This window comes from Ligilactobacillus saerimneri DSM 16049 (assembly GCF_000423265.1).
GTDB classification, from domain to species: Bacteria; Bacillota; Bacilli; order Lactobacillales; family Lactobacillaceae; genus Ligilactobacillus; species Ligilactobacillus saerimneri.
This window is the reverse complement of the sequence record NZ_AUHQ01000021.1, coordinates 1-41,476: the sequence shown is the minus strand read 5'-3', so window position 1 is coordinate 41,476 and position 41,476 is coordinate 1. Positions and strand designations below refer to the sequence as shown.

Below are 41,476 nucleotides of genomic sequence, written 5' to 3'. Positions count from 1 at the left end.
GCCGTTAATGAGCATTTACGACCACGATAACTAAGTTTAGTTTCGTGGTCGGCTTGCGCACTAGTCGCATGGTATTCACCCTTTAACCGGTGAATTTCATTAAAGATAGTAGTCTTACTAAAGCCCAGGTAATCAGCGATATATCGAAGAGATCGCTTTTCATGACGAAGCGTTTCGATGACAATGCGGTCTGAAAATGATAAGATAGTGGTGCCCATAAAGGTCCTTCTTTCTAATGGAATGTTGTAACGACACCATTAAAGACCTTTATGGGTTTTTCTGTCCACTAAAATGTTCAACTTAAATTTTACAATCTGCCAAAGATAAAAAGGCTTGATATTAGGGATTAAACACTGCCAATTTTTGATTGATGTTTGACGGACAAAAACGCACTGGATAAGGGATTATAGTAAATGATAAAAAAATTGATTTAATTTTGCCCTTTTATTTTAAGAGAATAAAGTATATGATAGTAAAGGATTATCCATAAGGAACATACGTTCTAAATGGGGAAGTTGAATATTTTTAAAGCAGGAGGCAATATATTATGGCAGCATTAACCGATGAAACATCTACACAAAGCATTATTTACCAAGTGATGCGTGAGCGACAAGTCAGTTACGAGGAAGCCATTAAGTTGCTCCTGCATTTTGTTGATCAGCAAGCAAGTAAGTAATGCTTGCGTTGGGAATATAATTTTGGTAATTTGAATTTAAACAAACTAAGAAGGAATCGTCCATTGTTAAACTAATTCTGTTTTCATTCGACTGTAAGATATTGCAATGTTTGGACACATTAGCAGATCTTTGTCGTGAACAGAATTAGTGGACGGTTCCTACTGGCGAATTGAGAATAGCGGTAGTAGGTCCTGACACGTGCACACGGTGAGGATCTTTTTTGTGTCCTAAAAAGGAGGATACAATGACCAATATTAAACTAAAAAACATGACCTTTGCATATCCGGGACAGGATAATTTGTTTTCTGATGTAACAATGACGCTGGACGCTTCGTGGCATCTCGGCTTGTTAGGACGCAACGGTCGGGGGAAGACAACATTTTTGCAGATTATTCAAGGACACCTACCAGTGCAAGGGCAAGTACAAACAGACCTACTATTAGAGTATTTCCCATATACCATTGCTGATCCAGAGCAATTGACTCTATACGCATTACAAGCTGTGACAGATTTTGAAGAGTGGCAGTTGCGACGAGAATTAAATTTGATGGATTGTAACCCTGAAATTATTTGGCAACCGTTTGCTACTCTAAGTGGTGGAGAACAAACAAAAGTTTTGTTAGCAGCGTGCTTTTGCCACACTGAACGTTTCATCTTATTGGATGAACCAACGAATCACCTGGATATGGCAACACGGCATCAAATAGCGGCATATTTGCGACGAAAAAAGCAGGGGTACATCATTACTAGCCATGACCGGGCATTTCTGGATGAAGTGGTTAATCATGTATTGGTAATTGAAGCCCAAAATATTACCCTAATGCAGGGTAACTATTCAACCTATCGGCAACAAAAAGATCGGCGTGATCAATTCAATCAAGAAAAAAATGACCGGATTAAACAAAATATTCAACGGTTACGTGAAACTGCCCGCCAAAAGGGACAGTGGGCCTCTCAAGCAGAAGGAAAGAAAAAGAAGCAAGCGTATGATGGGCGCGGAGACTTAGATAAGGGGTTCTTAGGAGCTAAAGCAGCCCGAATTATGAAACGGGCCACAACCATGCAACGGCGGATTACAAACGAAATTGAAGCCCAATCGGGTCTGCTAGCCAATATTGAGACAGTGGTACCGCTAACGCTCAATTATCAAGAACCACGGGCCGAACAAGTTTTACAGGCGCGAGATTTAACGGTGATGACGGCAGAAAATAATGCCTTGTTTAAGCCGGTAACGTTTACGTTAAACCGGGAGCACCAACTAGCTCTCGTTGGTGCGAACGGTAGTGGTAAGACCCGGTTGGTGCACCAAATAGTTACAGCCTTAGCTGCTGGGCGCCCCACTGCCAATCTTCAATTTGTTAGTCAGCTACGATATAGTTATTTTCAACAACTGACGCGGCTTCCGGACCAAGACTTGACAACATTTGCAGCTGCTCAGGGAGTAGCCCGGGACACTTTTTTTAATCTCTTACGCAAATTAGGTTTCAGTCGGGAGGCACTTACACAAAAACTTCAAACATTAAGCGCTGGCCAGCAAAGAAAAGTAGCTTTGGCGCTTAGCCTAGCTCAGCCAGCCAATATTTACTTTTGGGATGAGCCTTTTAACTACTTAGACACCTATAATCAAGATCAATTAGTAGATTTGATTAAAACAGTGCGGCCGACAATGTTGTTGGTGGAGCACGATCAGCGTTTATTAGAGCAACTACAAGTCCCAACGATTGAAATTGAAAAAGAATAAGCAAATGAATAGGGGCTGGAAAAAGTTTTTTCCAGCCCCTGTTTTATACGCTGATGTTACAAAATAATTGGAAGACTATATTTCTAATGCAGACCACGGGAGTTTTTTTCGGTAGGCCTGCTGTTTTTGTTTACGGTCAAAATAACCAGCACAGATGGCCCGCTCCTCGGTAGTTTGGGGAACAACCGCCGGTAGCGTAGCTGCTTGATCTAAGAGCACAAAAGTCAAAAAAGCTGTTCCACCCAAAAAATGCTCGTGGGTATCTAGCCGTTCGCCAGTTAGTTTAGCGAAGACCTCAAGTGACCGCGTTCCAACCCCACTTACATAAGTGGTAATAGTTAGCATGTCATTAAGTGTAAAGGGGTGGATAAAATCATAATGATCAACAGCGGCAGTAACCATTTGCGAGGGTGCGATACGACTGGCAGATAGCGAAGCAACACCATCTAAGATACTTAATAAATGACCGCCATAGACTGTATTGTGTTCATTGAGATCACTGGCTAAGAGCCGGTAACTAGATGTGATTCGGGTGTCATGACAAGTAAAAGACTGAGACATAATTTTCCTCCGTAACTGCTTAGTACCAACTAGTGATTTGGTGGAGCCAATTGGCATACGCTGGCCAGAGATGGAGAAGCAGAATATTAATAATGATTAGAGTTATTCCGATTGCGAGAACCACTGGCATTCGACGCATGATAATAATCATCCTTATCCATAATATAGTGATTACTATTGTAACATAAGGGGAAATTTGCAGAATGAGAATAATTTTGTTAACCTATTATGTATAATAAAAAATATTTTTAATCATAAGTAAAAAAGAATGGTAAGAACAAAAGGAGGTATATTACAAGCGGAGTAATACAGGAAAACTTTCTTGTTCCGCTGTTTTTATGGAAAATTCATTAATTAGTTACAAAAAAGCACCTATTTCAACAACACATATTCGGCTATATATTGCCATGATTTTGGGACAGATCACCTGTGGCTACGGGTTGGGGATTACGGGAACGGCACTGGGGCAACTTCCAACCGATATTCATATCAATGGATTATGGCAAGGATTGCTGGGAGCTGGGAGTTTGTTTGGCCTGGCGGGCAGTGCACTTATGGGGCGTTTAGCTGATGAAGTAGGGCGGCGCAAGATGCTGATGCTTAATATGTATTTGCTAGCATTATTTTCTTTGGCCCAAGTGCTGACGACTAATCTAGTGGTCTTGTTAGGCTTACGGGTCTTAATTGGGTTGATGATTGCGATTGATTACACTGTCGGAAATGCTCTCTTAGTTGAATGGTTGCCGGCCAACAAAGGGGGAAAATTTCAGAGTAAACTGATTATTTATTGGACAGTAGGATTTATTTTAGCTTATTGTGCGGGGATAATAATCCATACTACCAGTTCGCACAATTGGCAATTTATCCTAGCATCAGCAGCCTTTTGGGGCTTAGTAACAGCTATTTATCGCACGGCTTACCCTTTACCGGCATCACCAGCATGGCTGGCTAACCAAGGGCAAACCAAAGTAGCGCGTAAGGTGGTTCAAAAACACCTGGGTAAGCGGTGGGGGTTACCGCTTCAGATGCGGCAGAAGCAACCGCAAAATCAAGTTACTTGGCGGTTGCTATTTAGTCCACGCTATCGGCGCCAGACGGTTGTTGGGGGATTGTTTTATGCCTCGCAGGCGTTTGCCTTTTTTGGAATTAGTATCTTTTTACCATTGTTATTAATGAATTTACATTTAAACGAAAGTAATATTTCAGGACTTATTTACAATGGTTGCTTGCTAATAGGGGTCCTAGTGGGAGGTTATGTTTTCCGCGTAGTAAGGCGGCGTAGCTTTTTGATAGGGACATTCTTATTGGCAGCAGTTGCCTTATTGGCGATGGTACTATTACGCCGGGGCCAGCCGACCGTACAGATCATTCTTTTTGGACTGTTTGCAGTCATCTTATCAGCAGGCTTAGTCCTTGACTACCCCTATCCGACAGAGTTATTTGACGATCAGGTTCGGGCTTCAGGCGTTGGCTTATGTATCACCATTAGTCGGTTCGGAGCAGCAAGTGGAACCTTCTTGTTGCCGGTGATTACGGCTGGTTGGGGTGTTTATTGGGCTATGCTTGTGTGTGTTGGCGCTCTAGTCTTTGGTGGACTTGTCTGCTGGGGCTGGGCACCTGAAACCTCACCACGGTTCAAATAGACCAGATAGCATAGCTAAGCGGAGAGGCTGGGAGAAAATACTGTTTTCTCCCAGCCTCTCGGTCTTTATTTTCCCCTTACTTTTTGGGTGCTGTTAACATACTTATAGATGAACGAAATAAGGGTCGTACTCCCAAAATGCAACGACAGAAGTGACAGATATGCCGGTAAGCTAGTGGAAGGACGACCCTATCTTTTATTATAGGCAGATACTTCCCTTCCTGCAAGCGCTACCATAACAGTGCATTTTAGGTCCTTAAAAGGCGGGCAAAAACCTATGATATTGGGCTTGATGTAGGGGGAAATTTGGTAAAAGAACAATAATGGTTTATAATATTACAGAATGGTGTAAAAAACATCGATCGTGAGCATTGAAGAGCGCCATTAAGATAAAGAATGCAGAACCTTGACAAGGGGGGAATTCTGATGAAAAAAATCTTAGTTGTTGATGATGAAAAACCCATCTCTGATATTGTTAAGTTCAACCTAACTAAAGAAGGGTATGAAGTTCACACCGCCTTTGATGGTGAAGAAGCGTTAGCGAAGGTCGAAGAAGTCGATCCTGATTTGATCTTGCTAGATTTGATGTTGCCAAAAGTAGATGGATTAGAAGTCGCACGACAAGTTCGCAAAACGCATGATATGCCAATTATCATGGTTACCGCTAAAGATTCTGAAATTGATAAGGTTTTGGGATTGGAGCTTGGGGCAGATGACTATGTGACAAAACCATTTTCGAATCGAGAATTGGTGGCTCGGGTCAAAGCTAACTTGCGGCGGCAGTCAACGGTTGAAGCGAAGCAAAAAGAGGAAGAGGAGTCGGACACAGACATTACTGTGGGTGAGTTGACGATTCATCCTGATGCTTATATGGTTTCCAAGTATGGAGAAAAAATTGAGTTGACCCACCGTGAATTTGAATTATTGCATTATTTGGCCAAACACTTAGGTCAAGTGATGACACGGGAACACTTGTTACAAACTGTTTGGGGGTATGATTACTTTGGCGATGTTCGGACAGTTGACGTAACAGTGCGGCGCTTACGGGAAAAGATCGAAGACAATCCTAGTCGGCCTACGTGGCTAGTTACCCGTCGTGGGGTCGGGTACTATCTGCGGAACCCAGAAGTAGAATAAGCACATTTGAATAAGGAATAGGGGAGGAAGAGGAGCCTTCATTATGAACAAGAAACTTGGCTTCTTCCAATCTATCCGCTTTAAAATAGCCCTGGTATTTGCATTGTTACTACTCATAACACTTCAAATCGTCGGGGCTTATTTTGTACAACAATTAAAAAATGACAATCTCCGCTCCTTTAAGCAGCAAGTAGAATTGTCAACTTATGTTGAAAATTCATTAGTGGACAGTTTGGAAAATAATAATACGCAGACTGCAAATCGTAAGATTAAGGGCATCTTGGAAGATATCAATAATTCCAATGTCTCTGAGATCCAAGTGGTGGATGCTAAGGCCACGATCCGAGGAGATAGTGCCGTTAATAGTAACATGGTTGGACAAAAGACAACTGACGAAGATGTAATTAATACTATTTATAATGGACGTGCAACTGCTAAAACCACTTATAACAAGAACAGTGATAAACGTTATTACATTACAGTTACACCTTTATTTAGCTCTAAGGGCAATACCAACACTGTTGTCGGTGCGGTCTATTTGCGGGCTAACCTAAATAGTGTCTATGATTCGATCAACAGTGTTACAGTTATCTTTGCAACCGCGGCGATCATTGCAACGGGAATTGGACTTTTGTTAGCAATTTTAGTTTCGGCTGCAATTACAACTCCGATCGACGAAATGAAGCGCCAAACGACGCGCATTGCCCGCGGCGATTATTCTGGCTCAGTTCACGTCTATGGTAATGATGAGTTGGGACAATTGGCGATGGCAGTTAACAACTTATCAGACCGGGTGGAAGAAGCCCAAGAATCAACCGAGTCTGAACGACGGCGGCTGTATTCTGTTTTAACTCATATGTCAGATGGGGTGATTGCGACTGACCGTCGGGGAAATGTTATCACTTTGAACGAAATGGCAGCACGCTTGATGGCAGTTAATGCAGACGAGATGATGGGAAAGTCAATCTTGGATGTACTAGACATTCGCGATCAGTACACTTTACGGGACCTGTTGGCGATTGAAGATGAGATTCAGCTCGTCACTTCTGATAAGGAAGGTAACCGACAAGTGCTCAATGCTTATTTTTCATTGATTCAACGGGAATCAGGTTTTATTTCCGGCTTAGTTTGTGTGTTACACGATGTGACTGAACAAGAAAAGATCGAAAGTGAGCGGCGGCAGTTCGTGTCCAATGTTTCCCATGAATTACGAACACCATTGACCAGTATGAAGAGTTACTTGGAAGCCCTCAATGATGGAGCGTGGCAGGATCCCGAGATTGCACCGCAGTTTCTCCAAGTGACCCAAGAAGAAGCTGACCGCATGATTCGGCTAATTAACGACCTGCTTAACTTGTCACGGATGGACTCGGGGACAGCCAAGCTTGATCTAGAAACAGTTAACCTTAACGAACTGTTTGCGTACATCCTCAACCGCTTTGATATGATGATCGAAAAGGATAACAATGATACGCGGCAGACGAAGACCAAAAATTACACGATTAAGCGTGAGTTTACTAAGCGCACCGTGTGGGTCGAAATTGATACTGATCGTTTCATCCAAGTAATCGATAATATTATGAATAATGCCATTAAGTATTCACCTGATGGTGGGGTGATTACTTGTCGCATCCAGGAAACTGGGACGAACGTGATCTTGAGCATTACGGATCAAGGCTTGGGGATCCCGCAAAAGGATATTGATCATATCTTTGATCGTTTCTTCAGGGTGGATAAGGCACGGTCCCGTGCTCAAGGTGGAACTGGTTTGGGATTGGCTATTTCTAAAGAAGTTATTGAAATGTTACACGGGAAGATTTGGGTTGAATCTAAGCTCGGTAAGGGTTCGACCTTCTATATTTCCTTGCCATACATTGATTATGATGAGGGGGATCTATGGGATGAAGATTAGAGATTACATACTACATGTTTCACTGTCCTTACTGGTCGTGATCAGTGTGGTTTTGACCTATATGATTTGGATCAACCCGGCCCTCAACCAACGTGACCAGACAACAACAACGCATGAAAGAACCGATGTTGCCGGGACTATCGGGACTAGTATAAGCGATATTTATGCGCCCAATAGTTTGGTGTATAGCAACAACGAAGGGCAACTATACCAGTTGACCAGTGCTAATATTGATCTTTTAGGTAAGGTGACCACACAGTTGCAACAATGGTCCCCGCGGCGTTTGAAAAAAGAAACGACAAGTGAAACAGCTTATAGGCAAAAGCTACACACAAAAAATGCGTTAATTTTGAACTATGCTGCGCGGATCAATGTTCCTTTATTCGAAAAGACCCTCAAAAAACCGATTAGAGCAGGGGCTAAGAACCAGCGCTTTCGGCGAGTAGTCGTTGAACTCAACCAAGCTGAGCATGTGTATCTTTTAGATGATCAAACCCATACAGTGTACCGACTCAACCTGGCTAAATATAAGGTGGCGAACTTTCGTGCATTGCTCAAAGATAAGCAGGTTGAGCGGAACTTAGCAGAATGGACTGAGGTTCACCATAATTATTCGCTGACCTATCCTAAGCCAGTTGAAGTAGCTAATTATAGTTACCTTGTTGGGACAGAAAATTCCGGGATTTTTGTTACGCGCCTTCTGGGAAGCAGTAGCAGTAACAAAATTAATACCAAAGAAGAAAAAGAGCAAACGGTATATTATGATGGGGACAATCAACGAATGGTAGTTGATGCCCGCCATCAAACAGTGGCATACACTAATTATGGGACTACGACAAGTACGACGGGACGCAAACAACCAACCATGAGTTTCGTTAAGACTATGACCAATAATTTGACGCGGTTAAACGCCTTGAGAATGGTGCTTAATGATGTACGGTATGATGAGTATGATACGCGGACCCATACGGCTATTTATCGAACCTATATCAACAGCTTACCGCTGATCTCAGAAGAACTGTATGGTGCATATAAGATGCAGCAGTTGGATAATAACGGAATTAATTTAACCTTCTCACTATATACTTTCCAAGCGCCCCTACCAGCCCAACCCAAAACAACGACTTTGATCTCGACGCGGCAGTTAATGCAAAAATTAGCAACCAATGGGTATACAGAAAATAATATCAGTGCTATTCGCTTGGGTTATACTTGGGCCCAAAATGATGGCTCCAAGATGGTAATCGATATGCAGCCAACCTACTTTATTAAATACGAAGGGAATTGGCTTGACTGCCAGTTGATCACCAACATCAAGCAGGATAATGAGTAAGGGGGAATAAGAGTGAACTTTAGAAAGATACAGTGGATTTTTGTGATAGCTTTTATTTTCCTGGACCTTTTCTTATTAACGACTTACCTGCGACAAAGTGACGCCATTACCCTGATGACAGATAAGAGTGATGCCAATACCACCACGGCGATATTACGCAATATTAAAAGCGACCGGATCCAGTATGGGCATGTGTCAGACGAGCATAGTAAGGGCTACTATGTATCTGCACCAGTTGATAATAGCTTGCGGCATGAAACAGATAAGTTGCATAATCAGACGACAAGTTTTGAGGATAATATTCTCCAGGCAACGTTCACAACCCCAATTAAGGTGGGGCAAACACAGCAAGCCGCTCGCAAAAAATTAGCTAGTCTATTGGCTGATAGCAGTATGATTCTGCATGGTGATAAATACGCATACAATGCCCACTTATCCTCCAAGGATGTGATGGTGTATACGCAGAAATTCTATGATCGTCCAGTCCTGTTCAAGGGTGGCCAGATCCGCTTCAACATTCATGATGGCTATGTGGATTCGTACAGCCAAGGATATATTGCTAAATATAATACTTTGCGAGAAGAACAGGTGACTTTAAGCCAAGAGCGGGCGTTAATCTGGTTATACCAGTATAAAAAGATCACGAGTGATTCCACTGTCCTTTGGAGCCAGTTGGGCTATTCGCGCTTATTGAAGGCCAATGGTAACCGGATTTATATCCCAACCTGGACTTTTGCAGTTAAGAATAACGTTTCTGGGGTTGTCCAGTATCGGCGGGTTAATGCCTTTACTGGTGCGATCTTCAATGGTGACGACAACAATATTACAGTTGATGACACCGAAAACTAACAGTGGTAGCTACCATATGACTAAATAAGACTGGCAGGAGCTTTGCTTTCTTACCAGTCTTTCTTTTTGCCGTAGATTATGGGGAGGTAAAGTTACTGTTTGCCCCGATAATATGAACTTGCTATGATAGAACTTAGTAGAATTAAAGAGGAGACTTGGGAATGGCAGAAGAAAAAAGACAATCTGCAGCTGACGCCATGAAGATCAGCATTTTAGCCAGTGGGAGTACAGGTAATGTGACTTATATTGAAACGCCCCAGCACAAGGTATTAGTTGATGCCGGACTTTCAGGAATTCGAATTGAACGACTGATGAATTCGATTGGGCGGACACTCAAAGATGTAGATAGCATCTTTGTTAGTCATGAACATAGTGACCACTGTAAGGGGGTAGGCGTACTTGCGCGTCGGTACGGAATGGACGTGTATGCTAATGCCAAAACATGGGCAGCAATGGCACATAAGGTAGGTGAGATTCCGGTTGCACAAAAACATATCTTTGCAACGGATGAAACCTTATCTCTCGGAGATCTCGATGTAGAGAGTTTTGGTGTCTCGCACGATGCTGCTGATCCCCAATTTTATGCTTTACATCACAACGATCGTTCACTCGTAGTTTTGACAGATACAGGCTATGTTTCTGACTATGTTGCAGGAACAATTCAAAATGCAGATGCATACTTAGTAGAATGCAACCATGATCCAGAGATGTTACGGATGGGACCTTACCCATGGTCATTGAAACAGCGAATTATTGGTGATACGGGACACTTATCTAACGCAGAAGGGGCCGATGCATTAATGCAGGTGCTGGGGGATCGTACCAAGCGGATATATCTTGGCCACCGGAGCCAGCACAACAACTTACGGGAACTGGCACACGGGACAGTTCACGATCTATTGTTAGCACACGATTATGCAGTTGATCATGATTTTCAGCTGTATGATACTGAACCAGATAAGGCGACAGAATTGACAATTTTGTGAAAAATGACCTTTTTGTGAATAAAAGTTAAGATAAATTTTAAGAGTTGCAGTAAAAGTAGCAGCTGACGGCGATTTTGCTTAAAATAAAAGTTAATAAAGCGGAAACGAAAGGACTGAGATGGATGGACGAACAACCAACACCAAATAAAACAAATGGTCCAGTACCAAACGATGAACAAACCACGAAGGTCAAAAAGAATGGTTTGACTAAGGTAGCTGTAGTGGGACTAGTTGCTGGTTTACTAGGTGGGGGTGTAGCTGTGGGTGGTTACACACTTTACCAAAATCATGCCGACAGTGTTGTTACAACTGATAATTCAAAAGGAACTACCAAAACAAGCAATGTCAAGGTCAACGTTAGCAGTGCTACAACCAAAGCCTTTAACAACGTAAAGGATGCGGTTGTTTCCGTAGAGGCCTACTCCTCATCTGATTCTGACTCAGGCTTGTCAGAGATTTTAGGAGGAAATTCCGGGCGCAAGAGTAGCACTACTTCAGAAAGTGAAGGGTCTGGGGTTATTTATAAGAAGAGTGGGAATACCGCCTTCATCGTGACTAACAATCACGTGATCTCAGGTGCTAATAAGATCGAAATTATTTTGAATAGCGGGAAAAAAGCTAGTGCTACCCTAGTCGGCCATGATGCGATCACTGACTTGGCGGTGCTTAAAATCAACGCTAAAGATGTAACTAAAGTTGCTTCGTTTGGAAATTCAGATGATATTAGTGTTGGGGAAACGGCACTGGCTATTGGGTCACCGATGGGGTCCGACTATGCGACCTCTTTAACCCAGGGGGTTATTTCGGCTAAAAAACGGACACTGGATGTAACCAATAGTTCAGGTGTTTCCACGGGACAGGCAACAGTTATTCAAACAGATGCTGCGATCAATCCGGGGAATTCAGGTGGTCCGTTGGTTAACTTAGCCGGCCAGGTAATCGGGATCAACTCAATGAAGCTTTCTAATACTGGGTCTTCATCGTCATCTGAATCAGGGACAACCATCGAAGGGATGGGATTTGCCATTCCAAGTAATGAAGTAGTCAACGTGATTAATGAACTGGTTAAGAACGGGAAGATCAAACGTCCAGCACTCGGAATTACTTTGGTTGACTTGAGTTATGTTTCCTCATCTGACCAAAGCAAGATCTTGAAGTTACCAAGCAGTGTGACTCAAGGGATTGTTGTGATGAAGATTGGTGATAAGTCACCACTACAAGGTTCAGGAATTTCTAAATACGATACGATCGTATCATTGGATGGTAAGAAGATTACTAGTGTAGCTAGTCTGCGTCAAGAATTGTACAAGCATGCAGTCGGTAGCTCGGTAGAAATCGGTTATTACCATGATGGTAGTCTCAAGAAGACAACGGTAAAACTGACATTAGAAGCGACAGATGCCAACACATCGACAGCCTCAAATAGTGGGGAATAATTAATAATTAACTACTTTTGTGGAAAAGTTAACCTTTCACTTGCGTATTACGTGAGTGAGAGGTTTTTTTGTGGATAAATTTGGGAAAAAGTCAGAGCCGTTTGTTGAAAAAGGGAAAAGTTGTTAAAATAAAGCTATTAAAGACCTATTTTAGTTATCCACAGAAATTGTGCACAACGGTGGATAAGTTGTGAAATTGTAAAAGTAATTAGGCTAAAAATGCTGATAAATAGCGGTTTTTTCCTGATTACAAGAAAGGGTATTAGCGGTGGAAAACTGGGTAAAACCAGTTGAGATCGTTAAAATATATCTTGGGGCGAAAAAATGTTCGCTACAAGATATTGATTATTAAATGTGGATATGTGGATAACTTTGGGGATAACTTGTGTAAAGGTGGAAAGTTATGAACATAAAAATTGTTTGTGTGGGGAAGTTAAAAGAAAAATACTTCAAATTAGGAATTGCTGAATACCAGAAACGTTTGCAACGTTATTGCAAATTTCAGATTGTGGAAGTCCCTGACGAAAAGGCACCGGAGAGTCTTAGTCCGGCACAGATGACGGCAGTCAAAGAGATTGAAGGCGAACGGATTCTTCAAAAAATCAAAGATAAAGAGTATGTGTTCGCATTAGCAATTGAAGGTCAGGAGCGCACATCCGAAAAATTTGCCCAAGAGATTCAGCAGTTAATGACTTATGGCAAGAGTGACATTACTTTTGTGATTGGGGGGTCATTAGGATTGAGCCCAGCAGTATTACGGCGGGCAGATACGCAAATATCATTTGGACGTTTTACCCTTCCGCATCAGTTAATGCGGTTAGTTTTAACAGAACAGATCTACCGGGCGTGGACAATCATCAAGGGATTGCCCTACCATAAATAAGTCCAATAAAAATAAGGCGAGGAAGAATCGTAAATCATTCTTTCTCGCCTTATTTTTACTGGGAAACGAAAACTAACTCTGACTATTTTTAAAATGGCGGAGCGGAACCATAATGAAAGTCAACCACCAGATGATGATTACTTTGAACACTAGAGCAATATAGCGTAGTAAGCTGGCAAAGGAAAAGTCACGTTCCTCTAAGGGGATGGTAGGATTTTCTTGCATTGTACGGAGAGTAAAAAGTTTGACCGGTTGCCGGCGTCCGTTAATAATGCGCACAACATAATTCAGGTCAGGATTATATCCTAAAAAGACGTCAAAAAAAGTATACCGCCAAGGATTGAGGGGGTACCATAGGACGTTGATCACGACAATCACCAGGCCGATGGTTGCTAGAGCTAGATTAAAGTAGATCGTAGTCGGTTTCATATCTACTGGTGGTTGGCCAGCATGCCAAACAAAGAACCGGTTGATAATAGTAGGCAGAGTTTTGGCAAAAAACTGCCAGCCAGTCACACCCAACAGTAAAGATTCGACTTGAAAAACAATATCTTGCCATGAAAGCATCCCAAAGTCGCGTCCTAATCGGGTACGGTGGTGATGGGGGTCGTACACTTCCTGAGATTCCACGGATGGGTCATCGTGGTAACGAAAATAATTACGAATGCGACCTAATAGAGCCACCACGATTGCTAAGACGGAAAAAGCAGGGATACTGGGAAGAAGCATCACTACTAATAATGAGCAGATGATAACTGCTAGTGCTTTATGGCGGGGTTGAACATTAGAACGGGCATCAAGTTGCTTTAAAGTAAAGGTTGTCAAAAGTCCCCCAACTAAACACCCACTTAGGAAGAGACTTAGTTGATGAAGATCAAAATTCAGTTCCATTGCCTTAAAGACAGGAGCCGAAGTGGGATGGAGATGAACTTCACGATTTTTATCCCAAACAAACCATAGGCGGGTCACTAATAAAACTAGGTAGAGGGGAATGTTTTCCCACCTGCATAGTTGCTTGAGAACCCAGCGCATATTATGAACTGGTTCGAGCTGAACAGCATTGCGTGCGTAAGTCATAGGATGGTGCCACCTTCTTTCGCAAAACTTTGAATTAACTGTACCATTTGGTAAATAGACAAGTTAAAAAATTTACTAACCTTAAAGAAAAGTCTAATGATTTGACAGGTGGTAGGGGACATGGCATAATATGCTTACGTCAAAGATTACAATTGTAAACGAAGTGAGGGATGTGGAATGATGGAACAAATCATTACGCTTATTGGAGCAATACTTTTAATAGCAGGAATTATTTGGTGGTTCTTTGGTAAACATGAATCTGAGAAGACGCAGGCTACTGTTCAAGCTGATCATCAGCAAGCAACAGTCGTTGTTAAGGGGGGCTACTCCCCGGCAACGGTGGTTCTGAAGAAGGGCATTCCAGCAACAATCAATTTTGCAATGGAAGATGGAACGGCATGCTTGTCACGGGTTGTTTTTAGTCAATTGGGAGTGGATAAAGATTTGCGGGAACAAAAGATCACCCCTATTCAAATTCCAACAGACCAGGCAGGAGAATACGATTTTGCTTGTGGAATGGATATGTTTCACGGCAAGGTAGTTGTTAAATAAACACTACCAGTGCTAACCGTGCTTAATAATTAAAACTGGGTGGTGAGCTAATATTGAAACAACTATCAAGTACTATGCGATTTGGAATTGCTGTGGTGTTTACTTTACCTTTGGCCGGCGAAATGCTGTTGATGCCATGGCATATCATGTTACCAGGAAGTAGATTAATAGCTTTGGTGACAACGACTGTTGTGATGTTAGTAGCAGCTTGGCCTTACTGGGAGAGTGCTTGGGCAGCATTTAAACAGCATAATGCTAATATGAATACACTAGTTGCTTTAGGAACTGGAATCGCTTATTTTTACAGTGTATTTGCATTTTTTGTGGGATTACCTGTTTACTTTGAAAGTGCCGCTTTTATTGCAGTGTTTGTCTTACTAGGTGACATGATGGAAGAGAAGATGCATCAGCGTGCATCAGCTTCCCTCCAAAAGTTACTGTCCCTTCAGGTCAAGGATGCTGTGGTTTTACGTGATGACAAGGAGGTTTTACTCCCATTAGACCAGGTGAAAACGGGCGACCTCGTCCAGGTAAAACCAGGGGCGAAGATTCCCACTGATGGGGTGATCACTGCTGGGACAACAACGGTTAATGAAGCAATGGTCACTGGTGAAAGCATGCCAATTACCAAGCAGGTCGGCGACTCAGTGATCGGAACTACGATCAACGGCAACGGGAGTATTACTGTTCGGGTAACTAAAACAGGAGACGAAACAGTGTTAGCACAGATCGTAGCGATGGTTAAAAAAGCTCAGACAAGTCATGCCCCGATTCAAAAATTAACTGATAAAATTGCTAGTATTTTTGTGCCAGCAGTGCTGATTGCGGCTATTATTGTTTTTGTTATATGGGATGTCGTTTTAGGTGTAACGGCAATTCAAGCCTTACTTTACGCAATTGCGGTAATAGTGATTGCTTGTCCCTGTGCTTTAGGATTGGCAACCCCAACAGCTTTGATGGTTGGGACCAACCGGGCAGCTAAATTAGGGGTGCTTTTGAAAAATGGTGAAGTCTTACAAAAAATGACGACTGTTACAACGGTAGTTTTTGATAAGACGGGAACAATTACAACCGGGCAACCAGTTGTAACTGATATTATCGGTGACGATCCCCAGCAGGTCCTTCAAGTAGCCGCTAGTTTGGAAAAAGATTCAGAGCACCCGTTGGCAAGTGCGATCCTGGAGCGGGCACAAGCAGACCATGTAACAGTACAGGCGGTGACAGACTTTATGGCGCATAGTGGTCAAGGGGTTATGGCCCGACTGAATGGAAAGCCTGCTCTGATCGGAAATGTCAAGTTAACTAAAAATCTGACCATGAAACCTTTGTTCCAAGATCAACTGCGAAAATTACAAGCGCAAGCTAAAACAGTAGTGATTGTTGGTTATGCTGGTCAGGTAATCGGTTTGATTGCAATCCAAGATACGCCGCAACCACAGGCTCAAGCTGCGATTGCTGCTTTGAAAAAGCAAGGAATGAAAACAGTTATGCTGACGGGAGATAGTTACCGAGTAGCACAGGCAATTGCACAGCAGGTAGGCATTGATGAAGTTTTAGCTGAAGTATCACCCAATGAAAAAGCTAACCAAATAGCCGCTTTGCGCCACCAGGGAGTAGTAGCTTTCGTTGGTGATGGGATCAATGACGCGCCAGCGTTAACGATGGCAGATGTGGGCATTGCTATGGGGTCAGGGACTGATATTGCCATTGAATCCGGAGATGTTGTGTTAGTGCACAATGATCTATACGGTGTGGTCAAAGCCTTAGCCATTAGTCGCAAGACGTTTAGTCGGATTAAGCTCAACCTGTTTTGGGCATTAATTTACAATCTGATTGGGATCCCGATTGCTGCGGGTTTGTTTGCCCGTTGGGGTATGACCCTTAGTCCGGAATTGGCGGGGTTAGCAATGGCATTTAGCTCTGTGTCCGTTGTAACTTCGTCACTCCTTTTGAATAAAACTAAAATTAAATTAACAGAGTAAAAAATTAACCACTAGTGTAGCGGTATAAAATACGGCAACTAGTGGTTATTTTCATTGGCGAGGAAAACTAACTGCTGGGGAGTTGAGCGCTCAGGGTCATAGTGGTAGTTGATGTTGAATCGTTTAACGCCCGCTAAATCATTAATATTATGGGCTGCCAAATAGGCCACCATATTGCCCCGGGCCTGTTTAGCTCGGGTTGCTTTTTGCTTAACCTTACCATTGTGAAGTTCACCAAAGATACAGGTGACAAACTGTTGGGTGGGAGTAAGATAAGGAATAATAGCTTGGGCGTATTCTTTGGAAGCCAGGTTGAGAACGAGATTGTCCTCGGCAAATAAAGTCTGGGCTAACCGATCACCCCAGTAATGATAGAGGTTAGATGTTCCCGCTACCTGGGCTGGCTCATTCATTCCTAAACGGTAGGGAACGATTCCGTCCCCGGGACGAAGAATACCGTAAAAACCAGAGAGAATCCGGAGATGACGGTGGACGTATTCCCATTCGGCATCTGAAAAAACATCCGCCCCCATGGCTTGATATTGGAGTCCAACAAAGGCTAACAAGGCAGGAGTGAGATTGTGGTGAAGATCAACCTGGTGAATCCGGTGGTAGTTAGCCATCACTAGACGTTCACTACATTGCCAAAGTTCATGAAGCTCGGCTGGGGAACGCGCTTTGAGGTAGTCAAGGATGACTGCTGCTTGGTCAATGAACTGGGGTAAGGTGCGGTAAGGTAATGAATCAGTATCAACACGCATCTTCCGTGCGGGTGAAATAATAATTTGCATAACGGTCGCCTCCTGATAACTATTGTAGCCTAGGAGGGTTAATTTGGGGTAAGATAAGTTGTGAAGTTAAGCAAAGGGGTTTTATGATCATGAATAAAGACCGTCAAGATTTTTATCTGCAGAAGATGACTCCGAGTGGATATCAAAAAATTACCGCAGAAATAGCTCAGCTAGATGCTGATCGACCGGCTAAGATCAAGGCATTGCAAAAAGCACGCGCATTAGGGGACCTCTCAGAAAATGCGGATTATTCGGCCGCTAAGCGTGATCTGCGCCACTTGGAAAGTCGGTTACGGTTTTTACATAAGCAACTGCGGTATGCCGACGTAATCACACCGCAAGATAATGGAAAGGTTGAATTGGGAACCTATGTCACTTTGCGCTTTGATGACGGGGCAGAAGAAACCTTTCGAATCGTAGGTAAGCAAGAAGTTGATGTTGATGCCCAACTGATATCATTTGCTTCGCCCCTTGGTGCGGCCTTAATGGAAAAAAGGTAGGAACGACGGTAACGGTTGAAGCCCCAGCAACGACCTACCAGGTAACAATTATAAAAATTACAGTTTAGTTATTACTAAAAAATGGAGAATGTATCGTTTCTTGATGGGCAGTAGACAGACTATTGCTTTCAAGAAACAGGTCATTCTCCATTTTTTATTATGAGATGATGTCATGGATATGCGCAGAGAAAAAAGCTGGTTCAGGAGCAGTTAAAGTTAATTTCTCTCCGGAAAAAGGCAGGCTTAACCGTAACCATTTCCCATGCAGGAACATGGGGCCTGTGGCAGGCAGAGGGTTGTACAGGGGATCGTTAACAATGGGGTGACCACTGTGTGCTAAATGAACCCGGATTTGGTGGGTCCGTCCGGTTGCCAAAGTTAATTTGACAAGAGAAGTAGTAGCAGTCGTCCCCAATACTTGGTAATTGGTCTGGGCATGTTGCGCCTTGGGACCAGCAGCTGCGCGCTTGCGTCGGTCATCCGGGTCTCGGCCGATCGACCAAGTCCATTTTCCGGTAGCGGGTGTGATCTGCCCTGTCGCCAGGGCCAAATACTCGCGGTGAATCGCCCCCATGCTGATCAGGCGGTCAAGAATCGGAACGACAATTGGATTTTTGGCTACAATTAAGGCCCCGCTAGTTTGTTGGTCTAATCGGTGCACAATATATGGGGCTAGACCTTGTGGCTGGAGATATGTAGCAACGTCATTAAGGACCGTTCCCATTTCGCCAGAATAATTAGGGTGTGACTTTTTCCCTGCTGGTTTATTGATGACTAGCAAGTCACGATTTTCGTAAAGAACATCGATATGAGCTTGCGGACTGGGACGATAACTGGATACAGCTGTACGAAATTCGGCCCCAGTGAAGGTTAATGTGACTTGGTCATGTGGCGATACCAAGTCGTTCATATTACGGTAGTGCCCGTTAATAATGACATTCTTATTAATTCTTAAAAAATGTGTGAATCGTCGGGGAAGTAACCATTGTTTTTCCAATAAAGTGCGTACAGAGCAAGGGGTCTGAGTTGGGGCGAGTGTTTCTGTGATCTGCCATTCTTTATTCAAAAGACATCAATCCTTTGGTTGTTATGAGGTGGTCGATGGGGATATCAAAAGCTTCAACTGTCCATTCTGGAGAGGCAAAGAGCATTGCGTCAGGAACCAATGCACAAGTTGTTCCCGAATAATCGCTCAGATAGCGGTCATAGTAGCCACCACCAAAACCCAGACGCCAACCGTGGTCTTGAGAAAAAGCGATCCCCGGAACAATGATTAGGTCGATGTTAGCCTTGTCTACTACTGCTGCTGGGTCAAAAGCTGGTTCGGGAATTCCAAATTCGCTGATAATGCGGTGTTCGGGACCAGGATCAGGTAAGAAAACCATTTGTCGTTGGGGCATGGTCCTAGGGATAACAACTGTTTTACCACTTGTGCGTGCTAAATTAATCAATCGTTCCGTGGGGACTTCACCAAAACCACTAACAGTAGTAGCAATGGTTTGGGCCTGTGCCCAAAACGGACTGGTTATCAGTTGTGTAATTAACGGGGCGGCCGCCTGGTCAATTTCTTCCTGGTGGGTATGGAGGCGCTGAATTTGGGCCTGGCGCCAGGTTTTTTTATTTATCATGTGGTCACATCCTTGTTAAATTCCACTTAACAGGATAGCATATTTTAGCTGGTGTTCAAAAAATGTCCGGGGAGGTTTATAATGTAGATAAAACAAACGTTCGGTTAGAGGGAGATACAATGCATCAAGAATCATTATTTGCTGCCAATAATCGCCAAGAACCATTGGCTAGTCGGGTTCGACCCCGGACCCTAGCTGAAGTGATTGGACAGAGACACCTACTTGGCCCTGGGCGCATTTTGCGTGAACTTATCACCCATGACCAAGTATCCTCGTTGATCCTGTGGGGACCACCAGGGGTGGGGAAGACAACTCTTGCACGCATTATTGCAGCCCAAACTAAAGCAGAGTTTATCAGTTTTAGTGCAGTTGATAGTAGTATCAAAACGATTCGGGAAGTAATGAAAAGAGCCGAAGCCAATAGTGATTATGGTCAACAAACCATTGTATTTATTGATGAAATTCATCGTTTCAATAAGGCACAACAGGATGCTTTTCTCCCTTATGTCGAACGGGGAAGTATCACACTGATTGCTGCCACAACAGAGAATCCGTCATTTGAACTAAACTCCGCACTTTTATCGCGGTGTAAAGTCTTTGTCCTAAAACCATTAACAACGGATGACATCATAACATTATTACAGCGCGTAGTGCAGGATGAGCGGGCGTTCCCTGGAGTGACAGTTGAGTTAGGTCACGAAGCTCAAGTGATGCTCGCAACGTTTGCAAACGGGGATGCGCGGACTGCACTCAATATTTTGGAAATGGCAGTGCTCAACAGTGATCACCGAACGGCGAATAAGGTAATAGTTACTCCAACCCAATTACAGCAGTTAACGGGGCAGAAAATGGTTCTTTATGATAAAAATGGCGAAGAACACTATAATATCATCTCTGCCCTCCACAAAGCCTTACGTAATAGTGATGTGGATGCGGCCATTTATTGGTTATCCCGGATGTTGGCCGGGGGCGAAGATCCATTGTACATTGCTCGCCGTTTAGTCCGCTTTGCGAGTGAGGACGTTGGTTTGGCGGATACCAATGCCCTGCGGGTAGCAGTAGATGTTTTCCAGGCTTGTCAGTTTATTGGGATACCGGAATGTGATGTTCATTTGACAGAAGCAGTGATTTACTTGGCTTTAGCCCCTAAATCCAACGCCGTCTATGCAGCACGGCAGCGAGTGCGTCATGATGTCCAAGCAACTATTAATGAGCCAGTTCCGCTGCAGATTCGGAACGCTCCGACAAAGTTGATGCAGGAACTGGAGTATGGCCAAGGTTATCAATATGCACACGCTACGGCAGCCAAATTGACTACTATGAAGACAATGCCGGACAACCTGCAGGGGCACCGCTACTATTACCCGACGACAGAGGGGCATGAAGGGCGGTTTAAGGCACGCCTTGAAGAGATCCAGCGGTGGCACGCTCAGCATGACCATCCTTCCTCATGAAAGTTTAATTTAAACACCAGGATTTTAATTATTGTTTAAATGCTTTTTCCCTTATAATGGGGAATAGTATTTCATAGATTGAGGAGAAGAAATAATGCAAAAGCAATCACAACATGTTGTTAAGGGGATCATCCTGGCTGCCTTGGCTTCAGTGATGTGGGGGATCTCAGGGACGATTTTACAATTCATTTCGCAGACCGCACATATTCCGGCAGCGTGGTTCCTATCTGTTCGGACATTGATTTCTGGAGTGATTATTCTGACCATATCTTTCTTTGTTTATGGAACGAAGATCTTTACAGTTTTTAAAGACCGCCGTCAAGCATTCTACTTATTTGCATATGGGATCTTGGGGTTGGCTTTGAATCTACTGACTTTCTATCATTCTGTACAGTTAGGGAATTCGGCGATGGCAACTATCCTCCAGTATCTAAGCCCACTATTTATTGTTTTAGGGACAGTCGTTTTAGAACGCCAGTGGCCATTACGCTCTGATCTTATTGCTTTCGTTATTGCCTTAGTCGGGATTTTCCTGTCAATTACGCGGGGAGATATCTCCCAGCTTTCGATTCCGATGTCAGCTTTCCTTTGGGGACTGGGATCTGGGATTACAGCGGCTTTTTATGTGGTCCTACCGCGCCCGGTAGTGGCAGAACATCCACCATTTGTGGTGCTTGGTTGGGGGACTTTGATTGCTGGTGTTTTCTTCAATATTCAACGCCCATTATGGGTGGGAGCTCCGGCACTGAACATGAAGTTGGTTTTAGCAATTGGTGCGGTAATCCTGTTAGGGACAATTTTACCGTTCGGGACATTGCTATATAGCTTGCACTTTGCGCCAGCAGATGTGGTTAGCATTATGGATGCAGTTCAGCCATTAGCAACCTTAGTCTTGAGTGTAATCTTCTTTAGTTTACATTTAACCTGGGCTGAAATCATCGGGTCGATCTTGGTTATCGTAGGGATCTATGTGTTACAACGTGGCCGGCGCCAAGTTGAACAAGATACACAACAGTTTGAATAATTTAATAAGCAAAGAAAAAACCACGCCTCTGAGTGTAGGAACGCGTAGTAGCGGTCTACCATATCAGAGGCGTGGTTTTTTATTGATGTTAAATATTATGCGCGGGACTTGTATTCCCCAGTAACGGTGTTGATCACTAGGACATCACCGGTTGCAATAAAATCAGGAACAGTTACCACCAGGCCGGTCTCCATAGTTGCAGGTTTGCCACCGCTAGCAGCAGTCGCCCCCTTAATATTGGGTGCAGTCTCAGTTACTTTCATGGTAACAGTTGTGGGTAGTTCGATTCCAATCAGTTCGCCATTGGCAAAGTCGAGTTGGACTTCCATATTCGGCATTAAATATGGCTCTTCGTTGCTAAGCTGTTCTTTGGTTAACTCATATTGTTCGTAAGTTTCCATATCCATGAAAATTTCCAGCTCACCTTCACCGTAGAGGTATTGGGCAGTTTTTTTATCGACCATTACCAAATCAACTTTTTCGGAGGGACGCATCGTTGTTTGCACGATTGCACCAGTCCGCACATCGGTCAGTTTCATTTGCATGACGGTGTTACCCTTGCCAGGTTTATGGTGATTTGACTCCAAAACCTTGATCAATTTACCACCTTGTTCAAAAATCATACCTTTTTTAAGATTAATTGCTTCTACTGCCATAAAAATCGCTCCTTAGTTTAGTAAAAATTAGCAGGTTAGGGTAATTTTTTCATGGGTGGTGGAGCTTGGGCCAGTGCAAATCCTTTTAGTGTCATAGTATATCTCACTCTACTTAAAATAATTCATCTTTAAGTATAACGGAAAGCGTCTTCAATTTTAAAGAAAAATTTGAATTTAGAATGCTAAGTACCAGTAAATAAGGTATGATAAAGGAGTAACGTTGCATGAAAGGAAGTAGTCATTTATGGGACAATCAGTACCCCCACGTATCCTGATCGCACAAGATCTCTCTGCCATGGGCAGTCTATCAATGCAGACTGCACTGACGCTGTTTCAGGCGTGTGATTTTAGTATTGGTGTCCTGCCGACTACAATTTTATCGACGCAAAGTGAAGGTTTTGGGTCACCAGCAGTCCTAGACACTACTTTATGGACCCAGCAGACCCTGCAGCATTGGGTTAAGGAGCAGATCAGATTTACCGCTGTGGTTGTGGGCTACTATGATAACGAAGCAGTGGGAGACCAGCTTGCAGATTATCTGGACCAGCAAGCAGCCGCAATGGATTTGGTCCTCGTTGATCCGGCCTTTGCCGATAATGGGGAGCCATACCCATTACAAGGACTAGCCCATATGGAAGGCTTGCGACGCCTTTTACGTCGGGCCACCCTTGCAACTCCAAACCTAACGGAAGCATGTCTTTTGACAAACACACCCTTGTTCACGCCGAATCCGCAAGCAGTGCGAGCTTTATTGGTTAAGTTTAACCAATTGTTGGCTCCCGGAGGACAAACGGTCCTGACGGGGCTTGAGTTTGGCGACCAGGTAGGGGTGGCATGGCTTGACCCACTTGAGGGACGACTGCAACAGGTGACTTTGCCTCGGCTTCCAGGACATTTTTATGGGAGTGGCGATACCTTCACTGCGTTGTTAACGATCTTGTTGTGCCAACAACGGGATTTGAATACGGCAGTTCGCCAAGCAACAGACTTACTACATGAAGGTCTGGTTGCGACTATGAAGGCTAATGACGAGCGGCGTTATGGAATAAAGTTGGGAGCTATTATTGCAGCTCTACAAAGTTTAGCATAAGGGGAGATACTATGGATACAACTGCAAATGTAAAGAAAATTACGGTAGTTGGTGTTATGACCGCCCTTAACATTGTTATCGCGCGGGTCTTTTTGATTCCAGTGCCAATGACTAAGGGCTTTTTGAATCTTTGTGACGCCGGAATTGTGTTGATTGCCCTTCTTTATGGTGCTAACTATGGTGGACTAGTGGGAGCATTAAGTGGTTTCCTCTTAGATCTATTAGCAGGGGCGCCTCAGTACATGTTGTTTTCTTTGGTCATTCACGGTTTTGAAGGATGGGTTTTTGGTAAGGTAATTGAAAAAGAAAAGACACCAGGACGGTTAGTACTAGCAGTTGTTTTAGCGACAATCATTGTCTCTTGCGGGTATCTTGCTTGCGAAACATTTCTTTTCAAGTTTTCAACAGCGATTATTGGGTTCCCAATGAATATCCTCCAAGCAATTGTAGGTTCGCTGGTGGGGATTGTATTATATTCACAACTACGGAAAGTAATTCATTAATTAGCTATTATTGCTTGTGAAGGTCACGGGAAAAGCGATCTTCACAGGCGTGGAGGCTGGAAAAACTTTGTTTTTCCAGTCTTTTTTTTTGTAAATAAATATGTTGCCGGCTACATAATGCTGTGATAAAATCTTTTTATCTAATTTAAGTAGCCGGCAACATATTTTACGAAAGGATACAAAAATGATAGATAAGAAGCTCGCTCATCAGGCCCCCTTAGGGTTGGCCCTGTTCAAATTACGGCGGATGTATGGACAGTTAGTTCGTCACCAACTATGGCAACATGATCTTTACCATGGTCAAGATATTATTTTGGGTATATTGGACCGGGTGGGTCCATGTTCACAGACGGAATTACGCCAAAGATTACAGATTCAGCACACAACGGTGGTTAAAACAATTATGCGTTTAGAACGTAAAGGTTACGTTCAGCGGTATAAATTAGCTACAGACCGCCGCGTAACTATGGTGGAACTTACACCGGCGGGACATGACCTAGCGAAAGAACTAGCGCAGGTGTGGATCACTAGTGAGGGTGTGATTACAGCGGGGCTAACCCCTGCGGAACAAGCAGAATTTATCCGGTTAACTAAAAAAATAACAGCGAATATTAGTAAAAAATTGGATGAATACCATAAGGAAGGTGAAGAGAAGCGATGTGGAAGATAATGAAAACACGGATGTCTTGGCCAGCAGTGGCAGGGGCAGCTATGTTTATGTTGCTCCAAGTTTTAAGTGATTTGAACCTCCCGGCCATCACTTCCCAATTAATTGACAAGGGCGTTGCTAGAGGAGACCTAGCATATATTTGGCAAGCTGGGGGGAAGATGTTACTGTTTGCGGGCCTAAGTATTTTGGCAGCAATCGGCAATGTGTACTTGGCGTCAACACAGGCACAGAAACTAGGAGCACGGTTACGGGAAGAGCTTTTTGCCAAGGTGGTTAACTTCGGTGACCAAGAGATGGGAAGCTTTGGGTCATCATCTTTGATCACCCGGACAACCAACGATGTGATGCAGATCCAAAATGTAGTAATTATGATGCTCCGGATGATGCTGATGTCGCCTTTGATGTTATTGGGGGCCGGCTTCATGGCTTATGTTACCGAGCGTCGCTTAGCGATGATCTTTTTAATCTCTGTCCCGTTGCTTTTATTAGCCGTTTGGTTAGTGATGCGTAATGCGGTGCCCCTGTTTAAGAGTTTACAAAAGAAAATCGACAACATTAATTTGGTTTTTCGTGAAGGCTTAACCGGAGTTCGGGTAATTCGGGCTTTTCGGCGGGATAGTTTCGAGCAAGAGCGTTTTGACCAGGTTAACCAGGATTACACCCAAACGGGGATCAAAGTCTTTAGCCTAACTTCAATGATGTATCCGATCATGATCACTGTTCTAAGCTTCACCAATATTGGAATTGTATTGTTGGGAAGTCGTTTGATCGGGGCGATGGAAATGGAAGTAGGAAAGTTGGTTTCCTTTATGACTTATGCTTCGATGGTGTTATTCAGTTTCATGATGCTTTCAATGGTCTTTGTCTTTATCCCGCGGGCCCAGGCGGCTGCAAGCCGAATCAATGAGGTCCTAGCCACACCAGATTCATTGCCCGCACCCGATGATGTGCAAACAGTGGCAGCCACTACCCCGGCTAGTTTAGAATTTGAGCAAGTTTCTTTCCGTTACCACGGGGCAGAAGAATTAGCCTTGACGGGACTTAATATCAAAATGGATGCTGGACAGACCCTTGCGATTATTGGGGGGACAGGGTCAGGGAAGACGACCTTAATTAACCTTATCCCCCGCTTATATGATGTGGAACAAGGGCGGGTCCTGGTTGATGGACTAGATGTGCGCAATATGGCTAAACATGACCTGCATAAGCGGGTAGCCTTTACTCAACAAAAAGCTATTCTGTTCAAAGGGACCATTCGGTCTAACCTGCAGTTTGGGAAACCAGACGCCACTGATGAAGAAATGTGGCATGCACTGGAGGTTGCTCAAGCCAAAGACTTTGTGGCTGCTTTGCCTGATGGTTTGGATGCAGTAGTTGAACAGAATGGGGAAAATTTCTCTGGTGGTCAGAAGCAACGGTTGACGATTGCCCGCGCAGTCATCAAGCCAGCCTCGATTTATGTTTTTGACGATTCATTTTCAGCTCTGGATTTCAAAACGGATGCCAACTTACGGGCAGCATTGAAGCATGACCCTGCAATTCAAAAAAGCGTGGTTGTGATTGTAGCCCAACGGGTAGCAACAGTAACCCAAGCTGATCAGATTATCGTTTTAGATAATGGTAAAGTTGCCGGTCAGGGCACACATGCTGAACTGATGGCCAATAATCCGACTTACCAAGAGATTGTACACTCGCAAATCAGAGAAGGAGGGCAAGCATAATGGGACCACATGGACGGCGGGGCCGGGGACCACAATCCCAAGAAAAGGCCCAACATTTCTGGAAAACTATTTGGCGGTTAGCCCGCTACATGGGACCATGGAAATGGCTTTTCGCATTGGCAATGATTTTGGCAATTGGGGCTACTGTTTTTCAAATTATTGCCCCCAAGATCCTGGGGGAAGCAACTACGGTGATTTTTGCTGGGGTTAAGCAAGGCTATGCCCAAATTAAGGCCGGGCAGCAGTTGACCCACTTACCAATCGCTTATGGCAAAATTACGCATATCATGATTGTTGTAGCGCTTGTTTATATTTCAGCGGCTGTCTTGACTTTCGGACAGCAATTCATTATGGCTAATATTTCGCAGCGGTTAGTTTATCGTTTGCGCAAGGATCTTAAGGCGAAGATGGAACGGTTGCCAATCGCTTATTATGATACCCATTCTAATGGGGACATCATGTCCCGGGCGGTTAATGATATGGATAACATTGCCGGGACACTCCAACAAAGTCTGGCACAGTTGGTAACCAGTTCGATTACTTTTGTCGGTGTTTTTGTGATGATGCTGACGATTAGCTGGAAGTTAACGCTGATCGCCTGTGTTACGATTCCATTAAGTATGGTTGTTGTGGGAATTGTAGCGCCAAAGTCGCAACGCTTCTTTGCTATCCAACAAGAGAGTTTGGGACTGTTGAATGATCAGGTCGAAGAAACATATGCGGGGCACGCTGTGGTCAAGACATTTAACAAGGAAGACGATGAGATTACCCAGTTCCAAGCAGAAAATCAACGTTATTATGCTGCTTCATGGAAAGCCCAGTTTATTTCTGGCTTGATTATGCCCCTGATGAATATGGTCAAAAATATCGGTTATGTTATGGTAGCGATAGTTGGGGGCCTAGGGGTTGCTAATGCCACATTAACTTTGGGAAATGTCCAAGCATTTTTGCAATATGTTAACCAGTTTACGCAACCAATCACCCAAATTGCTAACTTGGCAAACACTATCCAAGCAACCGCAGTTTCTGCAGAGCGGATCTTTGCGGTTTTGGACGAGGACGAAATAACAGATCACCCAGTTGCAACGCCAGTTCAAGTAGGTGCTCCGAAGGTTGCTTTCCGGGATGTACATTTTGGTTATAGTCCGGATAAACCCCTCTTACAAGGCTTCAATATGGAAGTTCCAGCAGGCAAGCAAGTTGCTATTGTGGGACCAACTGGAGCGGGGAAAACAACCCTGATTAATTTGTTGGAAAGATTCTATGATATTGATCAAGGGGCAATTTTACTGGATGGACAAGATACGCGCAATATGGCACGGGCTGATTTGCGGCAACATATGGCGATGGTTCTTCAAAATACCTGGCTGTTTTCGGGATCGATATATGACAACATCAAATACGGACGTGAAGATGCTACTGAGGAAGAAGTCATTGCAGCTGCTAAGGCAGCCCACGTAGATACCTTTGTACGCCAGCTTCCAGATGGATATGATACTGTTTTAGGGGAAGATGCGGGGAATATCTCGCAAGGGCAACGGCAGTTACTGACGATTGCCCGAGCTTTCTTGGCTGATCCAGAGATCTTAATCTTGGACGAAGCCACTAGTTCCGTGGATACGCGAACCGAGCTTTTAATTCAGCATGCAATGGACAAGCTACTCAAGGGACGAACAAGTTTCGTGGTGGCCCACCGTTTATCAACGATTCAGGATGCCGATCAAATCATTGTCATGAATCACGGCACAATTGTAGAAACCGGAACGCATGCCAGCTTGTTGGCCCAAGGGGGCTTCTATGCTGATTTATATAATAGCCAATTCAATCAAGCAGGTAATCTCTAAAATCAAAAAGCTTCGGAATTTTCCGAAGCTTTTTTGCGTACAATTATTAGAGATGGAGATAATTAGAGTGTGAATCTTATAAAGTCAGGTTTTTCACTGTGACTTTTTTGATAATCGGTTTATTTCGTTCTTCCTGAGCTTTCAAACGACGCATATCTTTTTGAAAGACTTCGTTGATCGCATCAAAAGAAAGCCACAGGGCAAGGGGGAAGAATGCCATCACACCAATCATTGCCAATAAACACATCTTCATGAGTGAAATTACATCCATAATAAAGTCCCCCTTCAAACAAATTCTGAATCCGCTTACATATATAGGTTAACAAATATAAGTTTTTTTGTATATACTTTTAGATAGAAAACGCATACATTTTAATGATGGAGTCTTTAATGTGCTGTATTATAGGCTTTATCACCTCATAAAGTGATAAGGGGATTAAAAAGTGATTAGTTCGTAACATAAATTTTATGTTATAAACAAATAACTAAGCGCAAAATAAGGGGAGTATTCAAGTAAAATGAAAAATGTTAATATATGGGTATCAAACGAGGAGGGACGGTTATGAGTGTCGATTCGCCATTAGTTTTAGGTGTTTTATTTATCGCAACGGGTTACATTAGTTATGCAACTTATCGGGATAATAACAAACCCCTGAGTTTCATGTCAGGTTTGCTATGTGCATGCTTTTTGGTCGCAACAATTTATGTTTTGCTGCGCTAAATTAATAATTAATCGCAAAAAATAGCGGGTATGAATGCAAGGAAGTAACATTCATGCCCGCTATTTGTAGTTTAGTAACTAGTTTTAGAATTGGCGCTTACGATCTAATGTTTTGATTAACCATAAAATCGGTAACCCGAGGACAACAACCCCAATAAAGAGGATAACTCCCCACGGATCATTGACAACCTCACTGCCGAGGATAAATAACCCACCACCTAAGGCCACCAGTGGCACCAAGGGATAAAGTGGAACCGAGAAAGGACGGGGTTCGGTTCTCCGGTGCCGTAAAACAAAAAGTCCAAAGAAAGCCAAGGTATAGAAGCAATACACAGTGAAGACACAGAGGTCAGATAAGTGATCGGGATTAAAAAAGAAGGTCATTAAGATAGCGATCACCATCACTGCTCCTGTGGCATAAACCGGGGTTTTTGCTCGTGGGTGTAAATAAGCTAGGTAACGAGAAAACGGTAAGTCACCACGTTTAGCCATAGCGTATACGATACGAGGGAAGGTTAATAGTTTGCCATTAAGTGTTCCCATCATCGAAATGATGATTCCAATCGCAAGCAGTTTCCCTCCTAGTTGACCAAAGGCAGTTTGTGCTAAGTAGGCAGTTGCCTTTTCTCCTAAAGCAAGAATCTTGTTGGCTGGAAGAAAGCGAAAGACACTGAATGAAATCAAGGTATAAATCAATAAAACAGCGCTGACCCCAATAATGATAGCCTGCGGAAGAAGTTTTTGGGGATTTTTCATTTCACCCCCGAGGTTTGCGATCAAAATCCAACCATCATAAGCAAACAGGGTGGCCAAAACAGCGACCCCCATGTTACCGCTAGCTTGATGAACAGTCGTTACAGTCTGACCTAGGGCAGTAACATGCCCGTGGAGAATTCCCCAAACGATAATGGCGGTAATAGGAACTAGCTTACAAAGCGTAGTGAGGATAGAGAAGAAAGCTCCCACGCGGTTTTCAAACATATTAAGGACACTGATGGCAACAATCATAACAACTGCCACGGGGATTCGCCATTGTTCTGGCCAACCAAAAAATTCAGTGATGAGGATACTCATAAATCCCGCCACAGATGCTGAAATTGCTGGCCCGTAAACGATCACCTGCATCCAGCCAGCTAAAAAACCAAGCCGACGTCCAAAGATATTTTCGATATAAACGTACAAGCCACCGGTAACCGGCATTTGTGCCCCAATTTCGGCAATAGTTAGACCAGACGTTAGGGTGATTACACCCCCAATGATCCAAGCAAGTAAGGCGTGTGTGGAAGAACCAGCACTGGCCAAAACGGATGCTTGTTTAAAGAAGATACCGGAACCGATAATTGTTCCGATGACAATTGATAATGCCGATCCCAATCCCAGGGTCCGGTTAAGTTCAGGTTGGTGGTTCATAATTTACACACTCCTTAAGTATTTGCAAAAAGGGAGCGTGACAGAAGTCAGGTGGCTTCATCTTCACGCTCCCATGAGCGTAACCCGAAAGTGCTAGGCACTCTCAATTACATGCGTAGTATTTAGTTATTGGTTATGGACGTAATCTGTTCAACATTCTTGGGAATGGGCTACCTTCACGAATGTGGTCAGAAAGGGTAATCCAAGCGATGAAACGTTCTAGCCCCATCCCGAAACCAGAGTGAGGAACTGTCCCGTATTTACGGAGGTCAGCGTACCAACCATAGTCGGCCATATCAAGGTGGTTTTCAGCAAATTTTTGGACTAAGTAATCATAGTCAGTAGCACGTTCTGAACCACCGATGATTTCACCGTAGCCTTCTGGAGCTAAGAGGTCAGCGCAGACAACTTGGCGATCGTCTTCAGGATCAGGCTTCATGTAGAAGGCCTTGATTTCCTTTGGATAGTTCAAAATAAAGACCGGCTTTTGGAATTGATCAGCCAAGTATGTTTCTTCAGGCGAACCAAAGTCATCACCAAACTTGGAGTCAAAACCGCCTTCTTGTAACATCTCGATGGCCTTCTTGTAAGTGATCCGTGGGTAAGGCAATTCAGTGAATGGACGTAATGATTCTACGCTCCGGCCCACGGTTTCTAATTCACGGGCACAGTTATCAATGAGGCTTTGCACCAAGTATGCGATGTATTGTTCTTGGAGTTCCAAGCTTTCAGGTTGGTGCATCCAGGCCATTTCTGGTTCAATCATCCAGAATTCCGTTAGGTGCCGCCGTGTCTTGGACTTTTCAGCCCGGAAAGTTGGTCCCATAGTGTATACCTTACCTAAGGCCATAGCGCCTGCTTCTGCATAGAGCTGACCAGATTGGGAAAGGTAAGCATCATCATCAAAGTACTTAGTATGGAAGAGGTCCGTGGTCCCTTCTGGTGAACTACCGGTCAAGATGGGAGCATCAAGCTGGGTGAAACCATGCTTAGCAAAGAATTCCATTGTTGCTAACTTGACTTGGCTCCGGATCTTAAGCATTGCGTTGGGCTTGGAGGACCGCAACCACAAGTGACGGTGATCCATCAAGAACTCTACCCCGTGTTCCTTATTGCCGATTGGGTAATCATCACTTTCACCGACAAGTTCGATGGATTGAACTTGGATTTCGTAACCAAACTTAGACCGAGAATCTTCATGAATTTCACCGGTTACCCAGAAAGATGTTTCCTGGTGTAACTCGTGTTTAGCCATGTCCCAAACTTCAGGGGTTACTTGATTTTTGAGCAAGATTCCTTGGAAAAAACCTGTTCCGTCACGAAGTTGTAAGAAGGCGATCTTACCACTTGAACGCTTATCAGTTAGCCACACGCCAATTTTAACTGTTTCGTTGACGTGCTTAGGTGATTCACTAATTGTAATAGTTTGCACTTTGTGCTCCTCCTTAAAATTAAAGTTGTTAGGTATAGTTTATAGCTTCTATTTTACTACAATCATAGGTGTTAGTGCTTAGAGGATTTGGATTCCCGCAGCAGCACATTGGGCGAGCATATCTTCAGGCCACAAACTAGCTTGAACTTCACCGATATGTGCTTTCCCCAATAACAACATACACAACCGGGATTGACCGATCCCACCGCCAATAGTATATGGAAGTTCACCGTTTAAGAGCATCTTGTGGAAAGGCAGATCCTTCCGCTCTTCGGCATGGGCCAACTTGAGTTGTTTACGCATGGATTCTTCACTTACCCGGATCCCCATACTAGAGATTTCAATGCGTGATTGTAAGGGCTCATACCAGAATAGCAGGTCCCCGTTGAGCTCCCAATCATCGTAGTCAGGGGCGCGTCCATCGTGAGGTTCTTGGCTTTGGCGAAGCTTACCACCGATTTGCATAACAAAGACAGCACCGTATTCTTTAGCAATGCGGTTTTCCCGTTCTAATGGGGTAAGTTCTGGCCACCGGTCTTCTAATTCTTGGGTGGTAATGAAGTGCACTTGGTCTGGTAAATGGTGCACTGCTTGGGGATACTTATACCAAACTTCGTGTTCCATATGCTTGATGACCTTGAAGATTTGGCGCACGGTCCGCTTGAGTGTTTCTTCGGTCCGTTCTTCTTTGGCGATCACTTTTTCCCAGTCCCATTGATCGACGTAAATAGAATGATAGTTATCCAGTTCTTCGTCTTTCCGGATGGCGTTCATGTTGGTGTACAAGCCCTCGTGCATCCCGAAACCATAACGCTTGAGCGCATAACGTTTCCACTTGGCTAAAGAGTGAACGACTTCGATAGTTTCGCCAGGGAGGCCAGCCATTGTGAACGAAACCGGTTGTTCAATTCCGTTCAAGTTATCGTTCAACCCGGTACTCTTTTCAACAAACATCGGTGCGGACATCCGTTGCAGATTGAGTTCTTGACTGATCTCATCTTGGAATGTTTCACGAATATAACGAATAGCAGCTTCGGTTTCCCGAATGGATAATTTTGGATCATAATCACGTGGAATGACTAAACTCATGGCAATTGCCTCCTTCTAAAAATAAAAACTATTAGCCGGGGAAAGCAACAAAAAAGCCCTTCGTCCCCCTTGTAAGGGACGAAAGGCTTTTGTTCCGCGGTACCACCCAAATTATCCAGTTTGTTCTGGATCAGCTCACTAGAGCACCATCATGCTCCGCCGGCGAGGTAACGGACCGGTTCCGACTGAGTCTACTCTGAATGAGATTCATTTGGGTCAGTAGCACTGCGAAAAAGTGTTATTCATCAATCGAGGGTCTGCTGGTTTCACACTAATACCAACTCACTGGAAGAATCGGAATGACTACTTGTCTTTCTCATCGCTTTTTCAATTTATTAATTGCATTTTAACCTAATTTTGGAAAAATGCAAGCATAATTTTTATTAATCAGAAAGATTATTTTCTTGAGCACTGATTACCAAGACCCCATTATCCATGGTAGCTTGGAGATGGTTAACGTCAGGATGATCTAGATAAAAATCAGTGACCTTGTCACGAATTTGTTGTTCGATTACCCGCCGTAGTGGCCGTGCCCCCATAGCTTCATCATAGCCTTCTTCGATCAAGAAATCCTTAACGTCATCGTTAACGGTAAGGTCTAAGCCTTTCTTAGCCAAGGTGTGGTTGACATCAGCTAACATCAAATCAACGATGGCCCGAAGATCTTCTTTTGTCAGATGAGAAAATTCTACAATGGCATTGAACCGGTTAAGAAATTCTGGCCGGAAGTATGGAGCAATCCGTTCCATAATAGTTTCATCCTTGTGATCATTACCAGTCAGTTTTTCATTGCCAAACCCGGCATTAGAGGTAGCGATAATCACGGTGTTCTTAAAGTTGACGGTATTGCCTTGACCATCTGTTAACCGCCCATCATCTAAGACCTGTAAGAGAAGGGTAATGACCTGTGGGTCGGCTTTTTCAATTTCATCTAATAGGATGATGGAGTATGGGTTCCGCCGTACTTTTTCGGTTAAAGTGTTACCATTGTCACCATACCCGACATAACCGGCAGTTGCCCCAATCAATTTCGAAACAGCTGTCCGATCAGAATATTCTGACATATCTAACCGGATGATGCTATCTTTGGAGCCGAACATATCACGGGCGAGCTGTTTAGCTAATTCAGTTTTACCAACACCGGTTGGGCCGACGAAGAGGAAGGAGCCGATTGGGCGGTTGCCTTCATCAAATCCAGCCCGGTTTCTCCGAATAGCCCGAGCCACAGCTGCAACAGCTTCGTCTTGGCCGATGACCTTGCCCTTGAGGCGGGCTTCCATGTTTTTCAGTCTTTCGATATCAGAAGCCCCCATCTTAGATACGGGAATCCCCGTCATCCGTTCAACGGATTGTGCGATGTCATCAGGAGTAGCCGTGACTTTTTGTGCTTGGGAGTGGTTTTGTAATTGATGCTCAAGTTCTGCTACGCGTTGTTTCTTAGCTTGTGCTTGTTCGTAATCTTCAGCAGCTGCGGCCTTTTTTTGAGCAACTTTGAGTTCAGCGATCTCTTTTTCGAGTTGTTTGTCATCAACAACTGGGTGTTGGGATGCCAAGTGGGCAGCTGTCATATCGATCAGGTCGATAGCTTTGTCAGGGAGACTCCGTTGGGGAATATATTGGATAGAGTAATCCACTGCTGCCTGTAAGACTTTATCTGGTAAGACAACGTTGTGGTGCTTTTCGTATAACTTCCGAATACCTTTCAAGATAGCGAAAGTATCAGCTGCACTAGGTTCTTTGATCACTACTTGGTTGAACCGCCGATCTAAGGCGCCATCTTTCATGATGGTGTTGCGGTACTCATCTTGCGTGGTTGCCCCAATAACAGTGAGTTCACCCCGAGATAAGGCTGGTTTGATGATGTCTGCCAAGCCCTTACTCCCATCGTTATCACCAGTAGAACCAGCACCTAAGATTTGGTGGATTTCATCGAAGAAGAGGATGATGTTTCCAGCTTCTTTGACTTCTGTGATCAATTTTTGAATATTTTCTTCAAATGAGCCCCGGAATTGAGTGCCAGCTTCTAAGCCAGAGATGTCAATTGAGATGATCTCTTTATTTTTAATCGCTGCCGGTACATTTCCCTGAACAATTGCTTGGGCTAACCCTTCAACAACTGCTGTTTTACCAACCCCGGCATCACCGACGAGAACAGGATTGTTCTTGGTTCGTCTAGCTAAGATTTCGGCGGTTTCTTGAATTTCCTTGTCCCGTCCGATCACTGGGTCTAACTTATGTGCCCGCGCTTCTGCGGTTAGGTTTCTCCCTAGCTTTTGTAAAATACCTGCTTTTTGTTTGTTAGTATTTGACCGGCCAACTTGTCCTTGTTGTGCTTGTGATTGAATATTATTAGGCAACTTGCCGGTTTTACGATAGTGAGCATATTCTTCAGGAGATACTTCTTGGCCATTGATATGATACCGCCAATCAACTCCCATATTGCTCAACATATTGTCGAAAATATCGTCCATGTTATCTGAAAATGGATCCATTGGAATTCTTGCCATAAATATCCCTCATTTCTTTAATGCTCAAATAGTTAAATGCAAAATTGATTTAATCTTTGAGATAATGTTCTTCGAGTTCTTTGAGAATCTGCCACATGGCCACTTCTTGTGTGGCTGCCAATGCATGCAGATCACGTAAATTTAACGAGGTTGCACTCGTTTGTTGCTTGTTAAATGACTTGTGTAGGGTGGTGTAGCCATAACCAGATTTTTTAGCTACTTTGTAAATAGTTAGATGGTTATGTTCGAGATAACCCTTAATGTCGATTCGCACTACTCTCACCTCCACGACTTATATACTACCACAAACGTGGTATATTACAATGGTGAAATATCACTTTTGTGATATACTTAACCTTTTCTTAAGATTTAAGCACAGAGGAGCAATAAAATAATCAGCGAGAAAGGGATGTTTCTTGCTATAATTACGAAAGAAAAATGTAATTGAGGAAGGATACATATGAAAACACGGAAGACGATCGCAGCTGAAGCTGAACAAGTAATGGTAGACTTTGCGCGTGTATACAGTCCCAAGGGCAAAAAGATGGATGCCCTGATCAAGCAAACGCAAGCAGATTTAGCTGCCCGCCAAGTGGCTCCGCAACAGATCATTGAAAAATTCATGCGGTTACGGTATGAATTGATTTTGCGTGCGGGCTGGCATATTTCGCCCGCAGAGGAAGCACTATTGAAGAAAATGGCTGAAATTAGTCGGGAACGGTCATTTTTGCCATTCAAACGGTATGATCCGTGGTTTTAATGAGGGAAGGAAGTGTTGGTGTGGCTAAGCAAAGTAAGCATGCATTCTGGGTTGGTGTTGCTATTTTAGCGTGTTCAATGTGGGGAATTTCAGGTCTTTTGGCTAAAGCTTTATTTAATCAGCAGATTTCTGCTATTTGGTTAACGCAGGTACGGATGGTAGTGGCCGGGGCAATATTATTAGTTATTGGTCATTTTAAAGGCGAGCAGATGACAGTGATTTGGCGGGACCGCAAGGCGGCTGGACGACTGGTGTTGTATAGTATCTTGGGTTTAATTCCTGTTCAATTTTGTTATTTTATGGCAGTAAAAGAAGGAAATGCAGCCATCGCAACAGTTTTACAGTTTACGTGTCTTTTCTTCGTGATGGTTTATGACACGGTAATCCGCCGGGTGCCGTTGCGGTTATTGGATATTATTTGTGCCTTAATTGCTTTTACAGGGGTAGCAACAATTGCCACTGAGGGACATTTTACCCATATGACGATTACGGTGTCAGTTCTGTTGTGGGGACTGGCATCAGCTTTGGGAGCAGCGGTTAACATGACGACTCCGGGGCCCTTGACACGTCGCTATTCGTCCTGGCAAGTAACAGGTTGGGGATTGTTAGTGGCCGGGATTGTGATGGTGATTGCTCATCCGGTTTGGGAGCCAGTTCATCTGACCCCGGTGACCATTCTTTTGGTGGTAGGAGTGATCATAATCGGAACCCTATTACCGTTCCAAATGCTTAACCTAGCGTTGCGTCACATCACAGCGACAACGGCCAACATGATGGATGCGTTTGAACCTTTGGCCGCTACGATTGGTTCAGTATTATTTTTAGGCTTGTCAATGACAAGTGCTGATTATATCGGAACGTTTCTGGTGATTGGTGCGGTCTTGGGACTCAACTATCGACCAGCTGTAAAAAAGAAAGTGCGCAAAATGGAATGAAAATGCGAAGCAAATTTGTAGGAGCTGGGAGAAAATTGTTTTCTCCCAGTTTTTCTCTTTATCTACTAATATTTCCCACTCACTTCTTTGCTGCCAAACAGGTAAAGGGTTAAAACATAGGGGATACGAGATATAGAAAAATAGGTGCTAAAGCGAGAGCATAAGGATTTTAGAGCTTTTAGGCGCATATATTACTATATGTCGTGTGGGACTAGAAAAAGGGTGAATTAGTAGGCGGTTGTTTTTAAAATAAAATTTCTTTTTTTAAGAAACACACTTTATAAAAAATCCCCATTCATTCTTGAATGAGGACCTGAACTAGTTATTTTTTCAATGGAAGTAGGGGGGATTTGGAAGCCAATATTATTGGGTTAAAATAGAGCAAAAAAATAACCTTCATGCTCTATTAATACATAACATCTCAGTTGGAGTCCGCTTTGGGTCTCTCCCGGTAATCATGAGCATTGAAGGCTATAGGTTTTGCAATAAGGAGTATCTATTGTTCCCACGTCCTTTATTTAACTATTTCACTCTAGTCATCCTTGATGATCTAGACTCTCTTATATAACAATTAGTAACAGATATTCAAATGTGACAAACATTATCCTAAACTATTGATTCAAGAACATAAATGATGTCAGCCTATTCAGGCGTCAGATGTTGGTTCCATTACCCCCTTAGTACGTAGTGAAACTGCAAACATTGATTGATCTCAAATATCGTTCTAATTGTGGGAATCCCTTGACTCCTTACACTTATTTTATACCATAGCTACCTCCTTTTTGCAAGCGCTTACTTCAATCAAAAAAGGTGGATGTAATCATAAAAAAACACCCGTAGCACTATGTGCTACGGATGCCTGCTTTTATTCATAATTAGTGAGGATTATTGAATTTCAATATGATGGTTATTGGCAATTTCCTCATCAGTCTTAGGAAGAGTAATCTTGAGAACACCATCTTCATACTTAGCAGCGATCTTTTCCCGAGCAACATTAGGGAACTGATACTGACGGGTAAACCGTCCATAGCTCCGTTCGCTGGCGATTAGATTGCCTTCATGATCGCTTTGATCACTGAAAGAATCACGCTTTGCTGAAACAGTTAAGATATTGTTCTTGAAATCAATTTGAATGTCTTGCTTGTCAACTCCAGGAAGGTCAATATTAACTTGATAATCCTTAGAAGTTTCGGCGACATCAGTCTTCATGTAGGTATCATGGCCGTCTAAATTGAAGAAAGAACGACCAAAGTTGCTGAAGAAGTTATCACTATTCATAAAATCGTTAAATCTGTTTTGCAATTCATTTGCCATAATTACTACTTCCTTTCTTGTTTACGCCTTTATCATAGCGCACAAAAACGAGTTGTCAAGCTAAAGGTCAAAAAAAGTCAAACAACTTAATAAAAGCTTAATAACAACGATTTCAACAAAGGTCAAAGAAAAGAGCTTGTTTCCTGATCAAAAAAAGCGCATGCTTTGGTTTCTATATATTATACGGTTGCATCTACCAAGGGGTAGGTGCTTTTTTATTTACGATGATGTTTTTTACGCCAATGATCATACCAACTTCGTCCCAACATTCCGAGAATGATGGTTAGGGCAATGCAATATCCAATAATCCCAATGCGTGCAATATATGGGTGGTCTGCACTGACTTGAACTAAAAGTGATGATCCCAAGATGACAGCCGCGAGGATGATGGCGATGACAATTCGATTAGTCAATCGTTCTAATTTACTAACGAATTTGGTTAAGCCAGTGTGATGGAGGTTGATTTGACTTTGACCACTCTCCAAGGTGTCGAGGAGGTGGTTGATTTTACGTGGGATGTGCGGAACATCCTGCAATGATTGACCGAATAGCAGAAGGTTATCTTGTAAGCTAGCATGCAGGTCGATTTGTTGGAACCATTCTTTGAGAGCAAAAGGACGGGCGATATCTAGTAAAGATAGGTTGGGGTCAAGCTGGGCAATAGTAGACTCTAAGGATGCAACGGCTTTGATTAAGGTTATTGCCTCACTTTTAATTTGGAGGTTGTAGCGGCGACATAGCTTGACAATGTCGAACAGTATGGTTGCCAAATTAAGATCAACGATGTTGGTTGTAAAAAATGGCTTCAAAAAGACGGCTAACTCCTGACGAAAAGCATTGTGATCGACAGGTCCGGTTTGATTGCAGATGGCAAGTACTGCTTGGGTGATGTCATACTCATCGCGAAGGGCTAGAGCAGTGACAACATTACGTAAATTAGCGGCGAGTAGCGGTGAGATCCGTCCCATCATACCGAAGTCAAGGTAGATCAGGCGTAAGGGAGGTAAGGCTTGCTTACTAGTGACTTGTGTTGAGATTGGACCAAGTTGTTTATGGAAGGATCGGCTAGTTACGGTGTGCCGATCATCCGTAGGAGCAACGAGAATATTGCCAGGGTGAGGGTCGGCATGGAAAAAGCGGTCTGTAAAAACTTGCTTGATGAAATTCGTTACCAGAGTTTGGGCGATGTAACGTCGCTCGCTAACGGGATGATCCGTATGTAAGTATTGTTTAATGCTACTACCAGGCATCGCCTCATTGACCAGGATTCGGGGCGCGCAAAGATCAGGATATACCCGCGGTACACGGATAATCCCCTCACCATTATTTAGTTTATAGAAGTCTTGACCGTTTTTGGCTTCTATACTAGTGTCAATTTCATTAATTAAGGAACTTTTGATTTCGGAATAAACTTGTCGGATATCGATAATTTTACTTTCGCTAGTGAAACGGAGAATTTTGACCGCTTGGTGGAGCAAATTAAGATCAATGGTAACCAGTTGTGCGACAGCAGGATGTTGAATTTTGACAACCACATTCTCTCCACTTGGTAAAGTAGCGTGGTGAACTTGACCAATGGAAGCAGAAGCGAAAGGTTTGTGTTCAAAGGAAGAAAATGTTGCTTCTAATGTTTTTCCTGTGGCCTCTTGATATATAGAAGAAACAGTATCGTAGTCGTCAACGGGCACCTGATCTTGAAGTTTATGAAGTTCATGAATGTATTCCGGAGTCATTAAATCAGGGCGGGTGGAAAGGATCTGTCCGATTTTAATGAAAGTCGGGCCTAATTCTTCCAATGCTTGTCGGACTTCTTGGGGATGGATTTGCTTACTGAAATTACTGAGAGCGTTATGACGGCGAATGACGGAAATGATTTCTTTAATGCGAGCACTTTTTTTGATGTTGCCTGATGCCATGATAAACCTCCTGAATAATAATCCTTATTACTATTTTACCATTAGGGGATAATTATCATTGGCGAACGATAAAAATATATAACGCAAAAAGTTCGTAATTAAAAAGGCATTTAAGCTGGTTGTTCACAGAAAGTTTGCTAAAACAAAAAAGATGGTATTTTATGTAAAAAAACCTTGACCGCCCTGGCAGTTGTGAGTATAGTAGATATCGTTGCTTGACACGAGATATTACATCTCTGTTGAGAACAAAAAATAAGTGTTGACATTGATCATAATAATGGTTATGATAATAAACGCTTGTTTTTACAGGTTGTCAATTCTTGATAAAATATTTTTTAAAAAAGTGTTGACATTAATTCCTGTGAATGATATATTATAAAAGTTGTTTTTCAACAACGAAGTAGATCTTTGAAAACTGAACAAAGTTTCGACAAATCAAATGTGTAGGGCTTCTTGCTAGACGCAAGAGCAAAACATTTGCGAATGTCAATTCGCTAGTAATTTTTACGAGTCTAATCGACTTAAGATTTTAAATCGAGAGTTTGATCCTGGCTCAGGATGAACGCTGGCGGCGTGCCTAATACATGCAAGTCGAGCGCATCGGCCCAACTGATTGAAGATGCTTGCATCCGATTGACGATGGTTTACCGATGAGCGGCGGACGGGTGAGTAACACGTAGGTAACCTACCCAGAAGCGGGGGATAACACCTGGAAACAGATGCTAATACCGCATAGGTCATTT

At 43.3% G+C, this 41,476-nt stretch carries 37 protein-coding genes, 1 rRNA gene, 1 pseudogene and 1 other annotated feature; of the genes and pseudogenes, 24 read left to right on the top strand and 15 right to left on the bottom strand.

Features of this window, described 5'->3' with window-relative positions; all coding sequences use genetic code 11:
- Positions 1 to 218: helix-turn-helix domain-containing protein (locus tag G541_RS09475; RefSeq protein WP_155824519.1), on the bottom strand; the 218-nt coding region annotated here is incomplete at its 3' end.
- Between the two features lie 329 nt (positions 219 to 547).
- Between G541_RS09475 and G541_RS10635 the strand changes: the two genes are divergently transcribed.
- Positions 548 to 676, top strand: coding sequence for a hypothetical protein (locus tag G541_RS10635; protein WP_258409048.1), 129 nt, complete (start codon positions 548 to 550; stop codon positions 674 to 676).
- Between the two features lie 245 nt (positions 677 to 921).
- Positions 922 to 2,418, top strand: a complete 1,497-nt coding sequence (gene abc-f / locus G541_RS0106120; protein WP_027826861.1) for a ribosomal protection-like ABC-F family protein — start codon at positions 922 to 924, stop codon at positions 2,416 to 2,418.
- Positions 2,419 to 2,493: 75 nt separating this feature from the next.
- On the opposite strand, the gene G541_RS0106115 is transcribed toward abc-f, so the two are convergent.
- Positions 2,494 to 2,979 (bottom strand): acyl-CoA thioesterase, encoded by a 486-nt coding sequence (locus tag G541_RS0106115; RefSeq protein ID WP_027826860.1) that lies wholly within the window; start codon positions 2,977 to 2,979, stop codon positions 2,494 to 2,496.
- 338 nt (positions 2,980 to 3,317) lie between these two features.
- Here G541_RS0106115 and G541_RS0106110 point away from each other — a divergent pair, with 338 nt between their 5' ends.
- The 8 genes from G541_RS0106110 (at position 3,318) to rlmH (ending at position 13,157) form a co-directional block, all read left to right on the top strand.
- A complete protein-coding gene (locus tag G541_RS0106110) occupies positions 3,318 to 4,622 on the top strand; it encodes an MFS transporter (protein WP_027826859.1) in 1,305 nt (434 codons plus the stop codon).
- 425 nt (positions 4,623 to 5,047) lie between these two features.
- A complete protein-coding gene (yycF, locus tag G541_RS0106105) occupies positions 5,048 to 5,758 on the top strand; it encodes a response regulator YycF (RefSeq protein ID WP_027826858.1) in 711 nt (236 codons plus the stop codon).
- 43 nt (positions 5,759 to 5,801) lie between these two features.
- The gene (walK, locus tag G541_RS0106100) at positions 5,802 to 7,670 is read left to right on the top strand and encodes a cell wall metabolism sensor histidine kinase WalK (RefSeq protein WP_027826857.1); all 1,869 of its coding nucleotides are present in this window, start codon (positions 5,802 to 5,804) and stop codon (positions 7,668 to 7,670) included.
- Entirely contained in the window at positions 7,660 to 9,003 is a 1,344-nt protein-coding gene (gene yycH, locus G541_RS09995) for a two-component system activity regulator YycH (RefSeq protein WP_009552733.1), read from the top strand. The genes walK and yycH overlap by 11 nt, the downstream gene beginning before the upstream one ends.
- 12 nt (positions 9,004 to 9,015) lie before the next feature.
- Complete coding sequence (locus G541_RS0106090) at positions 9,016 to 9,852, top strand: two-component system regulatory protein YycI (RefSeq protein ID WP_027826856.1); 837 nt, start codon at positions 9,016 to 9,018, stop codon at positions 9,850 to 9,852.
- A gap of 161 nt (positions 9,853 to 10,013) precedes the next feature.
- Positions 10,014 to 10,838, top strand: coding sequence for an MBL fold metallo-hydrolase (locus G541_RS0106085; RefSeq protein WP_027826855.1), 825 nt, complete (start codon positions 10,014 to 10,016; stop codon positions 10,836 to 10,838).
- Positions 10,839 to 10,960: 122 nt separating this feature from the next.
- A complete protein-coding gene (locus tag G541_RS0106080; RefSeq protein ID WP_009553492.1) occupies positions 10,961 to 12,274 on the top strand; it encodes a S1C family serine protease in 1,314 nt (437 codons plus the stop codon).
- Positions 12,275 to 12,677: 403 nt separating this feature from the next.
- Entirely contained in the window at positions 12,678 to 13,157 is a 480-nt protein-coding gene (gene rlmH / locus G541_RS0106075; protein ID WP_009553490.1) for a 23S rRNA (pseudouridine(1915)-N(3))-methyltransferase RlmH, read from the top strand.
- A 72-nt stretch (positions 13,158 to 13,229) separates the two neighbouring features.
- On the opposite strand, the gene G541_RS0106070 is transcribed toward rlmH, so the two are convergent.
- Positions 13,230 to 14,234 carry a hypothetical protein gene (locus tag G541_RS0106070; protein ID WP_027826854.1) on the bottom strand — a complete coding sequence of 335 codons (1,005 nt, stop codon included), beginning with the start codon at positions 14,232 to 14,234 and terminating at the stop codon, positions 13,230 to 13,232.
- 177 nt (positions 14,235 to 14,411) lie between these two features.
- Between G541_RS0106070 and G541_RS0106065 the strand changes: the two genes are divergently transcribed.
- Together G541_RS0106065 and G541_RS0106060 are read left to right on the top strand one after the other, a co-directional pair.
- Entirely contained in the window at positions 14,412 to 14,786 is a 375-nt protein-coding gene (locus G541_RS0106065; protein ID WP_009553487.1) for a cupredoxin domain-containing protein, read from the top strand.
- 74 nt (positions 14,787 to 14,860) lie between these two features.
- Positions 14,861 to 16,768 (top strand): copper-translocating P-type ATPase, encoded by a 1,908-nt coding sequence (locus G541_RS0106060; protein ID WP_169439838.1) that lies wholly within the window; start codon positions 14,861 to 14,863, stop codon positions 16,766 to 16,768.
- Between the two features lie 38 nt (positions 16,769 to 16,806).
- Here the strand turns inward: G541_RS0106060 and yaaA are convergent, their stop codons facing one another.
- The gene (yaaA, locus tag G541_RS0106055; protein WP_027826851.1) at positions 16,807 to 17,559 is read right to left on the bottom strand and encodes a peroxide stress protein YaaA; all 753 of its coding nucleotides are present in this window, start codon (positions 17,557 to 17,559) and stop codon (positions 16,807 to 16,809) included.
- A gap of 89 nt (positions 17,560 to 17,648) precedes the next feature.
- Between yaaA and greA the strand changes: the two are divergent.
- Positions 17,649 to 18,127 (top strand): annotated as a pseudogene (greA, locus tag G541_RS09465) (transcription elongation factor GreA).
- An 89-nt stretch (positions 18,128 to 18,216) separates the two neighbouring features.
- On the opposite strand, the gene G541_RS0106045 reads toward greA, so the two are convergent.
- Complete coding sequence (locus G541_RS0106045; RefSeq protein WP_027826850.1) at positions 18,217 to 19,125, bottom strand: RluA family pseudouridine synthase; 909 nt, start codon at positions 19,123 to 19,125, stop codon at positions 18,217 to 18,219.
- Positions 19,118 to 19,687, bottom strand: coding sequence for a 5-formyltetrahydrofolate cyclo-ligase (locus G541_RS0106040; RefSeq protein WP_009553478.1), 570 nt, complete (start codon positions 19,685 to 19,687; stop codon positions 19,118 to 19,120). Before G541_RS0106040 ends, G541_RS0106045 begins: the two co-directional genes overlap by 8 nt.
- Before the next feature lie 119 nt (positions 19,688 to 19,806).
- On the opposite strand from G541_RS0106040, the gene G541_RS0106035 reads away from it, so the two are divergent.
- Positions 19,807 to 21,141, top strand: coding sequence for a replication-associated recombination protein A (locus G541_RS0106035; protein ID WP_027826849.1), 1,335 nt, complete (start codon positions 19,807 to 19,809; stop codon positions 21,139 to 21,141).
- Positions 21,142 to 21,235: 94 nt separating this feature from the next.
- Positions 21,236 to 22,165, top strand: a complete 930-nt coding sequence (locus G541_RS0106030; protein ID WP_009553474.1) for a DMT family transporter — start codon at positions 21,236 to 21,238, stop codon at positions 22,163 to 22,165.
- A 95-nt stretch (positions 22,166 to 22,260) separates the two neighbouring features.
- Here G541_RS0106030 and efp read toward each other — a convergent pair whose 3' ends face one another.
- Positions 22,261 to 22,821: an elongation factor P gene (efp, locus tag G541_RS0106025; RefSeq protein WP_009553472.1), complete on the bottom strand. Its 561-nt coding sequence runs from the start codon at positions 22,819 to 22,821 to the stop codon at positions 22,261 to 22,263.
- A gap of 244 nt (positions 22,822 to 23,065) precedes the next feature.
- Between efp and G541_RS0106020 the strand changes: the two genes are divergently transcribed.
- From G541_RS0106020 to G541_RS0106000, 5 genes are all read left to right on the top strand, one after another.
- Complete coding sequence (locus G541_RS0106020; RefSeq protein ID WP_027826848.1) at positions 23,066 to 23,911, top strand: PfkB family carbohydrate kinase; 846 nt, start codon at positions 23,066 to 23,068, stop codon at positions 23,909 to 23,911.
- 11 nt (positions 23,912 to 23,922) lie between these two features.
- The gene (locus G541_RS0106015; protein ID WP_009553469.1) at positions 23,923 to 24,414 is read left to right on the top strand and encodes an ECF transporter S component; all 492 of its coding nucleotides are present in this window, start codon (positions 23,923 to 23,925) and stop codon (positions 24,412 to 24,414) included.
- A 184-nt stretch (positions 24,415 to 24,598) separates the two neighbouring features.
- Positions 24,599 to 25,084 (top strand): MarR family winged helix-turn-helix transcriptional regulator, encoded by a 486-nt coding sequence (locus G541_RS09460; protein WP_051174573.1) that lies wholly within the window; start codon positions 24,599 to 24,601, stop codon positions 25,082 to 25,084.
- A complete protein-coding gene (locus G541_RS0106005; RefSeq protein WP_027826847.1) occupies positions 25,072 to 26,805 on the top strand; it encodes an ABC transporter ATP-binding protein in 1,734 nt (577 codons plus the stop codon). The genes G541_RS09460 and G541_RS0106005 overlap by 13 nt, the downstream gene beginning before the upstream one ends.
- On the top strand, positions 26,805 to 28,649 hold the full coding sequence (locus tag G541_RS0106000; protein WP_027826846.1) for an ABC transporter ATP-binding protein: 1,845 nt from the start codon (positions 26,805 to 26,807) through the stop codon (positions 28,647 to 28,649). Before G541_RS0106005 ends, G541_RS0106000 begins: the two co-directional genes overlap by 1 nt.
- Before the next feature lie 76 nt (positions 28,650 to 28,725).
- On the opposite strand, the gene G541_RS0105995 is transcribed toward G541_RS0106000, so the two are convergent.
- On the bottom strand, positions 28,726 to 28,920 hold the full coding sequence (locus tag G541_RS0105995; protein WP_009553461.1) for a hypothetical protein: 195 nt from the start codon (positions 28,918 to 28,920) through the stop codon (positions 28,726 to 28,728).
- A 291-nt stretch (positions 28,921 to 29,211) separates the two neighbouring features.
- Here G541_RS0105995 and G541_RS10405 point away from each other — a divergent pair, with 291 nt between their 5' ends.
- Positions 29,212 to 29,370, top strand: coding sequence for a hypothetical protein (locus G541_RS10405; RefSeq protein WP_155824516.1), 159 nt, complete (start codon positions 29,212 to 29,214; stop codon positions 29,368 to 29,370).
- Positions 29,371 to 29,454: 84 nt separating this feature from the next.
- Here G541_RS10405 and G541_RS0105985 read toward each other — a convergent pair whose 3' ends face one another.
- The 5 genes from G541_RS0105985 to G541_RS0105965 form a co-directional block, all read right to left on the bottom strand.
- Entirely contained in the window at positions 29,455 to 30,780 is a 1,326-nt protein-coding gene (locus tag G541_RS0105985; protein WP_009553458.1) for an APC family permease, read from the bottom strand.
- 133 nt (positions 30,781 to 30,913) lie between these two features.
- Positions 30,914 to 32,212, bottom strand: coding sequence for an asparagine--tRNA ligase (asnS, locus tag G541_RS0105980; protein WP_009553456.1), 1,299 nt, complete (start codon positions 32,210 to 32,212; stop codon positions 30,914 to 30,916).
- Between the two features lie 78 nt (positions 32,213 to 32,290).
- Positions 32,291 to 33,301, bottom strand: coding sequence for an aspartate--ammonia ligase (gene asnA / locus G541_RS0105975; RefSeq protein ID WP_009553454.1), 1,011 nt, complete (start codon positions 33,299 to 33,301; stop codon positions 32,291 to 32,293).
- Between the two features lie 71 nt (positions 33,302 to 33,372).
- Positions 33,373 to 33,630: a binding site (T-box leader), on the bottom strand.
- Positions 33,631 to 33,684: 54 nt separating this feature from the next.
- A complete protein-coding gene (locus tag G541_RS0105970) occupies positions 33,685 to 35,808 on the bottom strand; it encodes an AAA family ATPase (protein WP_027826845.1) in 2,124 nt (707 codons plus the stop codon).
- Positions 35,809 to 35,857: 49 nt separating this feature from the next.
- The gene (locus G541_RS0105965; RefSeq protein ID WP_009553450.1) at positions 35,858 to 36,082 is read right to left on the bottom strand and encodes a hypothetical protein; all 225 of its coding nucleotides are present in this window, start codon (positions 36,080 to 36,082) and stop codon (positions 35,858 to 35,860) included.
- 186 nt (positions 36,083 to 36,268) lie between these two features.
- Here G541_RS0105965 and G541_RS0105960 point away from each other — a divergent pair, with 186 nt between their 5' ends.
- Positions 36,269 to 36,568, top strand: coding sequence for a hypothetical protein (locus G541_RS0105960; protein WP_009553448.1), 300 nt, complete (start codon positions 36,269 to 36,271; stop codon positions 36,566 to 36,568).
- A gap of 20 nt (positions 36,569 to 36,588) precedes the next feature.
- Entirely contained in the window at positions 36,589 to 37,503 is a 915-nt protein-coding gene (locus G541_RS0105955; protein WP_009553446.1) for a DMT family transporter, read from the top strand.
- Positions 37,504 to 38,388: 885 nt separating this feature from the next.
- Here the strand turns inward: G541_RS0105955 and G541_RS0105950 are convergent.
- Positions 38,389 to 38,817 carry an Hsp20/alpha crystallin family protein gene (locus tag G541_RS0105950; protein WP_027826843.1) on the bottom strand — a complete coding sequence of 143 codons (429 nt, stop codon included), beginning with the start codon at positions 38,815 to 38,817 and terminating at the stop codon, positions 38,389 to 38,391.
- 215 nt (positions 38,818 to 39,032) lie between these two features.
- Complete coding sequence (locus G541_RS0105945; RefSeq protein WP_035163036.1) at positions 39,033 to 40,733, bottom strand: ABC1 kinase family protein; 1,701 nt, start codon at positions 40,731 to 40,733, stop codon at positions 39,033 to 39,035.
- Between the two features lie 530 nt (positions 40,734 to 41,263).
- On the opposite strand from G541_RS0105945, the gene G541_RS0105940 reads away from it, so the two are divergent.
- Positions 41,264 to 41,476: ribosomal RNA gene (locus tag G541_RS0105940) — 16S ribosomal RNA — on the top strand; the annotation flags it as partial.

What these genes read in the sequence shown, in the direction of transcription:
- G541_RS10635 (WP_258409048.1), top strand. Translation starts at nt 548, where the DNA reads ATGGCAGCATTAACCGATGAAACATCTACACAAAGCATTATTTACCAA.
- abc-f (WP_027826861.1), top strand. Translation starts at nt 922, where the DNA reads ATGACCAATATTAAACTAAAAAACATGACCTTTGCATATCCGGGACAG.
- G541_RS0106115 (WP_027826860.1), bottom strand. Translation starts at nt 2,979, where the DNA reads ATGTCTCAGTCTTTTACTTGTCATGACACCCGAATCACATCTAGTTAC.
- G541_RS0106110 (WP_027826859.1), top strand. Translation starts at nt 3,318, where the DNA reads ATGGAAAATTCATTAATTAGTTACAAAAAAGCACCTATTTCAACAACA.
- yycF (WP_027826858.1), top strand. Translation starts at nt 5,048, where the DNA reads ATGAAAAAAATCTTAGTTGTTGATGATGAAAAACCCATCTCTGATATT.
- walK (WP_027826857.1), top strand. Translation starts at nt 5,802, where the DNA reads ATGAACAAGAAACTTGGCTTCTTCCAATCTATCCGCTTTAAAATAGCC.
- yycH (WP_009552733.1), top strand. Translation starts at nt 7,660, where the DNA reads ATGAAGATTAGAGATTACATACTACATGTTTCACTGTCCTTACTGGTC.
- G541_RS0106085 (WP_027826855.1), top strand. Translation starts at nt 10,014, where the DNA reads ATGGCAGAAGAAAAAAGACAATCTGCAGCTGACGCCATGAAGATCAGC.
- G541_RS0106080 (WP_009553492.1), top strand. Translation starts at nt 10,961, where the DNA reads ATGGACGAACAACCAACACCAAATAAAACAAATGGTCCAGTACCAAAC.
- rlmH (WP_009553490.1), top strand. Translation starts at nt 12,678, where the DNA reads ATGAACATAAAAATTGTTTGTGTGGGGAAGTTAAAAGAAAAATACTTC.
- G541_RS0106070 (WP_027826854.1), bottom strand. Translation starts at nt 14,234, where the DNA reads ATGACTTACGCACGCAATGCTGTTCAGCTCGAACCAGTTCATAATATG.
- G541_RS0106065 (WP_009553487.1), top strand. Translation starts at nt 14,412, where the DNA reads ATGATGGAACAAATCATTACGCTTATTGGAGCAATACTTTTAATAGCA.
- G541_RS0106060 (WP_169439838.1), top strand. Translation starts at nt 14,861, where the DNA reads ATGCGATTTGGAATTGCTGTGGTGTTTACTTTACCTTTGGCCGGCGAA.
- yaaA (WP_027826851.1), bottom strand. Translation starts at nt 17,559, where the DNA reads ATGCAAATTATTATTTCACCCGCACGGAAGATGCGTGTTGATACTGAT.
- G541_RS0106040 (WP_009553478.1), bottom strand. Translation starts at nt 19,687, where the DNA reads ATGATAAATAAAAAAACCTGGCGCCAGGCCCAAATTCAGCGCCTCCAT.
- G541_RS0106035 (WP_027826849.1), top strand. Translation starts at nt 19,807, where the DNA reads ATGCATCAAGAATCATTATTTGCTGCCAATAATCGCCAAGAACCATTG.
- G541_RS0106030 (WP_009553474.1), top strand. Translation starts at nt 21,236, where the DNA reads ATGCAAAAGCAATCACAACATGTTGTTAAGGGGATCATCCTGGCTGCC.
- efp (WP_009553472.1), bottom strand. Translation starts at nt 22,821, where the DNA reads ATGGCAGTAGAAGCAATTAATCTTAAAAAAGGTATGATTTTTGAACAA.
- G541_RS0106020 (WP_027826848.1), top strand. Translation starts at nt 23,066, where the DNA reads ATGGGACAATCAGTACCCCCACGTATCCTGATCGCACAAGATCTCTCT.
- G541_RS0106015 (WP_009553469.1), top strand. Translation starts at nt 23,923, where the DNA reads ATGGATACAACTGCAAATGTAAAGAAAATTACGGTAGTTGGTGTTATG.
- G541_RS09460 (WP_051174573.1), top strand. Translation starts at nt 24,599, where the DNA reads ATGATAGATAAGAAGCTCGCTCATCAGGCCCCCTTAGGGTTGGCCCTG.
- G541_RS0106005 (WP_027826847.1), top strand. Translation starts at nt 25,072, where the DNA reads ATGTGGAAGATAATGAAAACACGGATGTCTTGGCCAGCAGTGGCAGGG.
- G541_RS0106000 (WP_027826846.1), top strand. Translation starts at nt 26,805, where the DNA reads ATGGGACCACATGGACGGCGGGGCCGGGGACCACAATCCCAAGAAAAG.
- G541_RS0105995 (WP_009553461.1), bottom strand. Translation starts at nt 28,920, where the DNA reads ATGGATGTAATTTCACTCATGAAGATGTGTTTATTGGCAATGATTGGT.
- G541_RS10405 (WP_155824516.1), top strand. Translation starts at nt 29,212, where the DNA reads ATGAGTGTCGATTCGCCATTAGTTTTAGGTGTTTTATTTATCGCAACG.
- G541_RS0105985 (WP_009553458.1), bottom strand. Translation starts at nt 30,780, where the DNA reads ATGAACCACCAACCTGAACTTAACCGGACCCTGGGATTGGGATCGGCA.
- asnA (WP_009553454.1), bottom strand. Translation starts at nt 33,301, where the DNA reads ATGAGTTTAGTCATTCCACGTGATTATGATCCAAAATTATCCATTCGG.
- G541_RS0105970 (WP_027826845.1), bottom strand. Translation starts at nt 35,808, where the DNA reads ATGGCAAGAATTCCAATGGATCCATTTTCAGATAACATGGACGATATT.
- G541_RS0105960 (WP_009553448.1), top strand. Translation starts at nt 36,269, where the DNA reads ATGAAAACACGGAAGACGATCGCAGCTGAAGCTGAACAAGTAATGGTA.
- G541_RS0105950 (WP_027826843.1), bottom strand. Translation starts at nt 38,817, where the DNA reads ATGGCAAATGAATTGCAAAACAGATTTAACGATTTTATGAATAGTGAT.
- G541_RS0105945 (WP_035163036.1), bottom strand. Translation starts at nt 40,733, where the DNA reads ATGGCATCAGGCAACATCAAAAAAAGTGCTCGCATTAAAGAAATCATT.